This window comes from Pseudomonas sp. GP01-A4 (genome assembly GCF_058780865.1).
The window spans coordinates 1-57,671 of record NZ_JBYSWF010000031.1; the positions used below are offsets into that span (position 1 = coordinate 1).

The window sequence follows — 57,671 nt, forward strand, 5'->3', positions numbered from 1 at the left end:
GAACTCAGCAGTGAAACGATGCATCGCCGATGGTAGTGTGGGGTTTCCCCATGTGAGAGTAGGTCATCGTCAAGATTGAATTCCGAAACCCCTGTCTGCTAGCGCAGACAGGGGTTTTGTCGTTTAAGGGCTGGGCAAACAACTAGAATCGACTCACCCTTTGCGTGCCTTGCTGCTTCGCCTGGCCATTAACTTGCGCCACCATATATAGATCCCGGTAGCAGACAACATCGCGATCACAGCTCCCAGCAGCGCAATCAGCACCTGACCCGCCACCCCGATGATCCTGCCCCCATGGATCGGCAGTTGCAGCCGATAAAAGCGCTCTCCCAACGTACCTTGCCCTGCTATTTCCTGCCCCAGTAAACGCCCATCCGTCCCGTGGAAAAACAACCAGGATTTCCCATGGGCCTCGGTATCATGTTGTCCAAAACCCGCCCCATAAAAGTTGTACTCAAAGCTGTAGTAAAGCTCTCCAATCGCCGCCGTCAGTCCCAGCCGCTTGCCTTCCTCTAGCGCCCGCTCATAGGCCTGTTGATAACTCAGTTGTGTCACGCCCAATTGCTCGGCGGGTAACCCGCCACGGGCCTCATAGACGCTAGGCTCAACCGGTGAGAACAGCGAGACAGCAGGCTTGAACACCTGGCTCGGCAAATTCATCGCGACGCTGCTGACTGCAATCGGCAGCAACAACAGCCAAAGCCATAACCCGCCTGCACGATGCAGGTCGAAGTTCAGCCGGTAAGCGTGGCCGCCCTTGATCTTCCACGCCGTGGACCACTTCTTCCAGAACGGTTTACCTCTCGGCAGGGTCAGCCACAGCGCGATAAAACAATCGAACACCCATGCGATCGCCACCAGTCCCATCAGCCACAAACCCCAATTACCCGGCAGTGTGAGGTTGGAGTGAAATTCCAGAATGAACGGAATGAAGTTCTCGCGCTGAAAGCAGCAAGCCCCCCAAACACGCCGGCCCATTTCTTCGCCGCTGACCGGATCCAGGTAAAAGACCTGGTTGGGCTCCTCAAAGGGTTTGCCCGTCGCCGGATCGTTTCTCGCAACTGCCGCCAGCATCGCGGTACGACCGGCCTCTTGTGGATACTCCATGTACCAGACTTGCAGTTTGGGATGCTGCCCCTGCAGCGTGTCCACCAGTTCACCTGGCGGCAATGCCGAACCTTTGGCCGTTGCTCCATAAAAGCCGGGATTGAGCCATTCATCCAACTCATGGTTAAACGCCAGAAGGCTGCCCGTGAGTCCCGCCATCATCAGAAACAACGCCGTTGCCAACCCGATGTAGCGATGAAGTAAAACCAGCAATGCGCGCATAAAAATTTCCTGCAAAGACGACAAAGCCAGCGCCTGGAATCAGGAACTGGCTTTGTATGAATCGAGAGGGATTAGAACTGGTAGCTCACCGTCGCACTGACGTTGCGCTCTTCACCCAGGTAGCAGAAGTTCAAACTGGCACACGACGCCACGTACGACTCGTTCGTCAGGTTGTTGGCATTCAGGCGTACATCCACACCCTTCAGTCCCACCTTGCCAAGGTCATAACCCATCGAGGCATCAAACAGCGTGTAGGCGGGCACCTTCATGGTGTTCTCCGCATCTGCCCAGCTGTAGCCGACATAACGAACACCACCACCGAGTCGCAGGCCATCCAGTGCGCCGCTATCGAACTTGTAGTCTGCCCATACCGACGCCATATGACGCGGCGCCTGCGTCGGCGAGTTCCCCTTGTTCTCGATCACGTTGTCCGCAGTACTCAGCGTGCTGACCATCGACTTCGAATACTCGATATCGGTGAAGGTATAGCTGCCCAACAATTTGAGATGGTCGGTCAACTGCATATGCGCCTCCAGCTCCAGGCCCTGGGAGCGCACAGCGCCGACCGCGCGATAGAAGTTTTCCTGCGGCAGTTTGGTCGCCAGGTTTTCCTGGTCGATGCGGAACAGCGAGGCCGTGAACAAATTGTCGGTACCCGGCGGCTGATACTTCAAGCCGACTTCCCACTGGGTGCCGTCGGTAGGTGCAAGGGGATTGCCGGCACTGTCCGAATAGGAGTTCGGGTTGAAGGATTCGGAATAGCTGACGTAGGGCGCGAGACCGTTATCAAACAAGTAGAGCGCTCCGGCCCGGCCGGTCAGTTTGGTACGTTTATCACTGATCTCTGTGCCCAGCGGTCGTCCCGCTTCGGCAATGCGATTTTCATCGGAGGTCTCAACCCAGTCCTGACGCAGCCCGAGGGAGAACCGCCACTTGTCCATCTCAATCAGGTCTTGCAGGTAAACGCCGGTCTGCTCGAGCCGGCGCAGATAACTGGTTGGGCTGTAATAGCTGATCTCGGAATTGCCATACACCGGGTTGAACGCATTGATTGGCGCAAGAGAGCCGCTGCTCCAGTCCACGACGGTTTTGCGCCGCTGATAGTCCGCCCCCATCAACACCGTATGCTTGGTCGCGCCGGTAAAAAATTCAGCCTGCAGCATGTTGTCGATGATGAACGCATGCAGCTTTTCGTCACCGCCTGAGTAATAGCGATTCAACTCATTACTGGTGGGCGTAGTCCAGCCATAGGCATATACCTGGTCCAGCCGGACCTTGGAGTCCAGATACCGAAAGTTCTGCCGCGCCGTGAGAACATCATTGAAGCGATGCTCGAACTGATAGCCGAACGACTGTTGATCACGCTTGTACCCATCAATGCCCGGCTCGCCTTCGAAGAAGTGGTTGGAGATCCGCTGGCCGTTGCGCTGGTGCAACGCGCCATCTGCCGGCATGCCTCCGTGGTAGCCACCGTCGGGGTCATGCTGCAGGTAAGCCTGGAGTGTGAGGGACGTGTCATCGGTAAAGTCGATGCTCAAGGTGGGTGCCAGCGCGTAGCGTTTTTCCTTGGCATGGTCGAATTGCGTGTCGGACTTGTCTGCAAGCCCGGTCAGTCGGTAAGCAATGCGCTTGTCGTCATCCACCGGGCCGCTGAAGTCGAAACCCATGCCTCGCTGCCCTTGGGAACCTATCGTGGCCTGGACCTGATGGTATGGCTCAAACAATGGCTTCTTGCTGGTCAACGCCACCAGCCCACCCGGCGAGCTGCGCCCGTAGAGCACCGATGACGGTCCTTTGAGGATATCTACGCGCTCGAGGAAATACGGGTCCACCTGCATGGTGCTGTAGGTTCCGCTGTCACCCATGGATTTCAAACCGTCCAGGTAGATGTTATCCACCGAACCGTCGTTGAAACCACGCATCGCCACATAGTCATAGCGGTGAGTGGCGCCATAAGGGTTGGTCAGCACGCCAGGGGTGTAACGCATGGCCTGGGCAACGGTTTGCGAGCCTTGGTCGTCCATCTGCTCGCGGGTCACCACTGAAACCGTCTGAGACGTTTCCAGCAGCGCGGTACTGGTCTTGGTGGCGATCTGGCTGTGGGTCGCGTTGTAGCCTTCCATGCTGCCCAGGGCATTACCCAGGGCGAAGCCTTTGATGTCGGTGGTCGGCAAGGTCAGCGCCTCGCTCTCGGGCTGGACCTGCAACACGAAACTCACGTCGTCCTGCGCCTGCGCCTGCAAGCCTGAGCCGTTGAGCAATTGGCTCAGGCCCTGTTCGGCCGAGTACTCCCCGTGCAGCCCGGGAGACTGTCGGCCCTGAGTCTGCGCAGGCGTGCTGGAAAGGGTGATGCCTGCCTGACGGGCAAACTGATTGAGCACATCGCTCAGCGCGCCTGCCGGGATGTCATAGCGCTGGCTGATACGTTCGACCCCGCTATCAGCCGCGACACCGGCCACTGGCAGCAAGCCGATGCCCATCGTGGTCGACAGCAATGCTGCGCGTACGGCTTTGCCGAGCAAAGGGTAGGAAGAGGGAGAGTTGCTGAAAAAACGCACAGTCATTATCGAGATCCGTAGAGGTCGCTGAAGGCAGATTGAATTGCTTACTGTCTAAGCCGGACTCACGGAAAAAAGCCGCCAAAAATAAATCAGGCACGCCAAAAATAATCAGGCCTGACGCTCCAGGCTCACCCACCAGCGGGTGCGATAGCGCAGGCGCACAGGCAGCGTCTGCGGAAGGATCGCCAATAGTTTCTCGGTGTCCTCCAGGCGAAAAACACCAGACAAGCGCAAATCTGCGATATCGCTCGAGCAGCCCAGATAACCATGGCGATAGCGCCCTACCTCCGCCAGGAAGTCGGCAAGACGCATGTTGCGGGTGACGATCAATCCGTCGGCCCAGGCCCCTGTATCCATATCCGAAGGCGGCGCCAGAGCGGCCGCATTCTGACGCACCAGATAGCTTTCTCCTGCATGCACTTGAGTGAAAAGCCCGTCGGCGGTATGCGGTGAATGAATCGCCACGTTGCCTGACGCGACGCTCAGGCGTGTGCAATCGCTGTCCTGGCGCACCACAAATCGCCCGTCTATTCCTTCGAACAAACCATGGCGGGTGCGAACCAGCAGGGGGGCGGTCGCCGCGGCGCCGCAGGTCACCAGGATTTCCCCACGCACCAATGTGATCAAGCGTTGTTGCGGGTTGAAGTCGAGGTCCACTGCGCTATCGGTATTGAGCTGCAGGCGCGTGCCATCCGGTAGTTGCACGCTACGGCGTTCGCCAGTGGTGGTAGCCAGGTCAGAGGTCCAACGCTGCCAGCCGGTGAGGTCTCGGCTGACCCAGGCCGCCGAACCCATCAACAGCACGCCGGACAATACCTTCAATGCCTGCCGGCGCCCAAGGCGCTGGGCACTGTTCTCCAGCGCCACATGGGCCCCGGGAATCGCCGCCAACTGGCTGCTTAATTCATGCTGCAGTGCCTGCACGCGTTGCCAGGCCAACTCGTGTTCATGATGAGCCTCGCGCCAGTGCTCGCACTGCGCCTTCAGGCGGACATTGGCGCGATTGTTACGCAGACGCAGCATCCAGCTGATGGCCTGCTTGACCACCTGCGGGTCGATTCCTGCGCGCGCTGTGTTATCCATCGAGGTCATGCCTCATACCGCAGCACATAACAGTGATAAAGCGCCTCGGCGACATAGCGCTCCACCGAGCGCAGTGATACACCCATCTGCTGCGCAATCTGCTTGTAAGTCAGGCCGTCGCATTGAGCCAGTAGAAACGCCTTGCGTACCTTGGGCTTGAGTCCGTCCAGAAGCCGGGCGATGGACTCCAGCAATTCCAGAATCAACGCACGTTCTTCAGCACTCGGCGCCAAGGCTTCGGGCAAATGCGCGATGGACTCCAGGTAGGCGCGCTCGATTTCTTCGCGACGCCAATGATCGATCACCAGGCCCCGCGCGATAGTGCGCAGGAAAGCGCGAGGGGCCTTGAGTTCGAAACGTTCGGTTTTTTGCAGCAGCCGCACGAACGTGTCCTGGGCCAGGTCCGCCGCATCCGCTGCGTTACCCAGACGGCTGCGCAGCCAAGTGTTCAGCCAGCCATGATGGTTGCTGTAAAGCGTCTGTACTGCGTACTCGGATGAGGGCATTCACACGGCCTGGCAAAGCGTCACAAATGATAATTAGTCGCATTGTCGACAAGCCTGAAAAATTTTGCAACTCCTGACGTTAGAGCGCTACCACTGGTCGGTTTCTGACATTAAAAGCAGATGCTTCTCACAAATTCCTAATATTTATCCTGCCTTGGCCGAAAGCCTGACGAGCCATGCGTGCACCGAAATAGAGCAGTCGCAGAGTCTGCCTATACCGTTACATGGAATGTTGCATCCGGCACGCTCACCCCCTTTTGGCAAAAAGAAGTCAATGAAATGAATCTCAAGTTCAGTCATAAAATTCTGTTGGCCGCGTCAGGCGTAGTGGTTCTGGCCTTCGCGTTATTCACGTTCTACAACGACTACTTGCAGCGCAATACCATCCGGCAAAACCTGGAGTCGTCCATTCAGCAATCCGGTGAACTCACCGCCAGCAGCGTGCAGAATTGGCTCAGCGGGCGGGTGCTGGTACTGGAAAGCCTCGCGCAAAACGTGGCCCATCAAGGCAGCTCTGCCGATCTTCCGGGGTTGGTCGACCAGTCGGCATTTACCTCCAACTTCCAGTTCACCTACGTCGGCTCCACCAACGGCGTGTTCACCCAGCGTCCCGACGCCAAAATGCCCGATGGCTACGATCCGCGTCAGCGCCCCTGGTACAAGCAAGCTGTCGCAGCCGACAAGACCATGCTCACACCGCCCTACATGGCTGCGGTAGGCGGGCTGATCGTGACCATCGCGATGCCGGTGAAAAAGAATGGCGAACTGCTTGGCGTGGTCGGCGGTGACCTGAGCCTGCAAACCCTGGTGAAGATCATCAACTCGGTGGATTTCGGCGGCATCGGCCATGCATTCCTGGTCAGCGGTGATGGTCAGGTGATCGTCAGCCCGGACCAGGACCAGGTGATGAAGAACCTCAAGGACATCTATCCCGGCACCAACGTGCGCATCGAGAAGCTCAGCCAGGAAGTGGTCTTGAATGGCCAGGAACGGATTTTGTCCTTCACCCCGATCAGCGGGTTGCCGAATGCCGACTGGTACATCGGCCTGTCGATCGACAAAGACAAAGCCTACGCACCGCTGGGTAAGTTCCGTACCTCGGCATTGATCGCCATGTTCATTGCGGTTGCCGCCATTGCCGTGTTCCTGAGCGTCCTGATCCAGGTCTTGATGCGCCCGCTGACCACCATGGGCCGCGCCATGCAGGACATCGCTCAGGGCGAGGGTGACCTGACCCGCCGCCTGACAGTGGAAAGCAAGGACGAGTTCGGTGATTTGGGCAGTGCCTTCAACCAATTCGTCGAGCGTATTCACGCGTCGATTTCCGAAGTTTCCTCGGCGACGCGCCAGGTGCACGACCTGTCCCAGCGAGTAATGGCCTCGTCCAACGCGTCGATCATCGGTTCCGACGAACAAAGCGCGCGCACCAACAGCGTGGCCGCAGCGATCAACGAACTGGGGGCCGCCACGCAGGAAATCGCGCGCAACGCCGCTGATGCTTCGCAACACGCCAGCGGTGCCAGTGAGCAGGCCGATGATGGGCGCAAGGTGGTTGAGAAAACCATCCTGGCGATGTCGGAGCTTTCGCAAAAAATTAGCCTGTCCTGCACACAGATTGAAACCCTGAACGCCAGCACCGACAACATCGGCCACATCCTGGACGTGATCAAAGGCATCTCCCAGCAAACCAACCTGTTGGCCCTCAACGCCGCGATTGAAGCTGCACGTGCCGGTGAGGCCGGGCGTGGGTTTGCCGTGGTGGCGGATGAAGTACGCAACCTGGCGCACCGCACCCAGGAGTCGGCAGAAGAGATCCACAAAATGATCACCTCGCTGCAGATTGGCTCGCGTGAGGCCGTGACCACGATGAACGCCAGCCAGACCTCCAGCGAAGAAAGCGTCGAGGTCGCCAACCAGGCCGGTGAGCGCCTGGTCAGCGTGACGCAGCGGATCGTCGAGATCGACGGGATGAACCAGTCGGTAGCGGCCGCCACCGAGGAACAGACCGCCGTGGTGGAAACCCTCAACGTCGACATCAACCAGATCAACCTGCTGAACCAGCAGGGCGTGGCCAACCTCAACGAAACCTTGAAGGATTGCGACGCCTTGTCTCAACAGGCCAACCGGCTGAAGCAGTTGGTCGACAGTTTCAAAATCTGATCGATGAACACACAGGAGCGAGCCTGCTCGCTCCTGTCTCCTTTAGCCAAACATCGCTCGCACATTCGCCAGCGCACCGTCGGCGAATGCCTGCACAAACGGCTCAAATCCCTCCGCGCCAGGTTCAACCGGCTCGGCGATGATCGTCCAGGTCACCCGTGAGGATCCTGCTCCCAACGGTTCGACATCCATGGCGGCCCACAACCGTGCTACGCCCAAGGTGTTGTAGATCGTGGTCCAGGTCATGCGCATGGCCTGCTCGTCGCGGCTGTTGAGTTGCTCCACTACCAGATTTCCATCGTGGAAGAACTTCTTGCGCAGCGATCCCGCGCCCGCACCAGTGATTTCGATGTGGGACAAGGCGGGGATGAATCGATCAAATCCGCCAAAGTCACCGACCACCGCCCACGCACGGGCGGCATCACAGGCAACCACAACTGAGGACACCACAGGTTTGCCGCAAGGGTTGCGAATCAACGTATCGGGTTTCATAAGGTCTTCCTTCAATTGAGAGCCTGGTCACAGGAAACCGGTGCTGCGCAGGTACTCGCAGCCCTTGCGTAACAGCGCCGGATTTTTTTCGGGGTAGCGTCCGCCCATCTGCTCGACGCCGCGTCGTGCGTTGTCATGGCGGATCATCGAGGTATCGCCGATGTCCTCGCCCACCCCGTTGAGGTAGAAGCCCAGTACGCCGAACAGCGCATTGCGGCTGTCCACTGTGTGCAGGTGACGTTGCCAGTGAGCCACGCTCACCAGCTCGAATGCATGGCCTGCCTGGCGAAAGGCGTCGACGTAGGTTTCCCAGCTCAGGGGCTGCGGGTTATGCAGGTTGAACACCGTCCCTCCAGCACGGCAGCGGCTGCTGTGGAACGCAATAAACCGGGCGAGAAAGTCCACCGGCATCAGGTCGAAATTCAACTCAAGGTGCGGCACCAGGCCCAGTTGGAGTGAACCTTTGAGCATCAACATCAGGCGATTCTTCTGTGGCTCGCAGACTCCGCTGCGGCTGTTGAAGCTGATGTTCCCCGGGCGATGGATATTGACCCAGGCACCTTGCGCTGCGGCGCGTCCCAGCAAGCGTTCGGCAACCCATTTGGACAGGTTGTAGCCATTCTGGATGTAGAGCGGCGGGGTGGCCGCGGCGGGGTTTTCGAGTACCTGGCCATGTGCGTCGATAGTGCTGGCGGCCGACAGCGTCGAGATAAAATTGAAGACCTTCTTGCACCGGGTTTCACACAGGCGCAGGCATTCCAGCACCGGTTCGACGTTGTCCTTGGCCAGGGTGGCGTAATCCATCACATGATTGACGTGGGCGGCGTTGTGCACCAACACGCCGAACTCCCCGGCGAGGTAGTCATACACCTCACTCGACAGGCCAAGACGCGGCTGGCTGATGTCGGCGGCATACACCTGCACCCGGCTCAGGTCCAGGTGTTCCAGACGGTACTCTCGCAGGGCCTCGGCAAACCTCGCGGTCGCCGAATGTCCGGGCCGTTCGCGCACCAGGCACGCCACTTCAAGTGCACCCTCGGCCAACAGTGCCTCGACGATATGCACCCCGAGAAAACTGTTGGCCCCGGTCACGATCACCCGGCGACGTTCGCCCGCCTGTTCAGCCGGCAATGTCTGCACATGCAGCTCACGCAGCGCATCCCGGGTAGCCTGGCCGGTCGGTGCTTCGGGTGGTGCGTCGTCCCCCATCAGCGTAGCGAGGGTACGAACCGTGGGGGTTTCAAAAAACCGACTTAGGGATAGGCTGCGCCCGAACTGCTCGCGGATACGCAGCAGCATCGTCGACAGCAGGATGGAATGGCCGCCAAGATTGAAGAAGCTCTCGTCGGCCGACAGCTGCGTGACCGGCATGCCCAGCAACTCGCTCCACAGGTTGAGCAACTGCACTTGCATGGGCGTGTGCGGTTCGCCGTGAATGATGGCCGGCAGCGTTGGAGTCGGTAACGCCAGCAATGCCTGGCGGTCGACCTTTCCGTTGGGGGTGCACGGCATGCTCGCAAGTTCCGTGCACAGGGTTGGCCGCAAATAGTCCGGCAGTGTTTGCCGGGCATGCTGCGTCAGTGCAGGCAGGGCGTCTTGTGTTTCGGGCTGAGCAACAAAAGCCAGGATTCGCCGCTCACGGTCAATCACCACCGCCACTTGGCGAAACAGCTGACTGCTGCGCAGGCAATGTTCGATCTCTTGCGGTTCGACCCGGAACCCACGGATCTTCACCTGCTGATCCCGGCGCCCGGCCAACTCGATGCCGGCAGCGGTCCACTTCGCCAGGTCGCCTGTGCGGTAGGCCCGCAAGGTCTGGCCGTCGGGCAACTCCAGGGGGACGAAATGCTCGGCGGTCTGACGCGGCTGGTTGAGGTAACCCAGGCTGACGCCGGGACCGGCGATGTACAGTTCGCCCAACACCTGCTCATTCACCGGTTGCAGGTGCTCGTCGAGGATCAGTACCTGGCTGTTGGCGATGGGCGTGCCGAGGTTGCGATTGCTGTCGCCCGGCTGCAACGTGTGGCTGGTCACCAGCACGGTGGCTTCGGTGGGCCCGTAGAAATTGTGCAGGCGGCACTGGCCTGCCAACTGCTCGATGACATAGGGCTCGCACACATCGCCTCCGGTCATCAGGTGCGCCAGGCCCAGGGGTTGATCCAGCGGCAGGATGCTCAGCAGCGCCGGCGGCAGGAAGGCGTGGGTGACGCGCTGTTGTCGGATCAACTCCACCAGTTGCTGCGGGTCGCGTCGCTGGTCCTCACTGGGCACGATCAGCTCGGCGCCCGCGATCAGGCTCGGGAAGATATCGATCAGGGACGAGTCAAAACTCAAGGGCGAAAACTGCAAGACCCGGCTGTGTTCGCTCAGCTGCACATGACCCCCGAACCAGGCGCTGAAATGGGCCAGGTTGTGCTGGCTGAGCAGCACGCCCTTGGGGTGGCCGGTAGTGCCCGAGGTGTGGAACACCATGCAAGGGTCGTCCATGGCGGGGCGCTGGCGCATTGGCAGCGAGGTGTCGGGAGTGTCGACGGCATTCACATCCAATGCACAAAACCCGTCCCGCAGTGGATGCTTGCCATCATCCAGCAGCACCGAGACGCCGGCGTTTTCCAGCATCGCTCGCTGGCGTTGCAGCGGGTGGCCCGGCTCCAGGGGCAGGTACACCGCACCGCAGGCGAGTACCGCGAGAATGCTGGCGTACAGCTCCAGGGATTTGCCCAGGCAAACGCCGATTACCGGCGGTGTGTCGTGGGGCCCAAGCAGAAGTCGCAGACGGCGCTGGATAGCCAGGCTCTGGCGATGCAACTGTCGGTAAGTCAGCCCGCTGCCGGCAATGTTCAACGCCAGCCGGTCGGCGAAGGTTTGCAGACTGTTTTCCAATCGTTCGATCAGGGGTACCTGGGCTTGCTGCAGCAGAACCAAATCGGCCGTCAGGTTAAAACGATGCAGGTACGCCAGGGATGCGAGCGCTTGCAGGCCGTGTTCCGGATCATCAGAGGCGACGGCCGCCTGCGAGAAATAGCCCGGGTCCCGGGAGAACCCACTCACCTGTTGGGCTACCCACTCCACCAGGCTGCTTACTGCGTGTTGACGCAGCCGTTGACCATTGCCACAGGCTTCTCCGGCAACCTCCAGGGTTGTCAGGAGTCGCCTTGAGTGGGCGTAACACCTGAACTGCAGGGCCGGCAATCCACAGTCGGTCAACGCTCCCATACCCACGCGCAGGCTCATCAAGGCTGTGCACGTCACGCCGGGCGGAACCTCCTCGCTACCGTCATCAATCAGCAGGTCTACTAGGTGGGTGACATCCTGTGCTCGCACCACCCCATGACCGTATTGCGCCAATGTCTCACCCAGTTCATTCAGCGCCGCGCTGAAGCCCGCCAGCCCAATCTTCAGGTGCCTCATGGGTGCCCTCCTGGCGCCGCAAGAAAGGCATCCAGCGCCCCAACCACACTCGGCGTTTGCAGCAGGCCGCTGTGATTCAGGAAGCCCATGATATTGCCGATCAACGGGTGCTGGCGGGTAATGGGAAAGCCCATCGCCTGCACTTCAGTGCGCAGCGCAGAGCGCGTGCCGTCACTGACATCCAGGTGCTCGATCAAGTGCAGGTCGAAGTTTTTCTGCAGGTCGTGGGTCAGGTAATGCTGGAGAAAAACCGGCAGGATCCGGGCGATACAGTCGCGGTCCGCGGCGTCTGCAGACTGCCAATAAATACGCACCAGGCGCGTCCAGAAAAGCGCGTGGCGGCCCTCGTCAAACAAGTGGTCGGCCATCAACCCACGGATGGATTGCTTGACACTGTCGTCCTTGGAAAACGCTGCCACGTCATGGGTCACGGTGTTCTCGGCGATGGCCACGGCAATCAGTTCCATGGCATCGCGCAGGTGTTCGGGCGCCAGCGCCAGTGCGGCAGGCAAGGCGCGGCTCAGCTCGATTTGCGCGGGTAGTTCAAGGGGTGGGATCCCGGTCATCTCGATGGTCTGTTGCATGAAATCGAGGGCGACGAGGGCGTGGTAATCCTCGTCTACCACCACGGTCATGGCGTCGTAGCGACAGGCAAGCGGGAAGGGCACCGAAAAGCGATTCTTGGCGATGCTGCGTGCGGTCTTGTCGACGATCTCGGTTTCAAAGATCACCACGTCGTTGATGAACTTGTAGAACGTCTGCAGCAAGACAAAATCACGGCACTGCGGGCATCGGTCGATAAAGGTCGCGCTCAGCACCAGAGGCTGTCGGCTCAGGGGATAGATCAGTTTCTGATCGTTTTCCAGCCGCCGCCGCGGGCGTGTGCGGATGGTCGCGCGGCGCTCCCAGTCGTCGGCAAATGAGCGGTAGTCGGCAGGGTTCATGCGCTCATCTCCGGCAGGCACCTATGCAACCCATCCCATAAGGCCAGGCGGCTTTCCACGGCGCCGAGGGCGCAACTGTCGGCTTGCTGCTCGCGGCTTGGGTCGCCGAGGGTAAGGCGTTGCAGCAATTGCGTTGCCGCCGGGCCATGCTCCTGGGCGTCGATCTCCATGTGGCGCTTGAGGTAGTAGCAGAAGGTGGGCGCCTGGCGATGGAGCACCTCGCACTCCTCCAGGATGCGCTTGAACATCGCCGGGATGACGCTCTCGCGCCCGTGGAGAAAGGCAGCCGCCACGCAGTGCGTCGGTGCGTCCAGGGCAACCTGCAGGGTACTTCTGACGAACCGGGCCACGGACGGGTGGATATCGATTTTTTGCAGGGCCGTTTCTGCATCGTTGCCGTCACGCTGCAGGCTGACGAACCGCTCGATGTTCGCCGTGCTCGCGCCGACTTCACGCATGGCTTCCAGGTACAACTCGAAGTGGCTGCCGTGCCCATGGCCGGGATACGCGTCCGACTCTTCGCCCAATACGATCTCATTGATCAGGCGAGCCGCTTGCGGGTCCGTTGGCGGTAACCAGGGCAGGCGCATACCGGTGAGGTCATGTTGCAGGCGTTTGGTGAGTGTCATGAAGTCCCACACGGCGAATACGTGGTTTTCCATAAAGTACTGCAACTTTGGAAGGGTATTTATATATTTGAATATTGGATGGATATGTAACTTCTGCTTTTTTTGTTTAAGCAGGTGTGAGTGCTGGAACATGTTGATGCCTATAAGTCGTGTCTCTTCCCTGATAAAAGCGTTGTGCTTTAGCGACAAATAAACATTGGTTTTCACGGATGCGCGGGTGCCTTGATAACAGGCAGCCCTGTACGAGGCTGACACTGTTACTGGCAAGCAGCATGCTGTGACAAAATACCAAGGCTTTATTTAAAGGAACGCCACGCGCAGTGACGCACCGAGCATGGATTCACGCTGTCGATTGGGAGAATTGGAGTGTTGGTAATAATCTGATTAAGTATTCAGGTGTTTTTAATTTTATAAGTTTTTCGAGTTGGAATATTGCGGTAGTTGGATCGCTCTGCGGAGTGTGTGAAGTTTTCTTTGGGCTTAATGGTTTAACGGGAGTAATGGTGGTGCACTGGCCTCCGTCGGCCAGCGTCACTTTGCAGCGCTTTGTGGTCGAGGGAGGCGTTTCAGTTCCACGCGGAATTTACAGCGCAGCGTTCTGTTCAGTCTCTTCAAGAGTTTTGAGGTAACCCGTAATCACCTCCATGCCGCGGGTAAGGTGGTTACGCAGGGTCAGGATGCTTTCGTCGACCTTCTTTTGCGCCACGAGGTCGAGCAGTTCGCGGTGATCTTCCTGGGACGTCTTGCCCAGGCCCATGGCCTCGAGGTTGAAGCGCAGGAAACGTTCCTCTTCGTTCAAGCCGTGTTCAACCAGCTTGAGCAACCGCTGATTGCCCGCCTTGCCATATAGCGCCATGTGGAACAGGCGGTTGAGGCGGCCGATTTCGGTGTAGTCGCTTTCCCGTTCCAGCGCGTCGATAAAGGCGCCAGCCTGGGCGATGTCATCGGGCGTGAGCAGGGGAATCGACAAGCGCAGCGCTTCGGATTCGAGGAGTATGCGCAGGGCGTAGGTTTCCGCCGAGTGGTCCTCGATCAGTGGCGCCACCACCGCGCCTTTGTGGGTGACCACATGCAGCAGCGATTGGGCTTCCAGTTGACGCAATGCCTCGCGCACCGGCATCCGGCTGACCCCGAACAAGCTGGCCAGCTCCTGTTGACGCATGGCGGTGCCACAGGGCAAGCGGCCATCCAGGATGGCGTTGCGCAATGTTTCTTCAATCACGGAGCGGGCGAGATGGGCGGGGATAGGCCCGCTGATCTGGATGCTGCTCAAAGGGTTCGGCTTCTGCGTCACGACTACGCTATCCTCCTTTTCAAGGTGAGGTGGCTAATTGGATCCAATGCACACTAGAGATTGTCCACAAGCTTGTCAAACGGGCAAGGTTTCGGCTTGTAAGCGACTCAACAGCGTGTTCTTCGGGCCCACAGCTCCCATTTGTCAGGTCTTACAGGCTAAGGTCCGTCGTGCACATTTTATTCCCGGGAGTCGGGCCAACAGCGGTATTGCTGCATATCGATATTCACTAACGGTATTTAAAATGCGGTTCTTATGACTATAAAGTCACTCTCCTGACTGCACGGGAGTGAACTCATGTCTGCCACCTCTACTGTTCCAACAGCGACCGACACCACACAAACCTTCGAGATCCGTCCATTTCCCGGCAGCGTCGGCGCCGAAATCATAGGCCTGGACCTGGCCCGCCCGGTCAGCGACCGGGACTTCGCACGCATTCACCGCGCGCATCTGGACCATCACGTCGTGGTCTTCCGCGACCAACGTATCACCCCCGAGCAACAGATCGCCTTCAGCCGCCGTTTCGGCGTGCTGCAAATCCATGTGCTCAAACAATTCCTGCTGGCCAACCACCCGGAAATCCTGATCGTCTCCAACATCATCGAAAACGGCCAATCCATCGGCCTGGGAGACGCCGGCAAGTTCTGGCACTCGGACCTCTCCTATAAGGAGCTACCGAGCCTGGGCTCGATGCTCCATGCCCAGGAGCTGCCGTCCGAGGGTGGCGACACGTTGTTCGCCGACATGCATAAAGCCTGGGACAACCTGCCCGAGCCCTTGCGCAAGGCGGTCGAAGGCCGCAGCGCCGCGCATTCCTACACCGCACGCTACAGCGAAACCAAATTCGAAGGCAATTGGCGCCCGACCCTCACGCCCGAGCAACTCGCTCAAGTGGCGGAAGTGGTACACCCGATTGTGCGCACCCACCCGGAAAACGGCCGCAAGGCGCTGTTCGTCAGCGAGGGCTTCACCACCCGTATCGTCGGCCTGCCTGAGGATGAAAGCCGCGACCTGCTGGCCCAGCTGTACGCCCACAGCGTGCTGCCGGAAAACATCTACCGCCATCAGTGGCAGCCCCACGACATGGTGTTCTGGGACAACCGCTCGCTGATCCACCTGGCGGCCGGCTGCCCCAGCCACCTGCGGCGCAAGCTGTACCGCACCACCATCCAGGGCGACGCGCCTTTCTGACCCGGAGCATGACCATGTCCAAGAAAACCCCATTTGCGCGCCTGGCCGCGACGGTTGGCCTGGGCGTCAGCCTGCTGGCCGGCAGTCTTGTGGCGCCTGCCGCCGCCCAGGCCGAAGGCGAAATTCGCATCGCCGAGCAGTTTGGCATCGTCTACCTGTTGCTCAACGTGGTGCGCGACCAGAACCTGATCGAAAAATACGGCAAGCAGGAAGGCATCGACATCAAGGTCGACTGGACACAATTGTCCGGCGGCGCAGCCGTCAATGATGCGCTGCTCTCCGGTTCCATCGACATCGCCGGGGCCGGCGTTGGCCCGCTGCTGACTATCTGGGACCGCACCCACGGCAAGCAGAACGTGAAAGCCGTTGCCTCCCTGGGCAACTTCCCCTACTACCTGGTGAGCAACAATCCCAAGGTCAAGACCATTGCCGACTTCACCGAAAAAGACCGCATTGCCGTACCGGCAGTGGGCGTTTCCGTGCAGTCGCGTTTCCTGCAATACGCTGCCGCCAAGCAATGGGGCGACAAGGAATTCAATCGCCTCGACAAGTACACCGTTGCCGTCCCGCACCCGGATGCCACGGCTGCGCTGATTGCCGGTGGCACCGAGCTGACCGGGCACTTCTCCAACCCGCCGTTCCAGGAGCAGGCCCTGACCAACCCGAACGTGCATGTGGTGCTCAACTCCTATGACATCCTCGGGCCTAACTCGCCGACCGTGCTGTTCGCCACCGAGAAATTCCGCAACGACAACCCGAAAACCTACAAGGCGTTCGTCGAGGCACTGACCGAAGCGGCGCAGTTCGCCCAGAACGACAAAGGCGCCGCAGCCGATACCTACATCCGCGTGACCAAGGCCAAGATCGACCGCGCCGAGCTGCTGAAAATCATCGAAAACCCGCAATTCGAATTCAGCGTCACACCGAAAAACACCTACCCGCTGGCGGAATTCCTCTACCGCGTCGGCGCGATCAAAAACAAACCCGAATCGTGGAAGGATTACTTCTTCCAGGACGCCAAGCCGCTGCAAGGGAGCTGACATGAACGCGCCCTTGCAAGGCCACACGGCCAGCAACCCGACCACCACCGAAGCACTGCTTTCGGTGGATAAAGTCAGCCTTGAATACCGCACGCCCGAACGGGTGGTGCGCGCCACTCACCAGGTCAGCTTCGCGATCGATCCGGCAGACCGCTTTGTATTGCTGGGGCCTTCGGGCTGCGGCAAATCCACACTATTGAAATCCATCGCCGGCTTTATCAAGCCGTGTGAAGGCGAGATCCGTCTGCTCGGGCAAAAAGTCGAGCAGCCAGGGCCGGACCGTATCGTGGTGTTCCAGGAGTTCGACCAACTGCCGCCGTGGAAAACCGTCAAGCAGAACGTCATGTTCCCGCTGCTGGCGTCCAAAACCCTCAAGCGTCGCGAGGCCGAAGAGCGCGCGCTGTACTACCTGGAAAAAGTCGGCCTTACGGCCTTTGCCGATGCCTACCCGCACACCCTGTCCGGCGGCATGAAAGCCCGCGTGGCAATCGCCCGGGCGTTGGCCATGCAGCCGAAAATCCTGCTGATGGATGAACCCTTCGCCGCCCTCGACGCCCTGACCCGGCGCAAGATGCAGGAAGAACTATTGCTGCTCTGGGAAGAGGTGCGTTTCACCCTGCTGTTCGTCACCCACTCCATCGAGGAAGCGCTGGTGGTGGGCAACCGCATCCTGTTGCTGTCGCCGCACCCGGGGCGGGTGCGGGCGGAAATCCACAGCCATCAATACGACCTGCACAGCCTCGGCGGTGTGGAGTTCCAGGCTTCGGCGCGGCGCATTCATCGGCTGCTGTTTGATGAAGCGCCCGAGGCGGAAACCGAACTGGGTTTCGCCGATATCCGCATCGCTTATTGAAGGGTTTGCACCATGCGCCAGGAATACGAAATCACTCTCGAACCGTTGCCCGGTGTACGCGTAGAGCGCGAGTTGCCGTGGCGCCAGCGCCTGTGGCAACAAGGCTGGCTGCGTAAAAGCCTGATCCTGATCGTGCTTGCGATCCTCTGGGAAGCGGCTGCCCGTTATCAGAACAATGACCTGCTGCTGCCGAGCTTCCTGCAGACACTGAGCGCGTTCTACGACGGCATGGCCAGTGGCGAGTTGTTGAGCAAGGTCAGTATCTCGCTGGTGGTGCTGATCAAGGGTTACCTGATCGGCATTGTGCTGGCGTTTGCCCTGACCACGCTTGCGGTGTCGACCCAACTGGGGCGTGACCTGCTGAGCACCCTGACCTCGATGTTCAACCCGTTGCCGGCGATTGCCCTGCTGCCGCTGGCGCTGTTGTGGTTTGGCCTGGGGCAGAACAGCCTGATCTTCGTGCTGGTGCATTCAGTGTTGTGGGCGCTGGCGCTCAACACCTATTCAGGGTTCCTCGGCGTCTCCGAAACCCTGCGCATGGCCGGTCGAAATTATGGCCTCAAGGGTATGCGCTTCGTGTTGTTCATCCTGATCCCGGCTGCGCTGCCGTCGATTCTCGCCGGGTTGAAAATCGGTTGGGCGTTCGCCTGGCGCACGCTGATCGCCGCCGAGTTGGTGTTCGGTGCTACCAGCGGCAAGGGCGGTTTGGGTTGGTACATCTTCCAGAACCGCAACGAGCTGTACACCGACAAAGTGTTTGCCGGCCTGGCGGTGGTGATCCTGATCGGGCTGCTGGTGGAGAACCTGGTGTTCGACACCCTGGAGCGGGTCACCGTGAAGCGCTGGGGCATGCAACGCTGACTGAACACCAACCCGGACTGAAACACCAACCCTGTGGCGGGGGAGCAAGCTCCCTCGCCACAGTCTGCTACGATTGCGCCAAGTTCACTCATAACCAATCACGAGTGCTTGGCATGCAATTACCGGACATGAACCTGCTGGTCGCCCTCGACGCCTTGCTGGACGAGGGCAGTGTGGTAGGCGCCGCGCGGCGGATGAACCTGAGCCCGGCCGCCATGAGTCGCACCCTCACGCGCATCCGCGAGGCAGTGGGCGATCCGATCCTGGTGCGCGCCGGTCGCGGCCTGGTACCGACGCCCAAGGCCCTGGAGTTGCAAGGCCAGGTGCGCAGCGTGGTGGAGCAGGCGGCGCTGCTGTTCCGCTCGGCGGACGAAGTGGACCTGCGCACCCTGCGCCGGCGCTTCAGCGTGCGGGCCAATGACTTTTTTGTCGGAGTGTATGGCGGTCGGCTGTTCGACACCATGGAACGCATGGCACCGCTGTGCGAACTGCGCTTCGTGCCGGAAGGCGACACCGATGACGAGGCCCTGCGTGAAGGCCGTCTCGACCTGCGGGTGGGCAACACCATGCCGATCACTCCGGAAGTGAAGGTGCAGAACCTGTTCACCACCACCTTCGTCGGCCTGGCACGGGAAGGGCACCCGTTGTTCGATGGAGAAATCACCGCCGAACGGTTTGCCAGCTATTCCCATATCAGCATCTCCCGCCGCGGCATTGCCCGGGGGCCCATCGACACCGCCCTGAACGCCCAGGGCCTGGAACGCCGAGTCGCGATGATCGCCCCGGGGTTTCACGGCGCGATGTTCATGCTGCCGGACTCCGACCTGATCCTGCCGGTGCCCAAGGAAGCGCTCTACAGCGCCAATCGCCTGAAGCTGCCGTTGCGAGCCTTCACCCTGCCAATTTCCCTGCCGACCCTGGTGCTGACCCAAGCCTGGCACCCGCGTTTCGACAAGGACCCGGCCCATAGATGGCTGCGCGAGACCATGCGTGAATGCTGCGAGGCGACGTGGAAGGAAGCGCAGCCAGCGTGAGTCGCAAGTGAGCTCGGCCAATGTGGGAGCTGGCTTGCCTGCGATGCGGGCGACACGGTTTTTCAGGCATAGCAAGGTGATGCCATCGCGGGCAAGCCCGGCTCCCATAGAGATCGCCTATATTTTGATCATTGCGCCTGGTGCACTTATAAGCTTCCGATAAGTCACTTTTTGTCATGTCTAAGCCTTATTAAACTGCTCGGGTATTTCCTATTCCGAGTTGTAGTTCATGACGTCCCTCGCTGCTCCCGCACCCCTGGCCGCAGCCAAACCGACCGCCATTACCCCTCCCGTTTTCGGCCCGCGCATCATCATCGGCCTGGTGGGCGTATTGCTTGCGGTACTGGTGTCCGGCCTCAACGAGATGGTGACCAAAGTCGCTCTCGCCGATATTCGCGGTGCGATGTACATCGGCTTCGACGAAGGCACCTGGCTGGTGGCTGCCTACACCGCCACCTCTGTCTCGGCGATGGCCTTTGCACCCCTGGTGTTCGGTGACGTTCTCTCTGCGCCGTTTCACCCTCTGCGCCATCGGCCTGTTCACCGTGCTTGGCGTGCTGTGCCCGTTCGCACCGAACTACGAAAGCCTGCTGATCCTGCGCACCGTGCAAGGCCTGGCCGGTGGCGCCTTGCCGCCGATGCTGATGACCGTGGCCCTGCGGTTCCTGCCGGCCAACGTCAAGCTGTACGGCCTCGCCGGCTATGCTCTCACGGCCACTTTTGGCCCCAGCCTCGGCACACCGCTGGCGGCCATGTGGACCGAATACGTCGGCTGGCAATGGGCGTTCTGGCAGATTGTCGGGCCGTGCCTGCTGGCCATGGCGGCCGTGGCCTACGGCTTGCCCCAGGACCCGCTGCGCCTGGAGCGCTTCAAGCAGTTCAACTGGCGTGGTCTGCTGCTGGGGTTCCCGGCGATCTGCATGCTGGTGATCGGCCTGTTGCAGGGCAATCGGCTGGACTGGTTCGAGTCGCCGCTGATTACCTCATTGTTGATCGGCGGCCTGGTGTTGCTGGTGCTGTTCATGATCAACGAGTGGTCGCACCCGATGCCGTTTTTCAAGTTGCAGATGCTTGGGCTACGCAATCTGTCGTTCGCGCTGATTGTGCTCGCCGGGGTGCTGATCGTGCTGCTGGCGGTGACGATCATTCCGTCCAGCTACCTGGCCCAGGTCCAAGGCTACCGCCCGCTGCAAACTGCACCGGTGATGCTGATCATGGCGCTGCCGCAGTTGATCGCACTGCCGTTGGTGGCGGCGTTGTGCAACTTGCGCTGGGTCGATTGCCGTTGGGTATTGGGCATTGGCTTGAGCATGTTGATCCTGTCCTGCGTGGGCGGGGCGCAACTCACGTCGGCATGGATTCGCGATGATTTCTACGTGCTGCAACTGCTGCAAATCTTCGGGCAACCGATGGCGGTGTTGCCGCTGCTGATGCTCTCCACCGGCAGCATCACGCCCCAGGACGGGCCTTTCGCCTCGGCGTGGTTCAACACCGTCAAAGGCTTGGCCGCCGTGGTCGCCACCGGCGTGCTCGATGCCCTGACCACACACCGCCTGCATTTCCACTCGACCATGCTGGTGGACAGCCTGGGCAACTCGCCCCTGGCCGGCAGCGATGCCGCCGGCCTTGCCCATCGGCTGCACGAGCAGGCCGTGGTGCTCACCTCTTCGGATCTCTACTACGTCATGGCCGGTGTCGCGGCGGCGTTGATCCTGCTGATTTTCTGGATGCCGACGCGGATTTATCCGCCCCGCGCGCCGACTTGATTGCTCACTGAGCCAAAGGGATTGTTATGAAACGCAAAGACAAAATCGCTGTAACCGTCATCACCGTGTTTGCCGTAGGTGTGCTGGTTTACCTGCTGGCGCCGGGTGTGTTCGGCAGCAAACGCCAGAGCACCAACGACGCCTTCGTCGCCGCTGACTACACCCTGGTGGCGCCGCGTGTGGCCGGCTTCATCAAGGAAGTGCTGGTGGAAGACAACCAGCGGGTCAAGGCCGGGCAGTTGCTGGCGCTGATTGATGACCGTGACTTCCGCGCCGCTGCCCAGGCGGCCGATGCCGATACGCTGGTGGCCCAGGCGCAGCTGAAAAATGCCACGGCAACCCTGGAGCGCCAAAGCTCGGTGATTGCCCAGGCCCAGGCGACTGTGGCGGCAGATCGCGCCGAAGTGGCGTTTGCCGAACACGAACTGAACCGCTACAACCACCTCGCGGGTGTAGGCGCCGGCACCGTACAGAACGCCCAGCAAGCCAAGACGCGTATTGACCAGGCCACCGCACGCCTGGCGAATGCCACGGCGGTGCTGGCCGCTGAACGCAAGCAGGTGGAAATCCTCAGCGCCCAGCGTGATGCGGCAGAGGGCGGCCTGAAACGTGCCCAGGCCGCACTGGAAATGGCCAGCTATCAGCTGTCGTACACCCGCATCGTCGCGCCGGTGGACGGCATGGTCGGCGAGCGCGCGGTGCGGGTCGGCGCCTATGTGACGCCGGGCAGCAAGATCCTCGCCGTGGTACCGCTGTCCGAGGCCTACGTGGTGGCCAACTTCCAGGAGACCCAGTTGTCCCACATGCACGCTGGCCAAACGGTGGACGTGAAGGTCGACAGCCTCGACGGCGAAGTGCTCAAGGGCCACCTCGAAAGCCTGGCGCCAGCTACCGGCGTGACATTTGCCTCGGTCAAACCCGATAACGCCACCGGCAACTTCACCAAGGTGGTGCAGCGTATTCCGGTAAAAATCATCCTGGAGCCCGGCCAGGCGTTGACCGAGCGCCTGCGGGTCGGCATGTCGGTGGAAGCCAGCGTCGACACCCACGCCGCCGCCCAGCAACGTGAGGTGGCGCAGCAATGAGACGCCTTGCCTGGTTAACCTTGAGCCTGCTCACCCTGAGTGCCTGCACCGTCGGCCCGGACTTCCAGCGCCCGCTGAATCCCGTCGGCCAATGGACCGAGCCCCATGGCCGGCAAGCCGCCAGCCACGCGGTCAACGACCCGCTGGAAGAGCGCTGGTGGGAAGTGTTCCACGACGCGCAGCTCACCGCGCTTACCCATCGCGCGCTGACCGATAACCTTGACCTGAAACTCGCCAGCAGCCGCCTGCAACAAAGCCGCGCAGCGCGCCAGGTGATCACCGCCGAGCGCTACCCGACCGTCAACGCCACCGGCGATTACCTGCGTCAGCGTAACAGCGCCGATGGCTTGAGCGATGCCTCGGGCAAGAACGGCCGCTCGGCGTTCAACCAGTGGGACATGGGTTTCTCCGCCGCCTGGGAACTGGACTTCTGGGGCCGGGTAAAACGCGAAACCGAAGCCGCCGACGCCACCCTGCAAGTCGCCGAAAACGACCGCCGCGCGGTGCTGTTGTCGGTGCTGGCGGAAACCGCCCAGGACTACATCCAACTGCGCGGCGTGCAAAACACCCGCGCCGTCACCGAGCAAAACCTCGAGGTGGCGCGCCACAGCCTGAAGCTCTCGCAACTGCGCCTGGCTGATGGTGTCGCCACTGACCTGGACGTAGCCGAAGCCGCTGCTCAAGTGGCCGCCATCGAGGCGCGCCTGCCGGATTTGCAGCAACGCCAGGACCAGTTGATCAACGCCCTGAGCCTGCTGATGGGCGAACCGCCACAAGCCTTGTACGCCGAGCTGTCCAAGGACGCTGCGGTGCCGCAAACCCAACGCCAGGTCGCCATCGGCCTGCCGTCGCAACTGGCCGAGCGCCGCCCGGATATCCGCCAGGCCGAAGCTCGCTTGCATGCGGCCACCGCCTCCATTGGTGTGGCCAAGGGCGACTTCTACCCGCGCATCACCCTGTCTGGCAGCGTGGGCTCCCAGGCGTTGCAGCTGGCGGATTTCGGCTCGTGGAGTTCGCGTGCATTCGCCTTCGGCCCGCAACTGAGCTTGCCGATTTTCAACGGTGGCCGGTTGCAAGGCATGCTCGATCTGCGCGAAGCCCAGCAACAGGAGGCGGCCCTGGCCTACCAGCAGACCGTGCTGCGGGCCTGGCATGAAATCGACGATCAACTGACCCGCTACAACGCCAGCCAACTGCGGCGCGACAGCCTCGCCGAAGCCGTGCGGCAGAACCAGATCGCCCTCAGCACCGCGCAGCATCAATACGTCGAAGGCGTGGTGGATTTCGTTAACGTACTGACCGTGCAAAGTGCGTTGCTGGCGACCCAGGAGCAGTGGGTGGAAAGCTCCACCGGCGTGTCCCTGGCCATGGTCGGGTTGTACAAGGCATTAGGCGGGGGCTGGGAATCGGTGTACCCGTTGCAGACCGCCGGACGCTGAATGACAAAGAACTTTGCCAGCCACGCAACAAGGTGTAATGATAATTGCTCTCAATAACGTATCCGAGCTTTTCATGGACACCGCGACTGACGGCCGGCAACAGCTTCATCTCCTGTATCGCGACCATCATGGCTGGCTGCAAGGCTGGCTGCGCAAACGCCTGGGGGATCGCGAACACGCCGCCGATGTGGCGCAGGACACCTTCCTGCGCTTACTGGTATCGGGGCGCTTTCCCGGTGACAAGGAAAGCCGCAGCTACCTGACGCAGATCGCCCGCAACCTGGTGATTGATCAATGGCGACGCCTGCGCATCGAGCGTGCCTACCTGGAAAGCATTGCCCACCTGCCGGAGCCCGAATCCCCGTCCCTGGAAACCCGCGCACTGATCCTCGAAACCCTGATGCAGATCGACGCCATGCTCGACCGCATGCCCGACAACGTGCGCCGCGCATTTCTGTTGTCGCAGTTCGAAGGGCTGAGCTACGCACAGATTGCCGAGCGCCTGGAGGTCACTGTCAGCTCGGTGCAGAAGTACATGACCCGGGCGATTCTCGCCTGCTACCAGGTCGTCTACGAAGAATGAGAACCCGGCACGAAGCGCCGATTGCCCCGGCCATTGTCGAGCAGGCCAGCGAGTGGTTGATGCTGCAATGGGGCGGCGAGATGGACGGCGATCAGCGCCAGGCCTTCGCGCGCTGGCAGGAGGCCGATCCGGAACACCGGCGCGCCTGGAAGCGCTTGCAGCAGTTACAGCAAACCCTTGGCGGTGTGCCTGTCGACAGTGCCCGTGCGGTGTTACGCGATACACCGGACACCCAACGCCGCGCCGCCTTGAAACTGCTCGGGCTGTTGCTGGTGGCCGGTGGCAGCGGCTATCTGGTGCAAAGCAGCCAGCCCTGGCAGGCGGCGTTTGCCGAATACCGCACCGCCACGGGCGAGATTCGCCACCTGACCTTGAGCGATGGCACGCGCCTGGACCTCAACAGCAACAGCGCGGTCGACTTGCGCTTCAGCGCCAGTGAGCGGCGTATCCGCCTGATACGCGGCGAGATCCTGCTGACCAGCGGCCACGATCCGTCCCGGCCATTGATCGTCGAAACCCCGGCCGGAGATGTGCAGGCCTTGGGCACCCGGTTTGCCGTGCGTGAAGTGGACGATGGCAGCCGCGTCGACCTGTATGAAGGACGTGTGCAGGTACGTCCGGTGCGCGGTGCGGCGGTGCAGATGAATGCCGGGGACAGCCTGTGGTTCAGCGCCAGCCGGACTTCGACGCTGGTGCCGGTGGATGCCAATGCCAGCAGTTGGACCGAGAACCGCTTGATCGCCGAGCGCCAGCCGCTGGGGCAGTTCGTTGCTGAGTTGAGCCGTTATCGCCCGGGGCTGTTGCGCTGCGATGCGGCAGTGGCCGGCTTGCTGTTGACCGGCGTGTTTCCGCTGAATGACACCGACGCGATTCTCCACGCGCTTGAGCGTTCGTTGCCGGTGCAGGTACAGGCGGTGACGCGCTATTGGGTCACGATCAAGGCGCGGGGCTAAAAAATTTTTTGCCTACGGCTTGTCGGTTTTCCAACCCCGTCCGGGATACCTCTTGAAAGCCAATCAAGAAGCGTTCTCACGGGGAGCCCTGCAATGTCGCACCACCCAATCCAACCCCTGGCCCGCGCCCTGCGCCGTGGCCTGTTTGTCAGTCTGCTGGCGACGGCGCCTGTGGTGCCGAGCGTGGTCCAGGCCCAGGAGAGTGCTGAAGCCCTGCGCCAATACAACATTGCGGCGGGCAACCTCGACCAGGCCTTGAACCAGTTCGCCAGCGCCTCGGGGATTCTGTTGTCGGTGGACGCCTTGCTGACCCAAGGCAAGCGCAGCGCCGGCTTGCAGGGCCGCTACGCCACCGGGCCAGGGTTGGAGCGTTTGTTGGCCGGCAGCGGATTGGTCGCGGTGCAATCCCAGGGCGGCTGGTCATTGCAGGCCCTGCCCGCGAGCGGCGCGCTGCAACTCGGTGCGACGCAGATCAGTGGTCAACAGGATCAGGAAACGGCCTGGGGCCCGGTCGACGGCATCGTTGCCAAGCGCAGCGCCACCGGCAGCAAGACCGATTCGGCGTTGGTGGAAATCCCCCAGACCATCAACGTCATCACCGCCGCCGAGATCAAGGCGCGGGGCGCGCAAAGCGTTACCCAGGCGTTGCTCTATACACCGGGCATGACGGCCGGCGGTTTTTCCGATCGGGTCAAACTGTTTGATGAGCCTACTTCCCGTGGCTTTACGCCGACGCCGCTGTACCTCGACGGTTTGCACTTGCCCTACGGCGGCGGCAGCACCGGCGGTGCTTTGCAGATCGAGCCCTATTCCCTGGAGCGCATCGAAGTGCTCAAGGGGCCGGCCTCGGTCTTGTACGGGCAGAACCAACCGGGTGGCATCGTCAACATGGTCAGTAAGCGCCCCAGCGAAACCCCGGTGCATCAAGTGGTGCTGGAGGCCGGCACCTACGAGCACAAAAGCGCCGCCATCGACCTCGGAGGACCGCTGGATGAGCAGGGCGAGTTTCTCTATCGCCTCACCGGCCTGGCCAAGGACGAACAGGGCGAGATCAACTACGTCGAGAACAAACGCCAGTTCATCGCTCCCAGCCTGACCTGGCAGCCCAACGACGACACGCGCCTGACCGTGTTCGCCCAGTACCAGAAAGACAAAGGCGTGCCCGAGGCCCAGGGGTTGCCCGCGTCCGGGACGATCTGGGACAACCCCAACGGCAAGATCAAGCGTGATGTGTTCATCGGTGAGCCAGGCGTCAACCAGTACAATCGCGAGCAGTACGTGTTGGGCTATGAGGTGTCCCATCGCCTGAACGACACCTGGACCCTCAAGCAAAACGCTCGCTACGCCGAAGTGGACGACCGCTACACCGCACCGTTGCACGGCTACAGATTTGTGCCCAACCCGGTAACCGGCGTGCAAGACCAACGCTATCTGCAACGCTTCGGTGTGGACTGGTCGCAGCACAACAAAGTATTCGGTGTGGATAGCATCGCCCAGGCGGAGTTCGACACCGGCGCCCTGTCCCACACGTTGATCGTTGGCCTGGATTACTACCACTTCAACTCGCAATTCCACGGCCTGTACGATCGTAATCCGCCGGTGATCGACCTGTTCAAGCCGGTCTATGGCCAGCGGCTGAATTTCGGCCAGCCTTATCGCTGGGACCGCACCGTGACCCAGACCGGCTTGTACGTGCAGGACCAGATCAAGTTGGACAAGTGGGCGCTGGTCCTTGGCGGGCGCTACGACTGGGCCAACGTGGTCAACAAGGAGCCACTGGCCGACACCCGCACCAGCAGCAAAGACCAGGCGTTCACCGGCCGGGCCGGTCTGGTGTACCTGTTCGATAATGGCCTGGCGCCGTTTGTCAGCTACTCCGAATCCTTCCTGCCGCTGTCGGGCACCGATATCAGCGGCAAACCATTTGACCCCTCTACCGGCAACCAGTACGAAGTCGGCCTGAAATACCAGCCGCCGGGTCAGAAGAGTTTTGTGCAGGTTTCGGTCTATCAACTGGATCAGAAAAACGTGCTGACCACCAACCCGGTAGACACCACCTTCAGCACCCAGAGCGGTGCCATGCGCTCACGTGGCGTGGAGCTGGAAGCCAAGGCGTCCCTCAGCGATGCCTGGGACGTGGTCGCGTCAGCGGCGCGCAATGACATCAAGTACACCAAGGACAACGACGGTCGTCAGGGCCGGCATCCGGCCGGCATTGCGCCGCTTACCGCTTCGGTCTGGGTCAACTACACCGTCCTTGGCGACACACCCCTGGCCGGTGTTGGCGCAGGATTGGGCGCGCGTTACGTTCGCAGCAGCTTTGGTGATTACTACGCAGGGGCGTTCAGCATTCCGTCCTATACCGTCTACGACGCCAGCCTGAGCTACGACCTGGACCGCTCGGCGTTCAAGCTCAAAGGCGTGAAGCTGGCAATGAACGTGCAGAACCTCACCAACAAGACCTACGTGTCGCAATGCACCAGTGACCTGGATTGTTACTACGGGGAAGGGCGCACGGTGGTGTCGAGCTTGACTTATGACTGGTAGATACCGGTCATTCGCGGGCGTTTTTTAGCCCTGAGTGCCCACAGTCCAAGGACCGTGGGCACTCAGGGATTCTGCAAAAACACCACATACCCTCGAAACCACTCACTGCCCTTCAAATACCCCGGCTCCTCCCACTCTCCACCCTGAATCAACCCAATCTTGAACGGCACCCCCAACCGGTTCATCCGTGGCAGATAGGCCGCGTAGTCCGGAATGCTGTGGCGCCCCTGGTAGGTCTGCACCACCACTTCATCAATCACGCCCTTGAGTTGTGCGATGGCGGCCGGGTCGGCGTTGCTGCTCCAGTCCATCAGCCCGGTGATGCTCAGGCGTAGGTCCTTGGGCAAGCGTTGGCGCAGGTCACGCAGGAAATCCGCGTATTCGTCGAGGTATTGCGTGCGCGCATCGAAGTCGATCTGGACGCCCACCACCGGGTTGCCCGCATCCCGCCAGCGTTGCACCTGGCCGAGCATCTGGCTGTACACCGACTCGGGCCAGTGCAGGGTGTGGGCGCGGTACACCACCCAGATTTCACCCTGGGTGATGCGCGGCACACTCATGCCCTGGGCGATGAATTGCACGCCACGCCGGGGCGAGCGGCGGGTCGAGTTGATCTGGCCCTGGAGGATGTACAGGGTTTTCGCCTGCTTGAGCACCGGCTGCGGCGCGACGCCGCTCCACAGCCAGAACGCATCATGGTCGCGGGCGTCTACCGCGCCGAAGGCCGGGCTTGCCAGCAGGAGCAGGGCGAGCCAGAAACGCTTCACGGCTTACCAGTAGTACTGCAGCGACTTGCCCCACTGGGTGTCGGCGAACCCGGTTTTCAACTGGCGGAACCAGCCTTTGCGCACGTTCTTGTCGACGTCTTCGCCACCGCAACTGTTGTAGCCCGAGGGTCCGTAGCAGTTGATGGCACGAAACAGCGCGTAGGCCTTGTCGTTTCGCGGTGCCTTGGGATTGCCGATCACCCGCTTGTAGCCCTCCAGTCGCGAGAAGGTTTCACCCTTGAAGGGCGAGGCGGTACTGCCCAGGCTGCCGGCGGAGCGCGCTTGTTCCAGGGGCATGCCGTCAAGACCGTTACGCAGGACGAATTCACCGAGGCAGTTCAGGCCCTGCGGGTTTTTCGGATCGGCCTGCAAGGTGCTGGCGATTTGCGCGATGCTCGGGCAGGTGTAGCCGGACTCGGCCTTGTCACCGTTCCACTGGAACAGTCTCAACGACTGGCCGCCGCTGTAGACGTAGCCCAGGCTGGTGCCGAGCTTGTCATCGGGAACCGAGGCGGGCAGTTGCTTGAGGTCCTCGGCAAAGGTCTCGAACTGGCCGCGCAGCAGGTCTTTATAGAGCAGCGTGAATTGCGCAGTCTGGCGCTCTACCGGGTCTTCGGCATGGGCAAGCTGTTGGCGCAGCAGGTCGGGACCGGCGACGTTGCGCAGCAGGATATAGCGCACCTGCTTGGCACTGATCGGCGAATCGGCGGCGAATACCTTGGCCAGCTGGCCGCTGCGTTCGTAGTTCATCGCCAATGCCAGCTCCAGCTGGTCACGTTGCAACGGTTGCTTGGCCAGCGGCAGCAGTTGCAGCCACAGCGCCTCGGCGGCTTTCCAGTCTTCCTTGGCTTCCAGCGCGAGGCCACGCAGGGTCTGTTGGCTGAAAGCGAAGTAGTCGAGATTCGACGGCACGTCTTGCGGCAGCAGCTTCAAGGCACGGTCGGGCTGATGCTCGACGTTCAGGGCAAACGCCGCCTGCACGTAGGCATACAGCGCGGGCTCCTGCGCGAACACCGCTTTTTGTGCATCGAGCGCTTCACGCGTGAGCTTCGGCGGCTCACCGGCACGCATCCACATCAGGTCGTTGAGGGCCAGGATCAGCGGGTTGCCCACAGGTGCCGTGGTGCTGGTCAGCAGCTTGGTGTCCGCTTCCTGCACCAGTTCATCCAGCGACACGTTGCGCTGGGCATCGGTGGCCTGGGTCAGTTGCCAGGCAAAGTCGTCCGCCAGTTTGTCGGGGTTGGGCGCCAGCCAGTGCACCCGGCGCAACAGGCCACGGGCGGAGGCGGCGTATTCGCCCTGTGGATAAGTTTTCAGGTAGTCGTCGAAAGCGCTTTCGGCCCGTTGCAGGGCAGACTTATCCACATGTTCAAGCGACGGCGTGCCGTATTCATCGAAGGCATTTTGCTGGGCGTCGTTCAGCGCGGTGCGGGCGGTCATGTACAGCGCTGTTTCCTTCAGCCAGGGCAGCGAGCTGCTCGTCAGCCCGGCAAAACCTTTTTGCGCATCGCTGAAGCGTCCGCTGTAAAAGTCCCCGGCGGCTTTCAGATAGGTGAGCAATGCCTGGCCGTCTGCCGATTTGATTTGGTCGGCCTCGCCTGCCGCTACGCCGTCCGAGGAACAACTGCCGAGCATCTGCAGCCGCAGCTTGGCCAGTAACTGGCGCTCGGCCTGCGGTACATCGGCCTTCACCACCTGGCTGATAAACGCGGCGGCACTGTCATCGGCGTTGCTGCGGCAGCGGCTGCCTTCGCCGGAAAGGAAGGCTTCACCGGCGGTCTCGGCGTCGTCGCGGGTGATGCCCAGCGGGCTGAGCAGTGCATCCAGTTCGGCGGTGCGCGAGTCGTCGGGTTTGTTGTCGGGCTCATCCGCAGCCGGCATAAGCCGATACACCGGAAAGGGCACCGGGCCAAATCCTTCGGACACGTCCTGCTCGCCCAAGGCATTCGGCGCCAGCGGCATGACGTTTTTGTCCGCCAGCAACAGCCGCAGGTTGACCCGGCTGTCATTGCCGGGGCTCAGGAAGGGCAGGTTGCTGCACACGTCCAGGCTGTTGCGCGACACCCGCCAATCCGGGTAGCAAGAGTCATCGCCGCTGGCGTGGGCCTGGAGGGGAAGGGTGGCGAGCAATGCCAGTGCCAGGGGTGACAGAAGACCGATGCGCATGAAATGTCCTTGATCCTGAATCCATGGAAGGCAGCAATCATAGCGTGATCCGATGAAAGCGTCGGAGACGTCCTGCGCAAAATTCAGATTTGTCCGATTGGCGGATGGTTGGTCAAATCCATGCAAAACAGCGGGCGAATCAAGGCCTTTTGACCTAGAGTGGCGGGTGTTCGCGCAAGCGCAGGTTCAGTAGTGGGTGAGGAAGTAGAGGTGCGACGCTCTGTGGCGGAACAAGACAACAAGGCCGGGGCATTGCCCGTGCTCAATCCTGGCCTTTGGGAGAATGCCGGCTGGCTGGCTCGGTTGTGGTGGGTACCGCTGGTGGCGTTGGCCATGGCCATGCGTTTCTATGGCCTGACCGCCTCCGCCATCTGGGGCGATGAAGGTTCAAGCCTGCTGCTCGCCGAGTATTCCCTGGAAGACCTGTGGTTTCACGCCGCACATGACGTTCATCCGCCGCTGTATTTCTTCATGCTGCGCGGCTGGATCGAGGTGTTCGGCGACAGCATTTTCTCCCTGCGCAGCATGAGTGCGATCCCCGGTGTGGTCGCAGTCGGCCTGGGAATCTGGCTGACACGACTGATCGCGACCCGTCGCGCGGCGGTGCTGGCCGGGATTCTGTTGGCGTTGCTGCCCACGGCAGTGCGCTACAGCCAGGAAGTGCGGATGTATTCGCTGCTGGGCGTGTGGCTGCTGGCCGCCACCCTGGCCTTGGTGTATTGGGTCCGCCAGCCTGAGCGCAAGCGCTATCTGGTGGCCTATGCGCTGTTGATGACGGCAGCCTTCTACACCCACTATTTCACCGCGTTGTGCGTGCTGGTGCATTGGTCATGGCTGCTGTTGCTGCGCCAGCCACGGGCCGGCGGCCTGCGCCTGGTCACGCTTGCGGGCTGGTGGGTGGCCAACGTTGCCATTGTGTTGCTGTACTTGCCCTGGCTCCCGAATCTGCTGGGCCTGGTGCAGCACACCGAAGAACTCAAGGTGGGCGGTGATATTGGCTGGGAAGACCCGGTCAACCTGTATTCCGTGCCGTCGATGGTGTGGCAGTTCCTCATTCAGGACCCCGGCGACCACTTGTGGCGACCGCTCTTTGTGGTGTTTCCGTTATTGCTGATGGCGCTGGTCGGTGTGACTGCCTGGCGCGATCAAAGCCGCTTTCGCTTTGGCTGGCTGCTGGGGCTTTTTTTCATGCTGCCGGTGCTGCTGGTCTATGGGGTTTCGTTTATTTCCCCGGTGTTTATCGAGCGTTATCTCACCGCCTACGCGATGAGTTTGCCGATCATCGCGGCGTTGGCCGTCGACCGTCTGTCGCCGCGCCTGCCGCTCGCAGCGGCGGCAGTCTTCGTGTTGTTTGTCGGGGTCGAGCTGGTGGGCGTGAAAACCAACTCCACCGTCGATGAGCATGATCAATTCAACGTGGTGGTGGAGTTCGTCAATCGCAACTACCAGGAAGATGACCGCATCGTCATCAGCGACATGCTGTGGTACCTGCCCTACGTCTATTACGATGAGACCGACGCCCAGTTGCAGCTTTTCACACCGCCGACCGCCGCCGGCAAGTCCACCCGGCCTAATGCCTATGGTTTTGGCACCCTGGTGGACCAGGATGGCGGGCGCATCTACCTTGATCGCTTGTCGGCGTTACCCGCCGAGATCCAGCGTGTATGGCTGATCAGCGCCGCGGAGCCGCCGGATGAGTTTGCCCCGTTGCCGGCCGGATGGCGTCAGCTCAGCCAGCAGGACGGCGGCGGCGCGCGGGCCCGGCTGTTCGTGCTGTGTAACGCGCCAGCGGGCGTGCACCGTGAGGGCTGTGATTAATCTGCGCAACACCCGAGAGGTTTATGTTCGCCTGGGGGGCTAGACTCAGGTGAACCTACTCTCCAGGAACGCCTCATGGAATCCCCAGTCCACAACTTGCCATCGTTGTTCAAACAGCTCGGTTTGCCGGAAGACCCGGTCAGTATCGAGCGGTTCATCGCGGTCCACTCCCCACTCAAACCCGAACTGCACCTGGCGGATGCTTTTTTCTGGACGCCGGCTCAGCGGGCGTTTTTGCGTGAAGAGATTCTGGAGGATGCGGATTGGGCGGAGGTGGTGGATGAGTTGAATTTGCGGTTGAGAGAGGGGCGAGGAGTCTAGGCCGTCAAGAGGCGGTTGCTTTCTCTGGTGGCCATTGGCGAGCGGTGTGCACAAGCGCCACGACCCTTACTACGTCGGGCTCAAGTTGGTAAACAAGGCGGTAGCTTGGATGAGGAATGACTTCGCGTGTGCCTGTGATCCTGCCGAGTGGGCCGATTTCTGGGTGTTTTGCCAGCCCCAGCACTGCACTGCTGAAGCGTCGATCCATATCGGCTGCGGCTTGTGGGTTTTTCTCAAATAAAAAGTCCCAGATATCCCTACGGTCCTGCGCCGCTTCCGGCGTCCAGGCAACCCTCATTCCTGATTATCTACGTGAGCACGTTTCGCAGAAAACTCAGCTTCCAAATCCTCATTGGAAATCTCTCTGCCTGCCTGTATCGAGGCGCGAGAGGCGTCTACTTTACGCTGCAAGAACGCGTCGTACTCCCGTGATTCCTGCTGGGCCTGGACAAACTGACGCATCATATCTCGCACGATTTGCGATGCAGGACGGTGGGTAGCCTCGCACTCGGCCATGAATTGGTCGCGTAGTTCCGACTCAAGCTTCAAGGTGAAAACGGCTAGTTTTGACATAAGTGAATGCTCTAGATTGGTATGTACGAAGTATATACAACGTGCATACCTGACGACGCATGTGAGCTGAGTGAGGCGACTGACGGTTGCTGACAGCAAACCACCTTTCCCCAAACCAGCTTTACTTAGCCCACGGGCCATCCACCCATCCGCAAATTTGTATCAAAACTTGACTGCATTGGATCCATCGACCATATTGATAGTTAGCAAACTAACTGTATGCGAATAATCCAGTGTCCCAGACCCTCGAACAACTCCAGATGAACATCAGCAGCAGCATGGTGGTAGGTGCCAGGACCTGGCGCAAAATCTGCCAGACCACGCTCGTCAGCTATGGCATCTCCGAAGCCTGCGCCGTGCCGCTGCTGATGATCGGCCGCCTCGGCGACGGTGTGCATCAGGTCAAGGTGGCCCAGGCGGCCGGGATGGAAAGCCCGTCCCTGGTGCGGCTGTTGGACCAGCTGTGCAGTTCCGGCTATGTGTGCCGCACCGAAGATATCCACGACCGCCGCGCCAAGGCCTTGAGCCTCACCGAGCGTGGCCGCGAGCTGGTGCAGGCAGTGGAAGAGCAACTGGTGCGCCTGCGCCGGGAAGTGCTGGCCACCATCGATCCCGATGACCTGGAAGCTGCTTTGCGTGTACTGCGGGCCTTCGAAGGCGCCAATCAACATCCCATGGTTGTGAGTTCTTGAACGGATTTTTTACCGGCATGCCGCCGGCCAAGGATTGGTTCTACGGCGTAAGGACATTCGCCGCTTCAATGATCGCGTTGTACATCGCCATGCTGATGCAAATGCCGCGTCCGTATTGGGCGATGGCCACGGTGTATATCGTGTCCAGCCCGTTTGTCGGCCCTACCAGCTCCAAGGCGCTGTACCGGGCGGTCGGTACCTTCATGGGCGCGGCCGCTGCGGTGTTTTTTGTGCCGATGTTTGTGCAGACGCCTTACGTGTTGGTGGTGGTGATCGCGCTGTGGACCGGGATTCTGCTGTTCCTGTCCCTGCACCTGCGCACCGCCAACAGCTATGCGCTGATGCTGGCCGGCTACACCTTGCCGCTGATCGCCCTGCCGGTGGTGGATAACCCGCTGGCGGTGTGGGATGTGGCCGAAGCGCGGACCGAAGAGATCTTCCTCGGCATCGCCGTGGCGGCGGTGGTGGGGGCGATGTTCTGGCCGCGACGCCTGGCGCCGGTGTTCGATGACTCGGTAAGCAAGTGGTTTGCCGACGCGCAGGTCTACAGCCGGCGCTTCCTCAGCCGCAACGTCCAGCCCGAAGAAATCAGCACCCTGCGCGGCGGCATGGTTGCCACCTTCAACACCCTGGAATTGATGATCGGCCAGTTGCCCCATGAGGGCTCGCGGCCGCAAACGGTGCGCAACACCAAGGAGCTGCGCGGGCGGATGATCCACCTGCTGCCGGTGATCGATGCCCTCGACGACGCCGTGTACGCCTTGGAACATCGCGCGCCGGAATTGCTCGACCGCTTCACACCGTTGCTGACCGCCGCCAACGAGTGGCTGGACAGCACGCAAAAGGACGCGCCCCTCGAACGCTGGCGTGTTCTGCGCGACCAGATCGAAGCCCTGCAACCCGATGCCGACGCCCTGGATGACCGCCACCAGTTGCTGTTCTCCAACGCCCTGTATCGCCTCGGCGAGTGGGTGGATCTGTGGCAAGACTGCCGCAGCCTGCAAGCCGCCATCCAGTGCGAAAGCCAGGACAGCTGGCGCGCGGTCTACCGCCACTGGCGCCTGGGCCGGCTGACACCGTTCCTCGACCGTGGCCTGATGTTCTACTCGGCGTTTTCCACCGTCACCGCGATCATCGTCGCCTCGGTGCTGTGGATCCTGTTGGGCTGGACCGACGGTGGCAGTGCAGTGATCCTGGCGGCGGTGGCCTGCAGCTTCTTCGCTTCGATGGACGACCCGGCGCCGCAGATCTACCGGTTCTTTTTCTGGACGGCGATGTCGGTGCTGTTCGCCAGCCTCTACCTGTTTCTGGTGCTGCCCAACCTGCATGATTTCCCGATGCTGGTGCTGGCGTTTTCGGTGCCCTTTATCTGCATCGGCACGCTGACGGTACAGCCGCGTTTCTACCTCGGCATGCTGCTGACGCTGGTCAACACCTCGTCGTTCATCAGCATCCAGGGTGCCTACGACGCGGACTTCCTGGCCTTTGCCAACTCCAACCTGGCGGGCCCGGTAGGCCTGTTGTTCGCCTTTGTCTGGACCCTGATTGCCCGGCCGTTCGGCGCTGAGCTTGCGGCCAAGCGCCTGACCCGTTTCAGCTGGCGCGACATCGTCACCCTGACCGAGCCTGCGACCCTGGCCGAACACCGCAAGATGGGCGTGCAAATGCTCGACCGCCTGATGCAACACCTGCCGCGCCTGGCCATGACCGGCCAGGACACCGGCATCGCCCTGCGGGAAGTGCGGGTGGCGCTGAACCTGCTGGACCTGCTGGCGTACTCGCCGCGCATCCTCGGGGTGCCGCGGGTGTTGTTGAACCAGGTGGTGGAAGGCGTCGGCGGTTACTTCAAGGCCTGCCTCAAGGCCGGTGAACGTCTGCCGGCCCCCAGCGGTCTGCTGATGACCCTCGACCGTACCCGCCGCGCCCTCAACGGCCAGGGCCTGCAAGGCGAGGACGAAACCCGCCTGCATTTGTTGCACGCCCTCAGCGGCTTGCGCCTGGCGCTGTTGCCCGGCGTGGAATTTCTTGGCGGCACAGAGATGGAAGCGCCGTTACCCGATGGAGCGCCTTTATGATCGGTGATCTGGATATCAGCGGGGTGTTCCTGCCCACGTTGCTGGTGCTGATGGGCATTACGTATGTGTTGTACCTGGTGGTGCACGGGCTGTTGACCCGCGTCCACTTCTATCGCCTGGTCTGGCACCGGGCATTGTTCAATGTGGGTCTCTACGCTCTGTTGCTGGGCGCAGTGGATTCACTCAGTCGATACCTCATGACATGAAAAAACCTTTTTTGACCATTGGCCGTGTAGTCCTGACGTTACTGGTGGTGACCTTCGCCTGCGTCGTGGTGTGGCGCATGGTGATGTACTACATGTTCGCGCCGTGGACCCGTGACGGCCACATCCGTGCCGACATCGTGCAGATCGCCCCGGACGTGTCCGGGCTGATCCAGCAAGTGGACGTGCGCGACAACCAGTTGGTGGTGCGCGGCCAGGTGCTGTTCTCCGTCGACCAGGACCGTTTCAAGCTGGCCCTGCGCCAGGCCCAGGCCGCCGTGGCCGACCGTCAGGAAACCCTGGCCCAGGCCGTGCGCGAGAACAAGCGTAACCGTGGCCTCGGCAACCTGGTGGCCAGCGAGCAACTGGAAGAAAGCCAGTCCCGCGTCGCCCGTGCCCAATCGGCCCTGGCCGAGTCGCAAGTGGCGGTGGATGCCGCGCAACTCAACCTGGACCGCTCGGTGATCCGCAGCCCGGTGGACGGCTACATCAACGACCGTGCGCCGCGTAACCAGGAGTTCGTGACCGCCGGGCGTCCGGTGTTGTCGGTGGTGGACAGCAACTCCTTCCACATCGACGGCTACTTTGAAGAGACCAAGCTCGACGGCATTCACGTCGGCCAGAGCGTCGACATCCGCGTGATCGGCGACAACGCTCGCCTGCGCGGGCATGTGCAGAGCATCGTCGCCGGTATCGAAGACCGTGACCGCACCAGCGGCTCCAACCTGCTGCCCAACGTCAACCCGGCGTTCAGCTGGGTGCGCCTGGCCCAGCGGATTCCGGTGCGCATTGCGTTTGACGATGTGCCGGCAGACTTCCGCATGATTGCCGGGCGCACCGCCACCGTGTCGATCATCGACGACCAACCCAAGTCGGAGAACAAGCCATGAAACGGCTTTTAGCAACCGCCGGGCTGGGGTTGTTGCTGTCGGCCTGCCAAGTGGTGGGGCCCGATTACAAACTGCCGGACAAGGCGGCCGTGAACCGCGGTGACCTTCAGGGCCAGTTGGCCGGGGAGGGCAGCAATGTGGTGTCGGCGCCGGTACCGGCGGACTGGTGGAAGCTCTACCAGGACCCGCGCCTGGATAAGCTGGTGGAGCAGGCCATGGCCTCCAACACCGACCTGCGGGTGGCTGCGGCCAACTTGCAGCGCTCGCGCTATCAGGTGCAGCAAGCCGAATCGGCCGGCGGCTGGAGTGCCGGCGCCAAGGCCGAAGCCCAGCGCCTGCAAGAATCGGGTGAGGCCTATTTGCTGACGGAAAAAGTCCCGGTGGCGAATATCGGCAGCGCCAGTATCAGCACCTCCTATCAATTCGATTTGTTCGGCACCTTGCAGCGTGGCATTGAAAGCTCCCAGGCCACTGCCGATGCGGCCCAGGCGGCGTCCGATATCGCCCGTATCACGCTGGTGGCGGACGTGGTGCGCTCCTACACCCAGGTGTGTGCGGCCAACGAAGAGCTGGCGATCGCCAACGAGTCCCTCGACCTGCAAGCCCAGAGCACGCACCTGACCCAGCGCCTGCGGGATGCCGGGCGCGGTGATGAAACCCAGGTCACCCGTTCGCAAACCCAATACAAATCCTTGCGCGCCGAAATGCCGCGCTATGAAGCACTGCGCCAGGCCGGGCTGTTCCGCCTGTCGATGTTGCTGGCCAGGCCGCTGGATCAACTGCCGGCCGGCACTGCCCAATGCGCCGAGCTGCCGCACATCGCGCAGTTGTTGCCGGTGGGCGATGGCGCCACGCTGCTCAAGCGTCGCCCTGACGTGCGCCAGGCCGAACGCCAACTGGCGGCGGCCACCGCGCGCATCGGTGTGGCCACCGGCGCGCTGTACCCGGACATCAGCATCGGCGCCACCGTGGGCACCGTCGGCATCCTGGATGACCTCGGCACCCCGGCCACCAACCGTTGGGGCTTTGGCCCGCTGATCAGCTGGACGCTGCCGACCAACGGCGCCCGCGCCCGCATCCACGAAGCCGAAGCCGCGACCCAGGGCGCCCTGGCGCACTTCGACGGGGTGGTGCTCAACGCTATCCGTGAAACCCAGACGGGCCTCGCGCAATACACCGCGCAACTGCGACGCCGCGATGCCCTGGCGGATGCCGGCGCGTCGGCCAAAGAGGCGGCGGAGCAGACGCACCGGTTCTTCCAGGCCGGCCGCGCGTCGTTCCTGGCCGACCTGCAAGCCACTCGCACCTACACCGACGTGCGGGCGCAATTGGCGGCGGCGAACACCCAGGTTGCCATGAGCCAGATCGATTTGTTCCTGGCCCTGGGCGGCGGCTGGGAAAGTGGACGAACGCAAGCCACACAAGCCAGCAAACCCTGAGCTGATTGCTATGCTTTGACAGGCGGACTTACGTGATGGTCCGCTGGTCACTGCTCGCGTTTGCTCATGGGGATTCCAATAATGAAAAACCCTTATGCTCCCGCTTTCTGGTGCGTGTTCTTCGCACTGGTGTTGCTATCGGCGACTTACTTCTACGGCATCATGCTGGCCCATCAAATCGACAAGGCCATGGTGTTCCTCGACAGCGCCAGCGCGCTGATCGCGGTGCTGTCCATCGGCGTGGTGGCCTGGGCCTCCTACCAGGGCCAGCGAATCAAGCGAAGACTGCTCGAACAAGGCAAGACCCGCGTGGCGATCTGGGACACCAAGGTTGCCCTGCGCCGGGTCGAGACGGTGTTCGACCGCTACTTCTGGGGCAGCTACTGGCAGCCGGGGCGCACCTTCCAGGAAGTCATGGGCGAACTGACCGGCACACCGCTGGAAAAAAGCCTCGAAGCCCTGAAAAAACAATGCGTGATGCTTGATCGGCAAGTCGCCGACGGACGGCATTGGCTGAATAACGCCCGGGAATTATCCGACGTGGCCACTGCGATGGCGCGAGAGCGTTACCAGCTGGATTTTTATGATCCCAAGTCGGATACGCCGGGCAATGCGGTGATTCACCGTGAGTTTGAGGTGCTGGTGTATACGTGGACGGCGCGCCTGAAAAGCTTCGACCATCAACTCGATGAGATCGAAACCGAGTATTCCTGAAATCTGTGGTGTCTGTACTGACGCCTTCGCGAGCAAGCCCGCTCCCACATTCGATCGAGTTCCATCTTTGGAATGCAGTCGAATGTGGGAGCGGGCTTGCTCGCGAAGGCACTTTACCGTTCAGCGCTGAAGTCTGCGCCTATTGAAAAATTGGGCTGCATACGCCAGCCAATGCTAATCTTCCCCGGATTTCGGCGGGCTTGAGCCGACACCCTTCGGGGTTCAGGGAAGACAGCCCACTTCACAGGATTTGATCAGGTCACTACATGAATAAGCCAGCAGTCGTTCTCTTGGGTATCGTCGTCGCCATTGGTGCAATCAGCGCAGGCGGTGCCTGGTACACCGGCAAGCAACTGGAGCCGGTGCTGCAAACCGCCATCCAGGACGCCAACAAGGAACTGCAGACCTCCATGGCCGGTGTCGACGGCACTGTGACCCTCGAACTGGTCTCCCTCGACCGCCAGCTGTTCAGCAGCACCGCCCACTATCGCCTCAAGGCCCAGGGCGCGGTGTTCGGCGAAAATCATCAGGACACCGAACTGCTGTTCGTCGACCATATCGAACACGGCCCGCTGCCGTTCTCGCGCCTGGTGTCGCTGAAGTGGCTGCCGGTCATGGCCACCAGTCACTACGAACTCGAGAAAAACCCCACCACCGAAAAATGGTTCGCTGCCAGCAAGGACGTGTCGCCCCTCAAAGGCGTGGCCAACATCGGTTATGACCGCTCGGTGACCGGCAACGTTGAACTGCTGCCCCTGGAACTCAAGGACGACAAGTCGGCCGTGAGCTTCTCCGGCGCCAACCTCGACTTCGACTCCACCGCCGAAGGCAAGAAGGTCAAGGCCAGCGGCTACATGGACAGCCTCAAGGTCTCGGTCATCGATGCCAACAACGCCAAGCTGGATGCGGAGCTGAGCGGCCTGACCATCGCCAGCAACCTGGAAAAAACCACCTTCGGTTTCTACACCGGGCAAAACACCGTCGAGCTGACCAACACCAAGGTCACCTTCGGCCCGCAGCAAGCAGTGCTGACTCTCAAGAACTTTGAGCAGAAAGACAGCAGCGAAACCAAGGACAACAACCTGGCCGGCCGCGTCGACTACAAGATCGACGAGATCGGTTACCAGGGCAAGCCCGTGGGTTCGGCGGCCATGGCCGTCAGCATGAAGAACGTCGACATCCCGTCGATGCTGGTACTGACCAAGCTCTACCAGGAAAAAGTACAGCCGGCCCAGGCCGCTGCCGCTGCTGGCCAGCCCGTGCCTGAGTTGCAACTGACCGAAGCCGAGCAGACCCTGGCCCAGGCCAACGTCGACCAACTGCTGGCTGCCAAGCCGCAAGTGGCGGTAGAAAACCTGTCGCTGAAAACCACCAATGGCGAGAGCCGCTTCAACCTGGTGGCGGACTTCGCCAAGCCGTCGAGCATGGACCTGCCGCCGGTTGAACTGGGCAAGCAAATCGTTGCGTTGCTGGACGCCAACCTCACCCTGTCCAAGCCGATGATCCAGGACGTTGCCGGCCTGCAGGCGCAGATTGGTGGTGTGACCGACCCGAAAGCCATCGAGCAGCAATCCCAGATGGCCAGCGAGATGATCAGCGGCATGGCCGTAGGTACTCAACTGGCGACCCTGGTGGGTACCGATATCGTGTCCAAGCTGCACTACGCCAACAATGAAGTGACCTTCAACGGCCAGAAAATGACCGTCGAGCAATTCATTGGTTTTGTGCTGGGCAAGTTCGGCGCGGTCAGCGGCGCTCAATAAGACTCGGCTCAAAGTGATGTAGGCCAATTCTGAACAATTGTTCTGAATTGGCCTTTTTTGTACCCCCCTCAAGGATATTGCGCCCCGGGAAAGCTTGGCCGCGTCATCAGATGCCGGCCGCCTGGAGTGTCGTGCAGGTGAACTTATCGCTACAGCTTTCCCTGGTGAGGAAGCTGACGACATGTCGCGTAATATTCATCCGTTTATCCGCCTGGCCCTGTGCAGCCAACTGCTCTGGCCCGTCGTGGCATCGGCCGATGCGGCCTATGATTCGCTGATCAACCAGGCCCGCAGTGGCAACTATGGTCCGGCCCTCAACCTGTTGCGCCAAATGCCCGCCGAGCGCCAGACCTCGGGGCAGGTCAGCGATCACCTGTTGATTGCCAGCTGGGCGCGCCAGGACGCCGAGGTGCTGACGGTCTACGAGGCCCAGGGCCGCTCACGCACCCTCACCACCCAGGCGCTGGCCACCGTCGCCCGCACCTATCGCAACCAGCAGCGTTGGGAACCGGCGATTGCCGTGTATCGCCAGGCGTTGCTGCGCGAGCCGAATAATCCGGACCTGCAACTCGGCCTGGCCCTGACCCAGGCGGACGCCGGCCAGACCGCTGAAGCGGTGCAGCGCACCCGCGCCCTGGTGGCCGCCAAGCCCGACGACGCCGACCGCCGCATGGCCCTGGGTTACGCACTGACCCGTGCCGGTTCTACCTATGACGCGCTGTTCGAATTCGACCAGGCGTTCATGCGTGCCGGCAACAAACCTGAAGTCGCCCGCGAATACATCGTCGCCCTGCAACGTGCGCGCCTGCCGGAACCGGCCCTGCGCCTCGCTGCCCGGCGCCCTGGCCTGTTGGACCCGGTCACCCAACGCCGCCTCGAAGGCGACCTGGCCGCCGAGCGCGTGCGCATGGCCGAGTTCGCGACCCGCAGTGAAAAAGAGCGCTACGTCATCGCCGACCGTGCCCTCAAGGATTACGACCAACTGCTCACCACCTGGACACCGGATGCCAACGCCCATGACGACGTGGTGCGCTGGCGCATCGACCGTCTGGGCGCGCTGAAAGCCCGGGCGCGCACCGCCGAGGTGATCCGCGATTACCAAGTCTTGAAGGGCGAAGGCGTGCAACTGCCGACCTACGCCCTGCGCTGGGTCGCTGCCGCCTACCTCGACCAGCGCCAGCCGGAAAAGGCCGCGCCGCTGTATCGCCAGGCCCTGGCGGCAAGCGATGCGGACGCCGGCGATCACGTCGAAGACAGCACCGCGCTGTTCTACGCCCTGCTCGAAAACGATCAAGTGGTGGAAGCCCGCGAAGTCGCCGACAACCTGGCGAGCACCCAGAAACCCCGGGTCGAGCTCAAGGGCTTGCCCATCGGCAACCCCAACGACGCCTGGATGGACGCCCAACAATTGGCCGCCCAGGCCGGCACCTATGGCGCCGACCTGCCCGCCAGCGAAAAAGGCCTGGAAGCCCTGGTGCAACAGGCCCCCGGCAATATCGGCCTGCGCCTGGCCCAGGCCGATATGTACCGTGCCCGCGACTGGCCACGGCGCGCCGAAAACACCCTCAAGGAAACCGAAGCCCAGGCCCCGCGGGACATCGGCCTGGAGGTTTCCCAAGGCCACACTGCCCTCGATCTGCAGGAATGGCGCCAGCTCGATGCACTCACCGACGACGTGGTCGACCGCGCCCCGGACAACCGCCAGGTACAGCGCCTCAGCCGCCTGCGGGATGTGCACGACATGGCCGAATTGCGCGTCGAGGCCTACACCGGCAAAAGCAACGGCGGCGGCGATGACGGCGCGGGCGCGGTGTCCGGCAGCCGCGATTTCGGCATCGAAACCTTGCTCTACAGCCCGCCCATCGATGAAGACTGGCGCGTGTTCGGCGGGGCCGGCTACGCCACCGCCGATTTCGAAGAAGGCACCGGCCAACACCGTTGGCAGCGCCTCGGTGTAGAGCGGCGCACCCGCGACATGACCCTCGAAGCCGAGGTCTCCAACCACTCCTACGGCTTTGGCGACAAGCAGGGCGCACGCATCGCGATTGCCCGCGACATCAATGACCAATGGCAGTACGGCGGCAGTCTCGATTACCTCTCCGCGAGCACCCCGCTGCGGGCACTGAATGCCGACATTACTGCCAACGGCGGCAGCGGGTTTATCCGCTGGCGCGCCAACGAAAGCCGCGAATGGAAACTGGCCCTGAGCCCGTCCCACTTCAGCGACGGCAACAACCGCCTTGAAGCGCTGCTCACCGGTCGCCAGGGCGTGTACAGCTCGCCGGGGGTGCAAGTCGACCTGGGCCTGGAAGTCGGCACCAGCCGCAACACCAAGGAAGACACGCCGTACTTCAACCCGCGCTCGGACTTCAGCGTGCTGCCCACGGCCACCGTCAACCACGTGCTCTACCACCGCTACGAAACCCAGTGGAGCCAGCAGTTCCAGGTGGGGGCGGGCACCTACAGCCAGCGCGACTACGGTACCGGCGGTGTTGCACTGGTGGGCTACGGCCAGCGGTTTCGCTGGAACGACGTGCTCGAAACCGGCGCCAACCTCAGCTGGATCAGCCGACCTTATGACGGTGAGCGCGAAAGCGACCTGCGCCTGATCGTCGACCTCACCTACCGCTTCTAGAAGAGTCCGATCATGCCCGTCTTGTCCCGTTGCCTGTTGGCCCTGGGGTTAATGCTGAGCAGCGCTTGCGCCCAGCAACCCGCACCTTTCACTCCACCCGCCGAGCGGCTCAAGCCTGCCAGCGAAGCGGCGTGGCCGAAGAACCATTTCCTCGGTATCGCCTACCACGACATCGAGGACCGCGACCCCGATCAGGCTGTCGTGGCCGTGCGCACCGAACGTTTGATCGAGCAGTTGGCGTGGCTGCGGGAAAACGGCTACCAGCCCGTCACCGTCGACCAGATTTTGGCGGCCCGCAACGGCGGCCCGGAGTTGCCGGCGAAGGCGATCATGCTCAGCTTCGATGACGGCTACGCGAGCTTCTACACCCGTGTGATGCCGATCCTGCGCAGCTACAACTGGCACGCGCTGCTGGCGCCGGTGGGTTCGTGGGTGGATACGCCGCTGAACCAGCCGGTGGATTTCGCCGGCACACCACGCCCGCGTTCGGACTTCCTGACCTGGCAGCAGGTGCGCGAAATCGCCCAGTCCGGCCTGGTGGAAATCGCCGCGCACACCGACGCCAACCACAAGGGCGTGCTGGCCAACCCACAAGGCAACCTGCAACCGGCCGCCACCACCCGACGCTTTGACCCGGCGACCCATCGCTACGAAACCGAAGCCCAGTTCCAGGCGCGGATGCGCACCGACGTGACGGCGATCTCCAACAAGATCCGCGCCGTCACCGGCAAGGCGCCGCGCGTGTGGGTGTGGCCTTACGGCGCTGCCGATGGCACCTCGCTGGCGGTGGTGGGCGAGCAGGGTTACCAGATGGCCCTGACCCTGGAAGACGGTCTCGACAGCCTCGGCAACCTGATGAGCAGCCCGCGCTTCCTGGTGGCCTCCGACCCGGACGGCGAACACTACGCCAACGCCATCGTCGCGACCCAGACTGAAGCCCCGCTGCGGGTGCTGCATGTGGACCTGGACAACGTCTACGACCCGGACCCGGAACAGCAGGTGCGCAACCTCGACAAACTGATCCAGCGTGTGGTCGACATGGGTGCCAGCACCGTGTTCCTGCAGGCTTTCGCCGACCCCAAGGGCGATGGCCTGGTGCGTTCGCTGTACTTCCCCAACCGCCATTTGCCGGTGCGCGCCGACCTGTTCAACCGCGTCACCTGGCAACTGCGCACCCGGGCCCACGTGAACGTATTTGCCTGGATGCCGGTGCTCAGTTTCGCCCTCGATTCGAAGCTGCCCCGCGTTACCCGTTGGGACCCGCAAACCGGCAAGGTCGCCATCGACCCGGACCAGTACCAGCGCCTGTCGCCGTTCGATCCGAAAGTGCGGCAGGTCATCGGTGAGATCTACGAAGACCTGGCGCGCACCAGTGCCATCGACGGCGTGCTGTTCCACGACGACGCGGTGCTGTCGGACTTCGAAGACGCCAGCCCGCGGGCACTCAAGGCCTACGCCGCCAATGGCCTGCCGGACACCATCGAAGCCCTGCGCGCCGACCCTGCGGTGATGCAGCGCTGGACGCGTTTCAAGAGCCGCTACCTGATCGACTTCACCCATGAGCTGACGGCCAAGGTCCGCAAGCTGCGCGGCCCGCAGGTGCAGACTGCACGCAATATCTTCGCCGAACCGATGCTCAACCCGGGCAGCGAAGCCTGGTTCGCGCAGAACCTCGACGACTTCCTCACCAGCTACGACTGGACTGCGCCGATGGCCATGCCGCTGATGGAAGGCCAGGACCTCAAGGGCTCCAACGCCTGGCTGGAAAAGCTCGTGGCCACCGTCAAGGCCCGCCCCGGCGCGCTGCAACGCACAGTCTTCGAGTTGCAAGCCAAGGACTGGCGTACCTCGGCCGCCCCCGATCTGGACGGTGCACAAATGGCCGAGTGGATGGGCGTGCTCAAGCGTCAGGGCGTGACCAGTTTTGGCTACTACCCCGACAACTTCCTGGAGAATTCGCCGGATCTGAAAACCGTGCGTCCGGCCCTTTCCAACCAGTGGAATCCTTGACTCATGTTCGACAGAATCCTCGCGCTTATCGTGTTGTCGCTGGTATTGGGTGTGCCCCTGGGCCTGATCTTTCTGGTCACCGGGCAGTTCCTGATGGACTTCGTCTTCTTCTATCCACTGTTCATGTCCGGCTTGTGGATCGCCGGCGGCCTGTACTTCTGGCTGCACTGGGAGCGCCACTGGCCGTGGGCGGATGACACCCCCGCGCCGGTACTCGCCGGTGAGCCGCTGATCTCGATCCTGATCCCTTGCTACAACGAAGGCGACAACGCCGCCGAGACCATCGGCGCCGCGTTGGCCCAGCAATACCGCAACATCGAAGTGATCGCGATCAACGATGGCTCCAGCGACAACACCGCCGCCGTGCTCGATGCGTTGGCCCTGAAAGAGCCGCGCCTGCGGGTGCTGCACCTGGCGCAAAACCAGGGCAAGGCCGTGGCCCTGCGCATGGGCGCAGTGGCGGCGCGCAGCGAATACCTGGTGTGCATCGACGGCGATGCGTTGCTCTCGCCGAACACCGCGGCGTACCTGGTGGCGCCGATGCTCGACAACCCGCGCCTGGGGGCGGTCACCGGCAACCCGCGCATTCGCACGCGCTCCACCTTGATCGGCCGGGTGCAGGTGGGCGAGTTCTCTTCGATCATCGGCTTGATCAAGCGCACCCAGCGGGTCTTCGGGCGGATCTTCACCGTCTCCGGCGTGGTGGTGGCGTTTCGGCGGGCGGCCCTGGACCGGGTCGACTACTGGAGCACCGACATGATCACCGAAGACATCGACGTGAGCTGGAAGCTGCAACTGGACCACTGGAGCATCTTCTACGAGCCTCGCGCGCTGTGCTGGATCCTGATGCCGGAAACCCTCGGCGGCCTGTGGAAGCAACGCCTGCGCTGGGCCCAGGGCGGCGCTGAAGTGCTGTTCAAAAATATTCGTGGCATCTGGCAATGGCGCCATCGCTACCTGTGGCCGCTGCTGTTCGAGTACTGCCTGTCCACCGGTTGGGCCTTCACCTTTTTGCTCTCGGTGATTTTCTGGGCCGTGGGCAAAGTGTTGACGCTGCCCGCCGCCATCGCCGTCGACTCGCTGATGCCGCCGGCCTTCACCGGCCTGCTGCTGGCGGTGGTGTGCCTGGTGCAGTTCGCGGTGAGCATCATGATCGACCGGCGCTATGAAAAGGGCCTGTGGAAAACCCTGTTCTGGACCGTCTGGTACCCGTTGGTGTTCTGGCTGGTGAGCCTGTTCACCACCCTGGTCAGCTTCCCCAAAGTGCTGTTCCGCCAACACCAGAAACGCGCGCGCTGGGACAGCCCGGATCGCGGAATCAAAGCCCCCACTACGGATGTGCAACCATGAATCTGATCCGAACCCAACAGCGCCCGGTGATGTGGGCCATCGACGTATTCCTGACCCTGCTGGCCTGGGCCGGGCTGATCATCCTGCTGGTGCGCGGGCTGGTGCCGATGCTCGACAGCCACGGCGGCCCGCGGATCGATGCGCCGATTTTCGCGGCGCTGGATACCTTGCAGATCTACCTGTGGATTGCCGTGTTCAACGCAGTCGTGCTGATCAGTTGGGCACGCTACCAGCAGCGACGTGGCAAGCACTTTGCCCAGCGGCGCTCGGCGGCCAAGGCCTTGAGCGACCAGCGCTTGAGCGACAGTTTCAGCCTGGGGGAAGGCGACCTGGAACAACTGCGTCGCCCGGGTGTGCTGGTGATTCATAACGACCAGGAGGGCGGTGTGCAGGAAGTGACGGCGCACGTGTCACGGCATGTGGAGAAGCCAGGGTTGAAGCTGGTGCCGGGGCAGGAGCGGGCCAAGGAAGTCGGTTAGCCTGGATGCAGAAATATGGGATCCAATTCACAAAACAACCGCGAACTTTTTTCAATTTTTGGCTACTAACCAGTCTTGATAGCGTATTGCTGGCCAAGTAATGGCAACTGTAAGCGCCACGGTTGAAGGTGTATCAAAACTGTTACCGCTTGTCGGAATAAAAATTCCAATTGCAAGCGATTAAGCGTTGCATGATTTATTTATTGTTAATAATCAGCAACTTAAAGGCCTATTAAACATAACTTCCAACTAAGTCAGATTCTTGGCCGACTGGAAGTTCGATGTTAGTTTGCCGGCCCCCGCTTTTTCGACGGATCGAACATGTCTTTATTATTGCCACGGACTCGGCTGCTGCTGGGCGTTTGCCTGCTGACTTGCTTCGCACTCAATAGCGCGGTGGCGGCGCCTACGCCTGGCGACCAGGACCTGATCCGCGACCGGCAAAACCGTCTGCTGGAAGAACAGCGCCGGCGCCTTGAAGACCTCAAGGAACTGCCCGGCAAAGAAGCCAAGCCCCAAGCGCCTGCCATCCCGGCCGACACCCGTTGCTTCCCGATCAAAGACATCGAACTCAAGGGTGCCGACAGCCTGCCTGCACCGGACCGCGAGCGCCTGCTCAAGCCGTATATCGGTCAGTGCCTGGGTGTCTCCCAGCTCAATCAAGTGCTCAAGTCGATCACCGACTACTACATCGACAAAGGCATGGTTACCAGCCGTGCTTACTTGCCGCAGCAGGACCTTTCCACCGGCCACCTCCAGGTGTTGGTGGTGGAAGGCAAGCTCGAAGGCTTGAAGGGCGCCGACGGCAGCAACCTGTCCCCGCGCGAGCTGGCCATGGCCTTTCCCGGCAAGGTCGGCGAGCAGCTCAACCTGCGGGAAATCGAGCAGTTGGTGGACCAGTTGAATCGCTTGCCGTCCAAGCAGGCGCAAATGGAACTGACCCCCGGCAGCCAAGTGGGCGGCAGTGAAGTGCAGGTCAGGAACGTCCCGCAAAAGCCCTGGCGCGCCAGCCTGTCGCGCAATAACGACGGGCAGAAAAGTACCGGCGAACAGCAGTGGGGCGCCGGCCTTGAGTGGGACAGCCCCCTGGGCCTGGCCGACCAGTTGGTGTTGCGCGGTGGCCACGATGGCGTCAGCGACCATCAGAAAACCTCGAAAAACAGCATGCTGTATTACAACATGCCGTGGGGCTGGTGGAACTTCAGCTACACCTACAGCGAGAGTGATTACCGCACCTTTGGCGTAACCAACGACTTTAAATTCAAGCAGAACGGCGACAACGAAAACCACCAACTGCGCGCCGAGCGGGTGATCCATCGTGACGACGTGAGCAAGACCTCGGTGAACGTCGGCCTGTCGCACCTGCGCACCAACAACTACATCCTCGACGTGCGCACCGAGCCCAGCAGCAACCGCCTCAGTGAACTGCAACTGGGCATCAACCACGGCCGCCGCATCGGCAATGCCTTCGTCAACCTCGACCTGGGCATGCAGAACGGTATCGGCGCCTTCGATGCCCAAGCTGAAAACGAGCGCGATCAATACGGCAATCGCCTGCCCAACGCGCGCTACCGCAAATACACCGCCACCGTCAGCTATTTACAGCCGTTCACGCTATGGGGTGAGTCGTTCAGTTTCTCCAGCCTGGCCACCGGCCAACGCAGTGAAGACATTCTGTTCAGCCCCCAGCGCATGAGCCTCGGCGGCTCGGCCTCGGTGCGCGGTTTCAAAGACCAGCAGCTCACCGGCGACAGCGGCGGCTACTGGCGCAACGACGTGCGCTGGGCGCGCCCGGTGACCTGGGACTGGATGCGCCCGGCCTTTGCCGAATACGGCGCCAGCGTCGGCTACGACCAGGGTGTGATCAGCAACGACCGCTATAACGGTGAAGTGCATGGCCGGGTCTCGAGCAACTCGTTGGAGTTGTTCGCCCGTGGCAAATACGTCAGCACCAGCGTGACCTTTGCCCATTCCCTGGAACGCCCGGCAGTGATGAGCGAGCGCGAAGCGCCGATCTACTTCCGCATGGATTTCTTCCTGTAATTCAACGCCCCGTTACATCGAGAATATGACAATGGATGTTCGCCACTTTGCCTTCCTGGCCCGCCAACCTTCTGCTGCGCTGAAACCGCGAGACTCGTTCTTCGGCCTGCCCAAGCGCGGTTTGGTGCTGATCCTGGCCAACGCGCTGTTCTGGCAGCCGCTGCTGGCCCAGGCCGGAGGCATTGTGGTCAGTGCGCCGGGCACCACCGTCGGCCAGGCCGGCAATGGCGTACCGGTGGTGAACATCGCCACCCCCAATGGCAGTGGCTTGTCCCATAACCAATTCAAGGACTACAACGTCGGCCCCAACGGCGTGATCCTCAACAACGCCAACGGCCCCATGACGAACACCCAGCTGGGTGGCTACATCGTCGGCAACCCCAACCTCAAGGGCGGCGCGGCCAGCGTCATCCTCAACGAAGTCAACGGCGGCAGCCCCAGCCAACTGCGCGGCTACACCGAAGTGGCGGGCCAGTCGGCCAAGGTCATCGTCGCCAACCCGTACGGCGTTACATGCAGCGGCTGCGGCTTCATCAACACCCCCAACGTGACCCTCACCACCGGCAAACCGGTGCTCGACGCCAGCGGCCAGTTGCAGCGCTACCAGGTTGACGGCGGCGCCGTGACCATTGACGGCGAAGGCTTGAATGCCAGCAACGTCGACCGCTTCGAAATCATCACCCGCTCGGCCAAGATCAATGCGCAGATCAACGCACGAGAATTGACCGTCATTGCCGGGCGTAACGACGTCGATGCCAAAAGCCTGAAAGCCACCGCGCGCGCCGATGACGGCAGCGCAAAGCCCGAGCTGGCCATCGATTCCTCGGCATTGGGCGGCATGTACGCCGGTGCGATCAAACTGGTGGGCACCGAGGCCGGCGTAGGGGTGAAACTCGACGGTACGCTGGCCGCCAGTGGCGGCGATATCCAGCTGGATGCCAACGGGCGCCTGAGCATGGCGCAGACGGCGACCACCGGTAACCTCAAGGTCACCGCGCAGAACGTGAACCTGACCGACAAGGTCTACGCCGCCGGCAATGTGCAGGTGAGCAGTGCTGAAGAACTGGTCAACCAGAAGAGCCTGGCCGCTGGCCAACGCATCGAACTCAACGCCACCACCGTCACCAACCCGGGCATCATCGAAGCAGGCGTGCAGGCCGATAACAGCCGCAATGCCACCGGCGATGTGGTGGTGAATACGCAAACCCTGAACACCAGCGGCAACGTCCTGGCCAGCCGCTCGCTAAGCGCCACGGCCACCCGGGAACTGAACAACCAGGGCGCAGTGATCCAGGGTAAAACCGTCACGCTGAACAGTGCCAGACTGACCAGCCAGGGCGCCACCGCGCGGGTGTATGGCGAGCAAGCGCTGGCGATCAACGCGCCGGCCATCGTCAACCTCGGCGGGCTGATTCGCTTCGGTGCCGATCAGGCGGCAACGCTGCAAACCGATTCGCTGGATAACCGCCAGGGCCATATCCAGGTCGCGGGCGGCAGCTTGACGCTCAACAGCGGCACGCTGAATAACACCGGCGGGCAGATTGTCGCGGGCAACCTCGGTGTAACAGCGGACACAATCAACAACCAGAACGGTTTCCTGGTTGCCGACGCCGTGACGGTCAACGCCGCCCGCCTCGACAACAGTGCCAAGGGCTTGATCAGTGCCGAGAAAGGCGCGCTCAACCTCACCGTCACCAACACCTTCAACAACAGCCAGGGTCATGCCCAGGCTGGCACTGACTTGAACCTGCGCGCCGGTGACGTCGCCAACCAGGACGGCAAGCTGGTGGGTGGGCAACTCACCGCTACCCTCGGCAGCCTCAGCAACAACGACGCAGGTGTACTCAGCGCGGATGCCGGCAAGTTGACCTTGACCGTCGCCCAACAGTTGAACAACGCCAAAGGTCACTTGCAGGCCGCCCAGGGCGACATCGAACTGCACGCCGCGAGCCTGGATAACCAGGGCGGCGCCATCATCGGCAAGCAGTTGCTGCTGGATGCGCGAAGCGGGCAGATCGACAACCGCGCCGGGCGTATCGTCGGTGACCAACTGGACGTCCGCGCCGGCAGCCTCGACAACCGCAGTGCCGGGTTGCTGGCCGGTGGTGTGCCGGGTGTGAGCGTGGTGCTGAACGACCAATTGCTCAACACCCAGGGCCGTATTCAAAGTGAGGGTGACCTGCTGCTGACCGGCAAGCGCCTGGGCAACAGCGCCGGGATCCTGCTGGGCAAGGCCCTCACTGTCACCGCGCAAGACCTCGACAACAGCAGCAAGGGCGCGCTGGTCAGCAATGACGGCGACATCACCCTCAACATCAGCAACCTGCTGACCAACACCAACGGTGTGATCGACGCCGCCGAACGCAGTGTGCTGGTCAAGGCCTTGACCACCCTCAACAACCAGAGCGGCACCTTGCGGGGCAAGCGCCTGGATATCGCGGCGCAAACCCTCGACAACGACCAGGGCCAACTCCTGGCCGGCAATCAGGGCGTGAGCTACCGCGGCCAGGACCTGAGCAATCGCCAGGGCATGATCCTCAGCGGTGGTGCGGCGGTCGACCTGACGCTGGGCACCTTGAACAACCAGGGCGGCACCGTGCAAGGCGACAGCTTGACGGTGACAGCCGACAGCGTCGACAACAGCCAAGACGGTACCAAGGCCGGCGCGTTGACCGCCTTGAAGAGCGACCTGCAACTGACGGTCGAGGCCTTGACCAACCGGGGCGGCAAACTGTTCGGCAAGGAGCACGTCACCGTCTCCGGCGCCACCCTGGACAACAGCGCCAACGGCCAGATCAGCGGCAATCAGCTCAGCCTGACCTCGCGTACCCAACTGACCAACCAAGGCGGCCTGATTGAGTCCAACCAGGGCCTGACCTTCAATGGCGGCAACCTCGACAACAGCGCGGGCGGCCAACTGCGGGCGATGGAAGGCGCCAGCAGCACCCTGACGGTCACCGACCAACTGAATAACCAGAACGGCATTCTTGAATTCGGCAGCCAGGCCTTCAGCCTCAGCGCCGGGCATCTGAATAACCAGGCCGGGCAACTGCAGCACGCTGGCACCGGCGTGTTCAGCCTCAATACCAGCAGCCTCAGCGGCAGCCAGGGCAGCATCAATGGCCTGGGCACCGCCGACTGGTCGTTCGGCCGGGTCGATGGCCTCGGCCGTGTGCAACTCAATGAAGCCTTGCACTACACCAGCACCCAGGGCCTGAGCCTCAAGGCCGGCGACCGCCTGGCCAGCGCCAAGGGTCTGACCCTGGATGTCGCCAGCCTGGATAACGCGGGCGAGTTGCTCAGCGACGGTGACCTGAGTGTCAACCTGACCGGCGACATGACCAACAGTGGCCGCCTTTCGGCCCAGCAAAAACTGAGCGTGGTCGCCAACAACCTCAGCCAGAACGGCGGGCGTTTGGCCGGCGGCACCACCACCCGCATCACCCTGGGCGGTACGCTGGATAACCTCGGCTACCTCACCGCACGCCAGCAACTCGACATTGCCGCCGCACACATCAACAACCGCGGCACCCTCGGTTCACAAGGCAACGTCAACCTCAGCGCCAGCAATGGCATCAGCAATAGCGCCGACACGCTGCTGTTCAGCGGCGGCGATCTGACCCTGCGCGGGAACAGCTTCAGCAACCTGTACGGCGACGTCTACAGCAAGGGCAACCTGAGTTTCGCGGCGCTCGATGGCGGCATGGCGGCGGGCTTCAGCAACCTTTCCGGTACGGTTGAAAGCGAAGGCAATATCGGCATCAGTGCGCGGAATGTGGAAAACGCCAAGGCTGAATTCGAGTTGGGCCAGACCATCACCACCGGCAGCCTCAATTGGCAGTGCGGCCAGCACTGCGGCGGGCACGACTCGTTCAAGCGCGGTCAAATCACCATCAACCAGACCTACCTTGAATCCGCGATCAAGGACTCGGCCTCTGCGCGCCTGGTGGCGGGCAAAGACCTGCTGATCCAGGGCGACAACGTCCAGAACCGCTATAGCCTGCTGGCGGCGAATGGCAACCTGAGCATCACCGCCAACGACCTGCTCAACCAGGGCGCCGCGACTCGCACCGGGCAGAACACCATCGTCATCGGCACCCCGCAGCGCATCGACACCGATGAGTGGGACCGGATGGAATACATCGACGTACCCGCCTTCAACGCAGCAGTGGCAGCGGGTAATTTCGATGAAGCACGCTTTGAGGTGCTCAAGGCCCGGTCGAGCGACTGGCGTTTCTCCGAGCAAAGCAACGTCACCACCTGGACCGACAACGGCGGCCCAGGCTACACCGCGACGATACAGGCCGGTGGCGCGGTCAACCTCAACGTTGCGCGCACCCTGCAAAATGGCACGTTGCACACCAACACCCTGGAGCAACTGACCGGCACCCTCGGTGACGACCAGACCGGCATCCCCGTCGGCGGCATCAACATCAACCTGAGCAAGCACGTCAACGACGCCACCGCCCAGGCGCCGAGCAGCGTATTGCCGGTGACCAGCATCGCGCCCGACGGCCGCTACGTACCCGTGGACTACACCGGCGAGTCCTTCACCCCGGTCGACCCCACCACCGCGCCCGGCTTCCAGTTGCCCAAGGGCGACTACGGCCTGTTCATCAAAAACGCCGACCCCACCAGTCACTACCTGATCGAGACCAACCCGAACCTCACCACTGTGGCGGGCTTCTTCAGCTCCGACTACATGCTCGGCAAGCTCGGCTACAGCCCCGACAACGCCTGGCGTCGCCTGGGTGACGGGCAATACGAGTCACGGCTGATCCGCGATGCGGTGCTGGCGCAAACCGGGCAACGCTTCCTCGCCGGTGGCCTGACCAGCGACTACGACCAGTTCCGCTACCTGATGGACAACGCCCTGGCCAGCAAGGACGCCTTGCGCCTGAGCGTCGGCGTATCCCTCACTGACCAGCAAGTCGGCGCCCTGACCCACGACATCGTGTGGATGGAAAACCGCGTGGTCGACGGCCAGACCGTGCTCGTGCCGGTGCTCTACCTGGCCCAGGCCGACTCCCGCAACGTGCGCGGCAACAGCCTGATCCAGGGCCGCGACCTCAACCTGATGACCGGCGGCGACCTGATCAACGTCGGCACCCTGCGCGCCAGCAACAACCTCTCAGTGGCCAGCAGCGGCAGCCTCTACACCGGCGGCCTGATCGAGGCCGGCAACAACCTCAGCCTGCTGGCCCAGGACAGCATCCGCAATTCCATGGCTGGCGAGATACGCGGCACCCAGGTCAGCCTCACCACCCTGAAGGGCGACATCACCAACGACAACACCGCCATCCAGGTGCGCCAGGGTGCCGGCATGCGCACCCTCACCGACAGCAGCGCCGGCACCATCACCGCCCGCGAAAACCTGGCCATCGACGCTGGCCGCGACCTCACCAACCACGGTGCACTCACCGCCGGCGGCGATGCCGACCTGAAAGCCGGGCGCGACCTCAACCTGATCGCCGTCAGCGACACCAGCGAGATCCACGCCTTCAGCGACGGCGGGCACAAATCCAGCATCACCACCGACGTGAAAAACCAAGCGGCCACGGTCACGGCCGGTGGCAACCTGAGCATGGTGGCGGGGCAAGACGTCAACATCATCGGCAGCAACGCCACCGCGGGTAAGGACCTGAACATTCAGGCCGGGCGCGATTTCAACGTGGCGTCTGTCAGCGATGTGCACAACGTCGAAGGCAAGGAAAAAGACGGCAAGAAACGCATTAAGACCGCGGATGAGCAGACCACGCAGTTAGCCAGTGTGCTGACGGCGGGCAGGGACTTTACGAGCCAGGCCGGGCGCGACACCACGCTGGTGGCGAGCAAGATCAGTGCGGGGAATGAGGCTTATCTGTATAGCGGGGATAAGTTGAATTTGCTGGCGGCGCAGAACAGTACTCATACGTTGTATGACATGAAGGAGAACGGTGGCTGGGGCGCGAAGAAAGAGCAGCGAGACGAAGTAACCCGCACCACGAACGTTGGGACCGAGATCAAGACTGGCGGCAACCTCACGTTGATCAGCGAAGGTGACCAGCGTTACCAGGTCGCGAAGCTTGATAGTGGTAATGACATCATTCTTAACAGTGGCGGGGCCATCGTCTTTGAAGGCGTCAAAGACCTTCATGACGAGAGCCATACCAAGAGCAAGGGTGACCTCGCTTGGTTCAGCGCCAAAGGTAAAGGCAACACTGACGAAACGCTGCGCCAGAGTGAAATGATCGCTCAAGGGCAGGTCGTTATCAAAGCTGTCGACGGATTGAAGATTGATGTCAGGCAGATCGATCAGCAAACCGTTAGTCAGACCATCGATACCATGGTCAAAGCCGATCCGAATCTGGCTTGGCTCAAGGATGCTGAAAAGCGCGGTGACGTGGACTGGCGCCAAGTCAAAGAGATCCACGATAGCTTCAAATACAGTAACTCCGGTTTAGGTGCGGGCTCGCAGATTGTAATAGCAATTCTGATGGCCGCATTTGTCGGGCCGTTGGCAATGACTGCGGCTGCAGGTGCTGGAGCAGGCGTCGCTGTCGCGGCAGGTGCGGGAGCCGTAGCGGCAGGCGCTGCGACCAATGCGACGGTTAGTGTCGTTAATAATCGTGGCAACTTAGGGGCGGTGTTCAAGGATGTCACCTCTTCGGATGCTTTGAAGGGGTATACGATTTCCGGTGTGACCGCTGGATTGACCGCAGCTTATTTTGATGGCTGGACCGGAACTCATACTGATCAGGCGACTAAGCAAATAACGGGGCCACAGCTCAACACATGGACTGGTGTAGGGCAGTTTGCCGCGAACCAGACATTGCAAGGCGGTACTTCAACGCTGTTGAGTAAAGCATTGGGGCAGGGCGGCAGTGGGAGTGAGGCGCTGAAAACTGCGCTATTCAATACCCTGGCAGCGGCCAGCTTCAATGCCGTCGGCGACTACACGAAAAAGTGGAACATCGAAAACGGTTCAATTCCCAAGATCGCGATTCATGCGATGGTCGGTGGCCTCTTGGCCGAAGCAACGGGTGGAGATTTCCGTACAGGCGCATTGGCAGCCGGCGCCAATGAGGCACTGGTCGTACAGCTTAACGACATCGTGAAGGGCGACAAGACATTGTTGTCCATGAGTTCTCAACTGGTCGGTGTTTTAGCTGCGGCCACACAAAAAGATGCAGATGCTAGCAAATTGGAGAAGGGTGGCTGGGTGGCGAAAAATGCCACGCAGTACAACCACCAGCTTCACAAGTCTCAAGCCGATGCGTTGGATGAACAGCGACGGTTCCATCCGGAAAAGGCTGATCGTTTGAATGCGGCGGCCTGCGCTTTGGTTAGTTGCGCAGAGTCGATCCCGACCAACGATGAAACCTATAAGGACTTCAAGGCACTTCAGGATCGCGGCGCCACTTTTAGTGAGGAGATCGCGTTACTTGAGGCGACCGGCCAGTTTGGTGGCCGTAGTTGGCAGGATTGGAGCGACGATACGCTCAATGCTCACGGCAAGGCGGTGCAGGTCGTTGGAGCAAGCAAAGACACTGCCCTTGGCCTAGTCGGAGGGGCTACTGCATATACCGGGATGGTGATGTCGTCACCCGCATGTGTTGGCGTTGTTACCTGTGCCTTACCCATCGGCTTAGGAGCGCTTGGCACCACCTCGATGGTGGGGGCATGGGATTCTGCTAGCCGGATTACGGCGGATTTTAAATCCAATGAGCCCGACCGAGTGCTAGCTTCTTTCTTTCCGGAAACCTTTCCAGGAGAGTCGAGCGTAACGTCTGACCTGGCATGGAGCACGGCGAAATCCGCAGCTCAGGCGGCTCTGTTTGGCGGCGCGAGTAAATACTTTAATGGTAAGTTAGCTGGAGAGCTTGCCAGTGGTGCAAAAGGGCTAGGTTCTGCTGGTACGGGCACGACGGCGGGTAGTAATGTTGCAAGTACGACGCCTAAAGTTGATGTTTTTTGGAATAAAACAACAGTT

Annotated in this window: 39 protein-coding genes, 1 rRNA gene and 1 pseudogene (1 of these 41 running past the window's edge); 28 read left to right on the forward strand and 13 right to left on the reverse strand. The window is 61.6% G+C overall.

The genetic code is table 11. From position 1 onward, the window contains the following. A 5S ribosomal RNA gene (gene rrf, locus AC3WKX_RS18250) occupies positions 1-75 on the forward strand; the annotation flags it as partial. Between the two features lie 78 nt (positions 76-153). On the opposite strand, the gene AC3WKX_RS18255 is transcribed toward rrf, so the two are convergent. The 4 genes from AC3WKX_RS18255 to AC3WKX_RS18270 all read right to left on the reverse strand — a co-directional run bounded on the left by AC3WKX_RS18255 (position 154) and on the right by AC3WKX_RS18270 (position 5,479). Then, positions 154-1,329, reverse strand: a complete 1,176-nt coding sequence (locus AC3WKX_RS18255; protein ID WP_102605418.1) for a PepSY-associated TM helix domain-containing protein — start codon at positions 1,327-1,329, stop codon at positions 154-156. 71 nt (positions 1,330-1,400) lie between these two features. Further along, positions 1,401-3,893, reverse strand: coding sequence for a TonB-dependent siderophore receptor (locus AC3WKX_RS18260; protein ID WP_102605417.1), 2,493 nt, complete (start codon positions 3,891-3,893; stop codon positions 1,401-1,403). A gap of 105 nt (positions 3,894-3,998) precedes the next feature. Then, entirely contained in the window at positions 3,999-4,982 is a 984-nt protein-coding gene (locus tag AC3WKX_RS18265) for a FecR domain-containing protein (RefSeq protein ID WP_003218246.1), read from the reverse strand. Further along, positions 4,979-5,479, reverse strand: coding sequence for a sigma-70 family RNA polymerase sigma factor (locus tag AC3WKX_RS18270; protein ID WP_008433614.1), 501 nt, complete (start codon positions 5,477-5,479; stop codon positions 4,979-4,981). Before AC3WKX_RS18270 ends, AC3WKX_RS18265 begins: the two co-directional genes overlap by 4 nt. 279 nt (positions 5,480-5,758) lie before the next feature. Here AC3WKX_RS18270 and AC3WKX_RS18275 point away from each other — a divergent pair, with 279 nt between their 5' ends. After that, the gene (locus AC3WKX_RS18275) at positions 5,759-7,639 is read left to right on the forward strand and encodes a methyl-accepting chemotaxis protein (protein ID WP_003218243.1); all 1,881 of its coding nucleotides are present in this window, start codon (positions 5,759-5,761) and stop codon (positions 7,637-7,639) included. A 42-nt stretch (positions 7,640-7,681) separates the two neighbouring features. Here AC3WKX_RS18275 and AC3WKX_RS18280 read toward each other — a convergent pair whose 3' ends face one another. The 5 genes from AC3WKX_RS18280 to AC3WKX_RS18300 form a co-directional block, all read right to left on the reverse strand. After that, the gene (locus tag AC3WKX_RS18280; RefSeq protein ID WP_102605416.1) at positions 7,682-8,131 is read right to left on the reverse strand and encodes an SRPBCC family protein; all 450 of its coding nucleotides are present in this window, start codon (positions 8,129-8,131) and stop codon (positions 7,682-7,684) included. Between the two features lie 27 nt (positions 8,132-8,158). Continuing rightward, the gene (locus tag AC3WKX_RS18285; protein ID WP_102605415.1) at positions 8,159-11,542 is read right to left on the reverse strand and encodes an amino acid adenylation domain-containing protein; all 3,384 of its coding nucleotides are present in this window, start codon (positions 11,540-11,542) and stop codon (positions 8,159-8,161) included. Next, complete coding sequence (locus tag AC3WKX_RS18290; protein ID WP_102605414.1) at positions 11,539-12,486, reverse strand: diiron oxygenase; 948 nt, start codon at positions 12,484-12,486, stop codon at positions 11,539-11,541. The genes AC3WKX_RS18285 and AC3WKX_RS18290 overlap by 4 nt, the downstream gene beginning before the upstream one ends. Continuing rightward, the gene (locus AC3WKX_RS18295) at positions 12,483-13,247 is read right to left on the reverse strand and encodes a DUF3050 domain-containing protein (protein WP_102605413.1); all 765 of its coding nucleotides are present in this window, start codon (positions 13,245-13,247) and stop codon (positions 12,483-12,485) included. The genes AC3WKX_RS18290 and AC3WKX_RS18295 overlap by 4 nt, the downstream gene beginning before the upstream one ends. A 451-nt stretch (positions 13,248-13,698) precedes the next feature. After that, the gene (locus AC3WKX_RS18300; RefSeq protein WP_008433627.1) at positions 13,699-14,409 is read right to left on the reverse strand and encodes a GntR family transcriptional regulator; all 711 of its coding nucleotides are present in this window, start codon (positions 14,407-14,409) and stop codon (positions 13,699-13,701) included. Positions 14,410-14,706: 297 nt separating this feature from the next. Here AC3WKX_RS18300 and AC3WKX_RS18305 point away from each other — a divergent pair, with 297 nt between their 5' ends. The 11 genes and pseudogenes from AC3WKX_RS18305 (at position 14,707) to AC3WKX_RS18355 (ending at position 27,761) form a co-directional block, all read left to right on the forward strand. Beyond that, positions 14,707-15,600, forward strand: a complete 894-nt coding sequence (locus AC3WKX_RS18305) for a TauD/TfdA dioxygenase family protein (RefSeq protein ID WP_102605412.1) — start codon at positions 14,707-14,709, stop codon at positions 15,598-15,600. A 14-nt stretch (positions 15,601-15,614) separates the two neighbouring features. Then, a complete protein-coding gene (locus AC3WKX_RS18310) occupies positions 15,615-16,640 on the forward strand; it encodes an ABC transporter substrate-binding protein (protein WP_003218229.1) in 1,026 nt (341 codons plus the stop codon). Position 16,641: 1 nt separating this feature from the next. Next, positions 16,642-17,493, forward strand: a complete 852-nt coding sequence (locus AC3WKX_RS18315) for an ABC transporter ATP-binding protein (protein WP_102605411.1) — start codon at positions 16,642-16,644, stop codon at positions 17,491-17,493. 12 nt (positions 17,494-17,505) lie between these two features. After that, positions 17,506-18,354, forward strand: coding sequence for an ABC transporter permease (locus AC3WKX_RS18320; protein ID WP_003218225.1), 849 nt, complete (start codon positions 17,506-17,508; stop codon positions 18,352-18,354). Positions 18,355-18,467: 113 nt separating this feature from the next. Next, positions 18,468-19,388 carry a LysR family transcriptional regulator gene (locus AC3WKX_RS18325; RefSeq protein ID WP_102605410.1) on the forward strand — a complete coding sequence of 307 codons (921 nt, stop codon included), beginning with the start codon at positions 18,468-18,470 and terminating at the stop codon, positions 19,386-19,388. A gap of 229 nt (positions 19,389-19,617) precedes the next feature. Continuing rightward, positions 19,618-21,154, forward strand: a pseudogene (locus AC3WKX_RS18330) (MFS transporter). A gap of 26 nt (positions 21,155-21,180) precedes the next feature. Beyond that, positions 21,181-22,239 (forward strand): HlyD family secretion protein, encoded by a 1,059-nt coding sequence (locus AC3WKX_RS18335; RefSeq protein WP_102605409.1) that lies wholly within the window; start codon positions 21,181-21,183, stop codon positions 22,237-22,239. Then, positions 22,236-23,678, forward strand: a complete 1,443-nt coding sequence (locus AC3WKX_RS18340; RefSeq protein ID WP_008433638.1) for an efflux transporter outer membrane subunit — start codon at positions 22,236-22,238, stop codon at positions 23,676-23,678. Before AC3WKX_RS18335 ends, AC3WKX_RS18340 begins: the two co-directional genes overlap by 4 nt. 73 nt (positions 23,679-23,751) lie before the next feature. Continuing rightward, positions 23,752-24,261 carry a sigma-70 family RNA polymerase sigma factor gene (locus tag AC3WKX_RS18345; protein ID WP_008433639.1) on the forward strand — a complete coding sequence of 170 codons (510 nt, stop codon included), beginning with the start codon at positions 23,752-23,754 and terminating at the stop codon, positions 24,259-24,261. Continuing rightward, on the forward strand, positions 24,258-25,214 hold the full coding sequence (locus AC3WKX_RS18350) for a FecR domain-containing protein (protein WP_008433641.1): 957 nt from the start codon (positions 24,258-24,260) through the stop codon (positions 25,212-25,214). The genes AC3WKX_RS18345 and AC3WKX_RS18350 overlap by 4 nt, the downstream gene beginning before the upstream one ends. A 93-nt stretch (positions 25,215-25,307) precedes the next feature. After that, positions 25,308-27,761 carry a TonB-dependent siderophore receptor gene (locus AC3WKX_RS18355; protein ID WP_102605408.1) on the forward strand — a complete coding sequence of 818 codons (2,454 nt, stop codon included), beginning with the start codon at positions 25,308-25,310 and terminating at the stop codon, positions 27,759-27,761. A gap of 62 nt (positions 27,762-27,823) precedes the next feature. Here the strand turns inward: AC3WKX_RS18355 and AC3WKX_RS18360 are convergent, their stop codons facing one another. Together AC3WKX_RS18360 and AC3WKX_RS18365 are read right to left on the reverse strand one after the other, a co-directional pair. Next, positions 27,824-28,528 (reverse strand): DUF3142 domain-containing protein, encoded by a 705-nt coding sequence (locus AC3WKX_RS18360; protein WP_102605407.1) that lies wholly within the window; start codon positions 28,526-28,528, stop codon positions 27,824-27,826. 3 nt (positions 28,529-28,531) lie between these two features. Further along, complete coding sequence (locus AC3WKX_RS18365; protein WP_102605406.1) at positions 28,532-30,694, reverse strand: PA5441 family protein; 2,163 nt, start codon at positions 30,692-30,694, stop codon at positions 28,532-28,534. A gap of 222 nt (positions 30,695-30,916) precedes the next feature. Here AC3WKX_RS18365 and AC3WKX_RS18370 point away from each other — a divergent pair, with 222 nt between their 5' ends. Then, entirely contained in the window at positions 30,917-32,512 is a 1,596-nt protein-coding gene (locus AC3WKX_RS18370; protein WP_102605405.1) for a glycosyltransferase family 39 protein, read from the forward strand. Positions 32,513-32,587: 75 nt separating this feature from the next. Next, a complete protein-coding gene (locus AC3WKX_RS18375) occupies positions 32,588-32,833 on the forward strand; it encodes a DUF2789 domain-containing protein (protein ID WP_102605404.1) in 246 nt (81 codons plus the stop codon). 4 nt (positions 32,834-32,837) lie between these two features. Here AC3WKX_RS18375 and AC3WKX_RS18380 read toward each other — a convergent pair whose 3' ends face one another. Next, a complete protein-coding gene (locus AC3WKX_RS18380) occupies positions 32,838-33,131 on the reverse strand; it encodes a type II toxin-antitoxin system RelE/ParE family toxin (RefSeq protein ID WP_093203108.1) in 294 nt (97 codons plus the stop codon). Next, complete coding sequence (locus AC3WKX_RS18385) at positions 33,128-33,406, reverse strand: hypothetical protein (protein ID WP_003218199.1); 279 nt, start codon at positions 33,404-33,406, stop codon at positions 33,128-33,130. Before AC3WKX_RS18385 ends, AC3WKX_RS18380 begins: the two co-directional genes overlap by 4 nt. A 260-nt stretch (positions 33,407-33,666) precedes the next feature. Here AC3WKX_RS18385 and AC3WKX_RS18390 point away from each other — a divergent pair, with 260 nt between their 5' ends. The 13 genes from AC3WKX_RS18390 to AC3WKX_RS18450 form a co-directional block, all read left to right on the forward strand. Then, a complete protein-coding gene (locus AC3WKX_RS18390) occupies positions 33,667-34,098 on the forward strand; it encodes a MarR family winged helix-turn-helix transcriptional regulator (RefSeq protein ID WP_010168758.1) in 432 nt (143 codons plus the stop codon). After that, positions 34,095-36,173 carry an FUSC family protein gene (locus AC3WKX_RS18395; RefSeq protein ID WP_102605403.1) on the forward strand — a complete coding sequence of 693 codons (2,079 nt, stop codon included), beginning with the start codon at positions 34,095-34,097 and terminating at the stop codon, positions 36,171-36,173. The genes AC3WKX_RS18390 and AC3WKX_RS18395 overlap by 4 nt, the downstream gene beginning before the upstream one ends. After that, complete coding sequence (locus AC3WKX_RS18400) at positions 36,170-36,379, forward strand: DUF1656 domain-containing protein (protein ID WP_003218193.1); 210 nt, start codon at positions 36,170-36,172, stop codon at positions 36,377-36,379. Before AC3WKX_RS18395 ends, AC3WKX_RS18400 begins: the two co-directional genes overlap by 4 nt. Further along, a complete protein-coding gene (locus tag AC3WKX_RS18405) occupies positions 36,376-37,266 on the forward strand; it encodes an efflux RND transporter periplasmic adaptor subunit (protein WP_003218191.1) in 891 nt (296 codons plus the stop codon). The genes AC3WKX_RS18400 and AC3WKX_RS18405 overlap by 4 nt, the downstream gene beginning before the upstream one ends. Then, on the forward strand, positions 37,263-38,705 hold the full coding sequence (locus tag AC3WKX_RS18410; protein WP_102605402.1) for an efflux transporter outer membrane subunit: 1,443 nt from the start codon (positions 37,263-37,265) through the stop codon (positions 38,703-38,705). Before AC3WKX_RS18405 ends, AC3WKX_RS18410 begins: the two co-directional genes overlap by 4 nt. A gap of 81 nt (positions 38,706-38,786) precedes the next feature. Next, a complete protein-coding gene (locus AC3WKX_RS18415) occupies positions 38,787-39,419 on the forward strand; it encodes a hypothetical protein (RefSeq protein ID WP_003218188.1) in 633 nt (210 codons plus the stop codon). A 266-nt stretch (positions 39,420-39,685) separates the two neighbouring features. Then, positions 39,686-41,182: a YdgA family protein gene (locus AC3WKX_RS18420; RefSeq protein WP_023659325.1), complete on the forward strand. Its 1,497-nt coding sequence runs from the start codon at positions 39,686-39,688 to the stop codon at positions 41,180-41,182. A 181-nt stretch (positions 41,183-41,363) separates the two neighbouring features. Beyond that, on the forward strand, positions 41,364-43,817 hold the full coding sequence (pgaA, locus tag AC3WKX_RS18425) for a poly-beta-1,6 N-acetyl-D-glucosamine export porin PgaA (protein ID WP_102605401.1): 2,454 nt from the start codon (positions 41,364-41,366) through the stop codon (positions 43,815-43,817). Between the two features lie 12 nt (positions 43,818-43,829). Next, the gene (gene pgaB, locus AC3WKX_RS18430; protein ID WP_102605400.1) at positions 43,830-45,827 is read left to right on the forward strand and encodes a poly-beta-1,6-N-acetyl-D-glucosamine N-deacetylase PgaB; all 1,998 of its coding nucleotides are present in this window, start codon (positions 43,830-43,832) and stop codon (positions 45,825-45,827) included. Between the two features lie 3 nt (positions 45,828-45,830). Beyond that, positions 45,831-47,177: a poly-beta-1,6-N-acetyl-D-glucosamine synthase gene (gene pgaC, locus AC3WKX_RS18435; protein WP_102605399.1), complete on the forward strand. Its 1,347-nt coding sequence runs from the start codon at positions 45,831-45,833 to the stop codon at positions 47,175-47,177. Beyond that, the gene (gene pgaD / locus AC3WKX_RS18440) at positions 47,174-47,656 is read left to right on the forward strand and encodes a poly-beta-1,6-N-acetyl-D-glucosamine biosynthesis protein PgaD (protein ID WP_102605398.1); all 483 of its coding nucleotides are present in this window, start codon (positions 47,174-47,176) and stop codon (positions 47,654-47,656) included. The genes pgaC and pgaD overlap by 4 nt, the downstream gene beginning before the upstream one ends. Before the next feature lie 321 nt (positions 47,657-47,977). Continuing rightward, positions 47,978-49,699 (forward strand): ShlB/FhaC/HecB family hemolysin secretion/activation protein, encoded by a 1,722-nt coding sequence (locus AC3WKX_RS18445; RefSeq protein ID WP_102605397.1) that lies wholly within the window; start codon positions 47,978-47,980, stop codon positions 49,697-49,699. 31 nt (positions 49,700-49,730) lie between these two features. Next, on the forward strand, positions 49,731-57,671 hold the 5' portion of the coding sequence (locus AC3WKX_RS18450; RefSeq protein ID WP_102605396.1) for a two-partner secretion domain-containing protein. 444 nt of this gene lie beyond the right edge of the window; 7,941 of the gene's 8,385 nt are visible here — the first part of the coding sequence; it begins with the start codon at positions 49,731-49,733; its stop codon lies beyond the right edge, outside the window.

Excerpts from the sequence above, each read along its gene's own strand:
- AC3WKX_RS18385 (WP_003218199.1), bottom strand. The coding sequence starts at position 33,406 with ATGTCAAAACTAGCCGTTTTCACCTTGAAGCTTGAGTCGGAACTACGC.
- AC3WKX_RS18375 (WP_102605404.1), top strand. The coding sequence starts at position 32,588 with ATGGAATCCCCAGTCCACAACTTGCCATCGTTGTTCAAACAGCTCGGT.
- AC3WKX_RS18280 (WP_102605416.1), bottom strand. The coding sequence starts at position 8,131 with ATGAAACCCGATACGTTGATTCGCAACCCTTGCGGCAAACCTGTGGTG.
- AC3WKX_RS18275 (WP_003218243.1), top strand. The coding sequence starts at position 5,759 with ATGAATCTCAAGTTCAGTCATAAAATTCTGTTGGCCGCGTCAGGCGTA.
- AC3WKX_RS18380 (WP_093203108.1), bottom strand. The coding sequence starts at position 33,131 with ATGAGGGTTGCCTGGACGCCGGAAGCGGCGCAGGACCGTAGGGATATC.
- AC3WKX_RS18265 (WP_003218246.1), bottom strand. The coding sequence starts at position 4,982 with ATGACCTCGATGGATAACACAGCGCGCGCAGGAATCGACCCGCAGGTG.
- AC3WKX_RS18420 (WP_023659325.1), top strand. The coding sequence starts at position 39,686 with ATGAATAAGCCAGCAGTCGTTCTCTTGGGTATCGTCGTCGCCATTGGT.
- AC3WKX_RS18400 (WP_003218193.1), top strand. The coding sequence starts at position 36,170 with ATGATCGGTGATCTGGATATCAGCGGGGTGTTCCTGCCCACGTTGCTG.
- AC3WKX_RS18325 (WP_102605410.1), top strand. The coding sequence starts at position 18,468 with ATGCAATTACCGGACATGAACCTGCTGGTCGCCCTCGACGCCTTGCTG.
- AC3WKX_RS18350 (WP_008433641.1), top strand. The coding sequence starts at position 24,258 with ATGAGAACCCGGCACGAAGCGCCGATTGCCCCGGCCATTGTCGAGCAG.
- AC3WKX_RS18390 (WP_010168758.1), top strand. The coding sequence starts at position 33,667 with ATGAACATCAGCAGCAGCATGGTGGTAGGTGCCAGGACCTGGCGCAAA.
- AC3WKX_RS18335 (WP_102605409.1), top strand. The coding sequence starts at position 21,181 with ATGAAACGCAAAGACAAAATCGCTGTAACCGTCATCACCGTGTTTGCC.
- AC3WKX_RS18345 (WP_008433639.1), top strand. The coding sequence starts at position 23,752 with ATGGACACCGCGACTGACGGCCGGCAACAGCTTCATCTCCTGTATCGC.
- AC3WKX_RS18315 (WP_102605411.1), top strand. The coding sequence starts at position 16,642 with ATGAACGCGCCCTTGCAAGGCCACACGGCCAGCAACCCGACCACCACC.
- AC3WKX_RS18445 (WP_102605397.1), top strand. The coding sequence starts at position 47,978 with ATGTCTTTATTATTGCCACGGACTCGGCTGCTGCTGGGCGTTTGCCTG.
- AC3WKX_RS18270 (WP_008433614.1), bottom strand. The coding sequence starts at position 5,479 with ATGCCCTCATCCGAGTACGCAGTACAGACGCTTTACAGCAACCATCAT.
- AC3WKX_RS18255 (WP_102605418.1), bottom strand. The coding sequence starts at position 1,329 with ATGCGCGCATTGCTGGTTTTACTTCATCGCTACATCGGGTTGGCAACG.
- AC3WKX_RS18405 (WP_003218191.1), top strand. The coding sequence starts at position 36,376 with ATGAAAAAACCTTTTTTGACCATTGGCCGTGTAGTCCTGACGTTACTG.
- AC3WKX_RS18310 (WP_003218229.1), top strand. The coding sequence starts at position 15,615 with ATGTCCAAGAAAACCCCATTTGCGCGCCTGGCCGCGACGGTTGGCCTG.
- AC3WKX_RS18365 (WP_102605406.1), bottom strand. The coding sequence starts at position 30,694 with ATGCGCATCGGTCTTCTGTCACCCCTGGCACTGGCATTGCTCGCCACC.
- AC3WKX_RS18305 (WP_102605412.1), top strand. The coding sequence starts at position 14,707 with ATGTCTGCCACCTCTACTGTTCCAACAGCGACCGACACCACACAAACC.
- AC3WKX_RS18285 (WP_102605415.1), bottom strand. The coding sequence starts at position 11,542 with ATGAGGCACCTGAAGATTGGGCTGGCGGGCTTCAGCGCGGCGCTGAAT.
- pgaA (WP_102605401.1), top strand. The coding sequence starts at position 41,364 with ATGTCGCGTAATATTCATCCGTTTATCCGCCTGGCCCTGTGCAGCCAA.
- AC3WKX_RS18415 (WP_003218188.1), top strand. The coding sequence starts at position 38,787 with ATGAAAAACCCTTATGCTCCCGCTTTCTGGTGCGTGTTCTTCGCACTG.
- AC3WKX_RS18295 (WP_102605413.1), bottom strand. The coding sequence starts at position 13,247 with ATGTTCCAGCACTCACACCTGCTTAAACAAAAAAAGCAGAAGTTACAT.
- AC3WKX_RS18340 (WP_008433638.1), top strand. The coding sequence starts at position 22,236 with ATGAGACGCCTTGCCTGGTTAACCTTGAGCCTGCTCACCCTGAGTGCC.
- pgaD (WP_102605398.1), top strand. The coding sequence starts at position 47,174 with ATGAATCTGATCCGAACCCAACAGCGCCCGGTGATGTGGGCCATCGAC.
- AC3WKX_RS18410 (WP_102605402.1), top strand. The coding sequence starts at position 37,263 with ATGAAACGGCTTTTAGCAACCGCCGGGCTGGGGTTGTTGCTGTCGGCC.
- AC3WKX_RS18260 (WP_102605417.1), bottom strand. The coding sequence starts at position 3,893 with ATGACTGTGCGTTTTTTCAGCAACTCTCCCTCTTCCTACCCTTTGCTC.
- pgaC (WP_102605399.1), top strand. The coding sequence starts at position 45,831 with ATGTTCGACAGAATCCTCGCGCTTATCGTGTTGTCGCTGGTATTGGGT.
- pgaB (WP_102605400.1), top strand. The coding sequence starts at position 43,830 with ATGCCCGTCTTGTCCCGTTGCCTGTTGGCCCTGGGGTTAATGCTGAGC.
- AC3WKX_RS18320 (WP_003218225.1), top strand. The coding sequence starts at position 17,506 with ATGCGCCAGGAATACGAAATCACTCTCGAACCGTTGCCCGGTGTACGC.
- AC3WKX_RS18355 (WP_102605408.1), top strand. The coding sequence starts at position 25,308 with ATGTCGCACCACCCAATCCAACCCCTGGCCCGCGCCCTGCGCCGTGGC.
- AC3WKX_RS18290 (WP_102605414.1), bottom strand. The coding sequence starts at position 12,486 with ATGAACCCTGCCGACTACCGCTCATTTGCCGACGACTGGGAGCGCCGC.